This is a genomic window from Neobacillus drentensis (genome assembly GCF_036965245.1).
Classification (GTDB): domain Bacteria; phylum Bacillota; class Bacilli; order Bacillales; family Cytobacillaceae; genus Neobacillus; species Neobacillus drentensis_G.
Genome location: NZ_JBALPG010000030.1, coordinates 1 through 49,151, shown reverse-complemented (window position 1 = coordinate 49,151; position 49,151 = coordinate 1). Strand labels below are relative to the sequence as shown.

The 49,151-nt window shown below is 39.5% G+C and carries 50 protein-coding genes and 2 riboswitches; of the genes, 8 read left to right on the top strand and 42 right to left on the bottom strand.

The features are described from left to right. Positions 1 to 381: 381 nt before the first annotated feature. From clpP to V7150_RS08465, 9 genes are all read right to left on the bottom strand, one after another. Positions 382 to 963 (bottom strand): ATP-dependent Clp endopeptidase proteolytic subunit ClpP, encoded by a 582-nt coding sequence (gene clpP, locus V7150_RS08505; protein ID WP_335516218.1) that lies wholly within the window; start codon positions 961 to 963, stop codon positions 382 to 384. A gap of 27 nt (positions 964 to 990) precedes the next feature. Next, complete coding sequence (locus V7150_RS08500; RefSeq protein ID WP_335516215.1) at positions 991 to 1,683, bottom strand: sigma factor-like helix-turn-helix DNA-binding protein; 693 nt, start codon at positions 1,681 to 1,683, stop codon at positions 991 to 993. Positions 1,684 to 1,791: 108 nt separating this feature from the next. Next, the gene (locus tag V7150_RS08495; protein ID WP_335516212.1) at positions 1,792 to 1,932 is read right to left on the bottom strand and encodes a YrzI family small protein; all 141 of its coding nucleotides are present in this window, start codon (positions 1,930 to 1,932) and stop codon (positions 1,792 to 1,794) included. A gap of 187 nt (positions 1,933 to 2,119) precedes the next feature. After that, positions 2,120 to 2,731, bottom strand: coding sequence for a TetR/AcrR family transcriptional regulator (locus V7150_RS08490; protein ID WP_335516209.1), 612 nt, complete (start codon positions 2,729 to 2,731; stop codon positions 2,120 to 2,122). Between the two features lie 176 nt (positions 2,732 to 2,907). Next, positions 2,908 to 3,642, bottom strand: coding sequence for a response regulator (locus V7150_RS08485; RefSeq protein ID WP_335516206.1), 735 nt, complete (start codon positions 3,640 to 3,642; stop codon positions 2,908 to 2,910). Further along, positions 3,599 to 5,230 carry a sensor histidine kinase gene (locus V7150_RS08480; RefSeq protein WP_335516203.1) on the bottom strand — a complete coding sequence of 544 codons (1,632 nt, stop codon included), beginning with the start codon at positions 5,228 to 5,230 and terminating at the stop codon, positions 3,599 to 3,601. Before V7150_RS08480 ends, V7150_RS08485 begins: the two co-directional genes overlap by 44 nt. A 73-nt stretch (positions 5,231 to 5,303) precedes the next feature. Then, positions 5,304 to 6,830 carry a tripartite tricarboxylate transporter permease gene (locus V7150_RS08475; RefSeq protein WP_335516200.1) on the bottom strand — a complete coding sequence of 509 codons (1,527 nt, stop codon included), beginning with the start codon at positions 6,828 to 6,830 and terminating at the stop codon, positions 5,304 to 5,306. Between the two features lie 29 nt (positions 6,831 to 6,859). Further along, positions 6,860 to 7,312, bottom strand: a complete 453-nt coding sequence (locus V7150_RS08470; RefSeq protein WP_335516198.1) for a tripartite tricarboxylate transporter TctB family protein — start codon at positions 7,310 to 7,312, stop codon at positions 6,860 to 6,862. Between the two features lie 60 nt (positions 7,313 to 7,372). Next, on the bottom strand, positions 7,373 to 8,401 hold the full coding sequence (locus V7150_RS08465; protein WP_335516195.1) for a Bug family tripartite tricarboxylate transporter substrate binding protein: 1,029 nt from the start codon (positions 8,399 to 8,401) through the stop codon (positions 7,373 to 7,375). Between the two features lie 256 nt (positions 8,402 to 8,657). Here V7150_RS08465 and V7150_RS08460 point away from each other — a divergent pair, with 256 nt between their 5' ends. Together V7150_RS08460 and V7150_RS08455 are read left to right on the top strand one after the other, a co-directional pair. Then, complete coding sequence (locus V7150_RS08460) at positions 8,658 to 8,924, top strand: hypothetical protein (protein ID WP_335516191.1); 267 nt, start codon at positions 8,658 to 8,660, stop codon at positions 8,922 to 8,924. Between the two features lie 109 nt (positions 8,925 to 9,033). Further along, on the top strand, positions 9,034 to 9,228 hold the full coding sequence (locus tag V7150_RS08455; protein ID WP_335516189.1) for a hypothetical protein: 195 nt from the start codon (positions 9,034 to 9,036) through the stop codon (positions 9,226 to 9,228). A 116-nt stretch (positions 9,229 to 9,344) separates the two neighbouring features. On the opposite strand, the gene V7150_RS08450 is transcribed toward V7150_RS08455, so the two are convergent. The 3 genes from V7150_RS08450 to V7150_RS08440 form a co-directional block, all read right to left on the bottom strand. Beyond that, entirely contained in the window at positions 9,345 to 10,715 is a 1,371-nt protein-coding gene (locus tag V7150_RS08450; RefSeq protein WP_335516187.1) for an MATE family efflux transporter, read from the bottom strand. Positions 10,716 to 10,880: 165 nt separating this feature from the next. Continuing rightward, positions 10,881 to 11,702, bottom strand: coding sequence for a hypothetical protein (locus V7150_RS08445; protein ID WP_335516184.1), 822 nt, complete (start codon positions 11,700 to 11,702; stop codon positions 10,881 to 10,883). 290 nt (positions 11,703 to 11,992) lie between these two features. After that, positions 11,993 to 12,193 (bottom strand): cold-shock protein, encoded by a 201-nt coding sequence (locus tag V7150_RS08440; RefSeq protein ID WP_024027764.1) that lies wholly within the window; start codon positions 12,191 to 12,193, stop codon positions 11,993 to 11,995. A 319-nt stretch (positions 12,194 to 12,512) separates the two neighbouring features. Between V7150_RS08440 and V7150_RS08435 the strand changes: the two genes are divergently transcribed. Together V7150_RS08435 and V7150_RS08430 are read left to right on the top strand one after the other, a co-directional pair. After that, positions 12,513 to 13,751: an MFS transporter gene (locus tag V7150_RS08435; protein WP_335516175.1), complete on the top strand. Its 1,239-nt coding sequence runs from the start codon at positions 12,513 to 12,515 to the stop codon at positions 13,749 to 13,751. Between the two features lie 204 nt (positions 13,752 to 13,955). Beyond that, the gene (locus V7150_RS08430; protein ID WP_335516172.1) at positions 13,956 to 14,705 is read left to right on the top strand and encodes a protein-glutamine gamma-glutamyltransferase; all 750 of its coding nucleotides are present in this window, start codon (positions 13,956 to 13,958) and stop codon (positions 14,703 to 14,705) included. Between the two features lie 87 nt (positions 14,706 to 14,792). Here the strand turns inward: V7150_RS08430 and V7150_RS08425 are convergent, their stop codons facing one another. The 21 genes from V7150_RS08425 to V7150_RS08325 form a co-directional block, all read right to left on the bottom strand. After that, complete coding sequence (locus V7150_RS08425) at positions 14,793 to 15,788, bottom strand: ABC transporter substrate-binding protein (protein ID WP_335516169.1); 996 nt, start codon at positions 15,786 to 15,788, stop codon at positions 14,793 to 14,795. Between the two features lie 17 nt (positions 15,789 to 15,805). Continuing rightward, on the bottom strand, positions 15,806 to 16,576 hold the full coding sequence (locus tag V7150_RS08420) for an ABC transporter permease (protein ID WP_335516166.1): 771 nt from the start codon (positions 16,574 to 16,576) through the stop codon (positions 15,806 to 15,808). Next, positions 16,566 to 17,300 (bottom strand): ABC transporter ATP-binding protein, encoded by a 735-nt coding sequence (locus V7150_RS08415; RefSeq protein WP_335516163.1) that lies wholly within the window; start codon positions 17,298 to 17,300, stop codon positions 16,566 to 16,568. The genes V7150_RS08420 and V7150_RS08415 overlap by 11 nt, the downstream gene beginning before the upstream one ends. 7 nt (positions 17,301 to 17,307) lie before the next feature. Further along, positions 17,308 to 17,979, bottom strand: coding sequence for a thiaminase II (gene tenA, locus V7150_RS08410; protein WP_335516159.1), 672 nt, complete (start codon positions 17,977 to 17,979; stop codon positions 17,308 to 17,310). A 209-nt stretch (positions 17,980 to 18,188) separates the two neighbouring features. After that, a riboswitch (TPP riboswitch) is annotated at positions 18,189 to 18,293 on the bottom strand. A gap of 3 nt (positions 18,294 to 18,296) precedes the next feature. Continuing rightward, positions 18,297 to 18,803 (bottom strand): energy coupling factor transporter S component ThiW, encoded by a 507-nt coding sequence (gene thiW / locus V7150_RS08405; RefSeq protein ID WP_335516156.1) that lies wholly within the window; start codon positions 18,801 to 18,803, stop codon positions 18,297 to 18,299. Further along, a complete protein-coding gene (thiE, locus tag V7150_RS08400; protein ID WP_335516153.1) occupies positions 18,787 to 19,452 on the bottom strand; it encodes a thiamine phosphate synthase in 666 nt (221 codons plus the stop codon). The genes thiW and thiE overlap by 17 nt, the downstream gene beginning before the upstream one ends. Then, the gene (thiD, locus tag V7150_RS08395) at positions 19,449 to 20,264 is read right to left on the bottom strand and encodes a bifunctional hydroxymethylpyrimidine kinase/phosphomethylpyrimidine kinase (protein WP_335516151.1); all 816 of its coding nucleotides are present in this window, start codon (positions 20,262 to 20,264) and stop codon (positions 19,449 to 19,451) included. The genes thiE and thiD overlap by 4 nt, the downstream gene beginning before the upstream one ends. A 1-nt stretch (position 20,265) precedes the next feature. Beyond that, positions 20,266 to 21,084 (bottom strand): hydroxyethylthiazole kinase, encoded by an 819-nt coding sequence (gene thiM / locus V7150_RS08390; protein WP_335516148.1) that lies wholly within the window; start codon positions 21,082 to 21,084, stop codon positions 20,266 to 20,268. 82 nt (positions 21,085 to 21,166) lie between these two features. Further along, positions 21,167 to 21,276: riboswitch (TPP riboswitch) on the bottom strand. 99 nt (positions 21,277 to 21,375) lie between these two features. After that, a complete protein-coding gene (locus V7150_RS08385) occupies positions 21,376 to 22,227 on the bottom strand; it encodes a YwqG family protein (RefSeq protein ID WP_335516144.1) in 852 nt (283 codons plus the stop codon). Between the two features lie 69 nt (positions 22,228 to 22,296). Next, complete coding sequence (locus V7150_RS08380) at positions 22,297 to 23,271, bottom strand: M20/M25/M40 family metallo-hydrolase (protein WP_335516142.1); 975 nt, start codon at positions 23,269 to 23,271, stop codon at positions 22,297 to 22,299. Positions 23,272 to 23,573: 302 nt separating this feature from the next. After that, entirely contained in the window at positions 23,574 to 23,699 is a 126-nt protein-coding gene (locus V7150_RS08375; protein ID WP_335516139.1) for a hypothetical protein, read from the bottom strand. Between the two features lie 151 nt (positions 23,700 to 23,850). Continuing rightward, complete coding sequence (locus V7150_RS08370; protein ID WP_335516137.1) at positions 23,851 to 24,096, bottom strand: glutaredoxin family protein; 246 nt, start codon at positions 24,094 to 24,096, stop codon at positions 23,851 to 23,853. 315 nt (positions 24,097 to 24,411) lie between these two features. Continuing rightward, the gene (gene galU / locus V7150_RS08365; protein ID WP_335516135.1) at positions 24,412 to 25,296 is read right to left on the bottom strand and encodes a UTP--glucose-1-phosphate uridylyltransferase GalU; all 885 of its coding nucleotides are present in this window, start codon (positions 25,294 to 25,296) and stop codon (positions 24,412 to 24,414) included. 172 nt (positions 25,297 to 25,468) lie between these two features. Then, a complete protein-coding gene (locus V7150_RS08360) occupies positions 25,469 to 26,242 on the bottom strand; it encodes a HipA family kinase (protein WP_335516133.1) in 774 nt (257 codons plus the stop codon). Continuing rightward, positions 26,239 to 27,357, bottom strand: coding sequence for a glycosyltransferase family 4 protein (locus tag V7150_RS08355; protein WP_335516131.1), 1,119 nt, complete (start codon positions 27,355 to 27,357; stop codon positions 26,239 to 26,241). The genes V7150_RS08360 and V7150_RS08355 overlap by 4 nt, the downstream gene beginning before the upstream one ends. 144 nt (positions 27,358 to 27,501) lie before the next feature. Then, positions 27,502 to 28,509, bottom strand: coding sequence for a hypothetical protein (locus tag V7150_RS08350; protein ID WP_335516127.1), 1,008 nt, complete (start codon positions 28,507 to 28,509; stop codon positions 27,502 to 27,504). 412 nt (positions 28,510 to 28,921) lie between these two features. Beyond that, complete coding sequence (locus V7150_RS08345) at positions 28,922 to 29,917, bottom strand: agmatinase family protein (RefSeq protein WP_335516123.1); 996 nt, start codon at positions 29,915 to 29,917, stop codon at positions 28,922 to 28,924. Then, positions 29,895 to 31,196, bottom strand: a complete 1,302-nt coding sequence (hutI, locus tag V7150_RS08340; protein ID WP_335516120.1) for an imidazolonepropionase — start codon at positions 31,194 to 31,196, stop codon at positions 29,895 to 29,897. Before hutI ends, V7150_RS08345 begins: the two co-directional genes overlap by 23 nt. Before the next feature lie 12 nt (positions 31,197 to 31,208). Then, the gene (gene hutU / locus V7150_RS08335; protein WP_335516117.1) at positions 31,209 to 32,882 is read right to left on the bottom strand and encodes a urocanate hydratase; all 1,674 of its coding nucleotides are present in this window, start codon (positions 32,880 to 32,882) and stop codon (positions 31,209 to 31,211) included. 212 nt (positions 32,883 to 33,094) lie between these two features. Next, positions 33,095 to 34,579 (bottom strand): helix-turn-helix domain-containing protein, encoded by a 1,485-nt coding sequence (locus tag V7150_RS08330; RefSeq protein WP_335516114.1) that lies wholly within the window; start codon positions 34,577 to 34,579, stop codon positions 33,095 to 33,097. 267 nt (positions 34,580 to 34,846) lie between these two features. Further along, entirely contained in the window at positions 34,847 to 35,242 is a 396-nt protein-coding gene (locus V7150_RS08325; RefSeq protein ID WP_335516112.1) for a hypothetical protein, read from the bottom strand. Positions 35,243 to 35,450: 208 nt separating this feature from the next. Here V7150_RS08325 and V7150_RS08320 point away from each other — a divergent pair, with 208 nt between their 5' ends. Then, on the top strand, positions 35,451 to 36,788 hold the full coding sequence (locus V7150_RS08320) for an APC family permease (RefSeq protein WP_335516109.1): 1,338 nt from the start codon (positions 35,451 to 35,453) through the stop codon (positions 36,786 to 36,788). Positions 36,789 to 36,940: 152 nt separating this feature from the next. On the opposite strand, the gene V7150_RS08315 is transcribed toward V7150_RS08320, so the two are convergent. Further along, on the bottom strand, positions 36,941 to 37,522 hold the full coding sequence (locus V7150_RS08315; RefSeq protein ID WP_335516107.1) for a TerD family protein: 582 nt from the start codon (positions 37,520 to 37,522) through the stop codon (positions 36,941 to 36,943). A gap of 351 nt (positions 37,523 to 37,873) precedes the next feature. Between V7150_RS08315 and V7150_RS08310 the strand changes: the two genes are divergently transcribed. Continuing rightward, positions 37,874 to 38,248, top strand: coding sequence for a nucleotide excision repair endonuclease (locus V7150_RS08310; RefSeq protein WP_335516103.1), 375 nt, complete (start codon positions 37,874 to 37,876; stop codon positions 38,246 to 38,248). 55 nt (positions 38,249 to 38,303) lie between these two features. Here V7150_RS08310 and V7150_RS08305 read toward each other — a convergent pair whose 3' ends face one another. From V7150_RS08305 to V7150_RS08295, 3 genes are all read right to left on the bottom strand, one after another. Continuing rightward, positions 38,304 to 39,332, bottom strand: a complete 1,029-nt coding sequence (locus V7150_RS08305; protein ID WP_335516101.1) for an ATP-grasp domain-containing protein — start codon at positions 39,330 to 39,332, stop codon at positions 38,304 to 38,306. A 218-nt stretch (positions 39,333 to 39,550) separates the two neighbouring features. After that, positions 39,551 to 40,045 (bottom strand): flavodoxin domain-containing protein, encoded by a 495-nt coding sequence (locus V7150_RS08300; protein WP_335516098.1) that lies wholly within the window; start codon positions 40,043 to 40,045, stop codon positions 39,551 to 39,553. A gap of 330 nt (positions 40,046 to 40,375) precedes the next feature. Beyond that, positions 40,376 to 41,293: an alpha/beta hydrolase gene (locus V7150_RS08295; protein WP_335516096.1), complete on the bottom strand. Its 918-nt coding sequence runs from the start codon at positions 41,291 to 41,293 to the stop codon at positions 40,376 to 40,378. 186 nt (positions 41,294 to 41,479) lie between these two features. Between V7150_RS08295 and V7150_RS08290 the strand changes: the two genes are divergently transcribed. Both V7150_RS08290 and V7150_RS08285 read left to right on the top strand, forming a co-directional pair. Further along, entirely contained in the window at positions 41,480 to 42,790 is a 1,311-nt protein-coding gene (locus tag V7150_RS08290) for an alkaline phosphatase family protein (protein ID WP_335516221.1), read from the top strand. Between the two features lie 22 nt (positions 42,791 to 42,812). Then, positions 42,813 to 44,087 carry an MFS transporter gene (locus V7150_RS08285; RefSeq protein ID WP_335516094.1) on the top strand — a complete coding sequence of 425 codons (1,275 nt, stop codon included), beginning with the start codon at positions 42,813 to 42,815 and terminating at the stop codon, positions 44,085 to 44,087. A gap of 39 nt (positions 44,088 to 44,126) precedes the next feature. Here the strand turns inward: V7150_RS08285 and copZ are convergent, their stop codons facing one another. The 5 genes from copZ to V7150_RS08260 form a co-directional block, all read right to left on the bottom strand. Beyond that, positions 44,127 to 44,333, bottom strand: a complete 207-nt coding sequence (gene copZ / locus V7150_RS08280; protein ID WP_335516091.1) for a copper chaperone CopZ — start codon at positions 44,331 to 44,333, stop codon at positions 44,127 to 44,129. A 14-nt stretch (positions 44,334 to 44,347) separates the two neighbouring features. Further along, positions 44,348 to 44,695, bottom strand: coding sequence for a metal-sensitive transcriptional regulator (locus tag V7150_RS08275; protein WP_335516088.1), 348 nt, complete (start codon positions 44,693 to 44,695; stop codon positions 44,348 to 44,350). A 71-nt stretch (positions 44,696 to 44,766) separates the two neighbouring features. Then, positions 44,767 to 45,591 carry a hypothetical protein gene (locus tag V7150_RS08270; RefSeq protein ID WP_335516085.1) on the bottom strand — a complete coding sequence of 275 codons (825 nt, stop codon included), beginning with the start codon at positions 45,589 to 45,591 and terminating at the stop codon, positions 44,767 to 44,769. 210 nt (positions 45,592 to 45,801) lie between these two features. Beyond that, a complete protein-coding gene (locus V7150_RS08265; protein ID WP_335516082.1) occupies positions 45,802 to 48,222 on the bottom strand; it encodes a heavy metal translocating P-type ATPase in 2,421 nt (806 codons plus the stop codon). A gap of 343 nt (positions 48,223 to 48,565) precedes the next feature. Further along, the coding region (locus V7150_RS08260) for a GTP pyrophosphokinase (RefSeq protein WP_335516077.1) at positions 48,566 to 49,151 on the bottom strand (586 nt) is incomplete at its 5' end.

The window sequence follows — 49,151 nt, the reverse complement described above, 5'->3', positions numbered from 1 at the left end:
TCATTCGGACAAGGCAAGGCAAAAAAAGCTTGATCCTGTCTGAATACAGGTCTCATTCGGACAAGGCAAGGCAAAAAAAGCATAATCCTGTCTGAATCCAGGTCCCATTCGTACAAGGCAAGGCAAATAAAGCATAATCCTGTCTGAATCCAGGTCCCATTCGGACGTAGCATTACAAAAAGTGGTAAAAATCCACTTTTATAACAAAGAGAAAATCGAACAGAGATTGTGATCCTTTATAAAAAAAATCCCTCTTATTGTCATAACTCCCTTTCATTTACCGTGAGGAAATTCTATTTTCGTTAAATACAAAAAAAAAGCAATGCGATTTAAGTTGACTCGCATTGCTTTCTTTGGCAATTTTACATTAGCGTTTTAGATTCATTTTGGATAAAGAATCTCATCGATGATCCCGTACTCTTTCGCTTCCGCAGCGCTCATGAAGTAATCCCGATCCGTATCTTTTGCAACCTTATCAACAGGCTGACCGGATCGCTCGGAAATGATTTGATTTATATGTTCTTTAAGCTTTAAGATTCTGCGGGCGGAAATTTCGATTTCTGTTGCCTGCCCTCTCGCGCCACCCAATGGCTGATGAATCATAATTTCGCTATTTGGCAGGGCGTAGCGTTTTCCCTTTGTCCCCGCCAACAGTAACATCGCCCCGAATGAGGCAGCCATCCCGGTGCAAATCGTTCGAATATCCGGCTTAATGTATTGCATTGTATCGAAAATGGCAAATCCTGCTGAGGTTGATCCACCTGGGCTATTAATATAGAGAGAAATTTCTTTATCAGGAGCGTCTGCGGCTAAAAATAATAATTGGGCTACCACACTATTGGCGGTATGGTCATTTATTTCTTCCCCGATGATAATAATTCTGTCCTTTAGCAGGCGTGAATAAATATCGTAGGAACGTTCACCACGGTTAGATTGTTCAATTACATATGGAATGGTACTCATCTAAATCCTCCTTGAAGCATTTTTTGGCTATGCCGCCATACAGAGAGTGCTTGAAGGAGAAAAGGTTTTAATTGGTTGCAATTTCGAGTTTATCTTTGGCACTTCGTTCATGCTTGTTATGGTAGGAATGAATTCAATCAGGTCGGTTGGGTCTTGATTTTTCAAGGCATCATAAAAAATGTCCGACAGCTGTTCCCTTTCTTCTACATCCCAAAAGGACTCGGCTGAAAAGGATTGATCCTCTTTTTCAAGACGCTTTTTCACCCGATGAAGACTAGCTTTCACAGCCATTTCAGTGGTGTTTAACAAATCCGCTATTTCCTTTAACTGATATTGAAACGCCTCTTTTAGCATAAAGATAACGGCTTGCTTTGGGGTAAATTGCTTCAGCAATAGGTCAACTGCATGTGTCATGTCATCAAGTTGATTTGTTAATTCATGAATCGGATGGTCAAAATCAGCTTCCATCGTCTCATTTTTTCTTTTTCGCAGCTGATCCACCCAATGATGATAGGCGATTTTATTTAACAAAGCAGAACTCATTTGCTGCTGGTGATATTTTAATGCCTTCAGATAAGTCTCCTGTGCGATATCGTCTCCATCCCAAGAGTTTTGCGCTAGAAAACGGCAATATCGCTGTAGTTTTGGATAATATTCAATCCACAACCGATCATCCTGCTGTGAACTTTCTCCGCTATAATGGCTAAGTTTTCGTGACATCACTTTCACTCCTTTGGCACTCTCTACCCTAATAACGTTTCAACAGTAATGAAAAGATACGGGGTCATTATCTTTTTTTTAAATATTATATGCTGGTTGAAAAATTTATCACATGAAACGATGAATTGATATTTGCTTTTCTTTATTTTGGTCATAAAGCTTATTAACCATATCTTCCTTTATGGCTTCTTCAAGACTAATCTTCCGTTTTTTGATTGAGATTGTAAAGAATAAAATATTGATGGTCATATCCTTCCCTCCTTTTTTAAAAGGCAACCAATTAAAACGACTAGTCGGTTTATTTTATTATATTTTCTAGCCCTAAAAATTGTCAATAATAAAAGGTTGCTTTTCCATTTTTAGGAAAGTTAAACCAATTCTTAGTAAAAGCGAAATCAAAAAAGGCAGGTCTGTTTTTACCTGCCTTCTTACCCATCTACACTTTCACTTTTTCCAAAAATAGCTGCTTCATCTCACTTAAGACTTCTTTATAGGGATAATCGTTATAAATTGTTTGAAAGAAAACTCCATCAATCATCGACCAAAAAAGGTTTGCCATCATCTCTGGATTAAGATCATGCTTGAACTCCCCTGATTCCTGCCCTTCTTTTATGATTCCTGTAAATAGTTGGATAAAGAAATGATTTCTCCTTGCTGATAATCTCTCCATTAATTCCTTATTTCTGGCTGCATACAGTTTAAATTCATTGTGCACGATTGTTTTGCCCTGCCAATCTGTGCTCGACACGTCCAATGATAAATACACATTAAACAAATAATTCATTTTTTCAATTGCACTTTTGTATGCTGACAGGTCTTTCGTTAATATTTCATATGTTTCCTGTGTATCGTTGATCATTAATTCTAAATATATTTCATCTTTACTTTTAAAATAATTATAAATTGCCCCTTTGCTAATCCCTGAAAGCTCAACAATGTCATCAATGGTCGCGGCTTGAAATCCTTTCTTGGCGAAACATGCAAGTGCACTTGAAAGGATCTCCTTCTTTTTCTTTTCTTTATATGATTCTGAAACGATTGGCGGCATTTTTTACCTCCATTTATATGTATAGTAATTTGGTTAATAGTCTTAGTATAATTAAAACATATATCAATCTTCTACACCAAAGCAAAAATGGTAAGGATAAAGGTTTTTGTTTGATCTCAGTTTACATAATAATATTATATTCTCCTAATTATAGTTAGGGTAATGCAATGCTTCTGCTATCGTGTTAAACCATGTCCTAGTTTTGAGGTATTAACCATGTAAACCCGTTCAGGGCGTCCTACTGTTCCATATGCCAGGTCGGCTTCTATTTTTTCTTCGGAGACGAGATGTTCTAAATAGCGTCTTGCGGTTGTTCGGCTGACACCGATTTCTTTGGCGATAAGTTCTGCTGTTTGCCCGCTTTCACCTTTTCCTAAAACCTCCAGGACCTTTTCAAGTGTACGCGGATCGATTCCTTTAGGTAGGTAAATCTTGTCGTTTCCGGCTCCATCAATCTCTTTACGCAGCAGCTTGTCCACTTGCTGCTGGTCAATAAGCTGATGTTCTTCACCTAATTGCACAAGCTTTGTATGGTATTCCAAATACCTGAGTAGCGATTGTTTGAAGCGTTCAAAAACCACAGGTTTAATAATATAATCAAATACACCTATCTTAATAGCTTCCTGAACCTTATGAATTTCTTTTGTCGCCGTAATCATGATTACATCCATTTGTTTCATCTGCTGTTTTGTTTCTTTCAATAAATCCAGTCCATCCATATCCGGAAAATAAACATCCAATAAGAGCAAATCCGGCTGCAATATCTCAATTAAAGTCTTTGCTTCTACATAACTGGCTGCAATTCCAACGGTTTGAAAGCCTTCAATCTGCTCAATAAACCTCTTCTGTATTTCCGCAATCCTTAAGTCATCCTCCACAATTAACACTTCGATCTCTCGGTTCACGTTCATTCATAACCCCCCTTTCTTTTGGTATTGCCACGGTAAAAATTGTGCCTTCCCCAACGTTTGATGAAAATGTGATTGAGCCGCAAAAGTCATCAATTGCTTTTTTAACAAGACTTAAACCTATTCCTGCATTACTACTTTTACTTTTAGTTGTAAAGCCCTCTTTAAAAATCTGATCGTTCGTACTAACTGCAATTCCATTTCCATTATCCTCTACCTCAATAATCAGTTCTTTACCAAGGTCGGTAAGAAACAGGACAACTCTTTTTTCTTCATTATCACACTCTCTCACCGCTTCAAATCCATTATTAACAAGGTTTCCAATAATCGTTATTAACGAGTCCCTGCTTATTTCAGCAGGTAAATCTTTAAAGCTGCTTTCTCGATCTATGGAAAAATGAATTTTCAATTCACTAGCTAAACTAGCCTTTCCTAAGATAAATGCAGCAATAATCGGGTCTGGTACTTCCTTCATTAAAAATTGAACCAACCCTTGGGCAACATCTACTTCCTTTGAGATAAAATCAATCGCTTCTTTATAGGAACCGAGTTGTATTAAACCTAGAAGGGTATATAGCCGATTGGAATATTCGTGGGTTTGGGCACGCAGGCCCTCCGCATAAGTTTTAATATGGGATAATTCCTTTAGCAGTTTGGCAAGCTCAGACTTATTCCGAAAACTCGCTACAGCTCCTATCACTTCCTCCTTATCATTAAAAATTGGAATACGATTAGCTAAATAAACTTCCCCTGAGATCAAAATTTCCTGATCATATTCGGCCTGTCCTGTTCGAACCACCTCGAGAAGATGAGTATTTTCTATCATTTCTTCAATTCTTTTTCCGCGAAGCAAGGTATTTAACGGTACCTTTAAAATGGTATGTGCTGTTTCATTCACAACCGTTATCCGCCCGTCTGTATCTATCGCGATGATCCCTTCATGAATAGACTCAAGAATCGCATGTTTCTCCTGGTACATCCAAGCAATTTCTTTCGGTTCAAGACCGAAAATCGCCCTTTTGATATTTAACGAGATTAATAGTGCGGCGAGCAACCCTCCGATTAAAATAATGAATGTAGCTACAAGAATCTTTTTCTGTATTTTGGAAACTTCTTTTTCTATATCAGTTTGGAGGTATCCGACAGAAACGACACCTATTACCTTTTCACCGCTGAAAACCGGTGCTTTTCCCCTTAGGGAAGGCCCTAGTGTTCCTGTGGACTCCGAGATTACAGATTTCCCTTTAAAGACATGGCCATTATCTCCCCCAACCATTTTCTGCCCTAGGCGCTTGGGATTCGGGTGCGAGTATCGGATTTCATTTCGGTTTCCAATGACGATAAATTCTGCATCGACCTCCCTGCGAATTTTTTCCGCAATGGGCTGGATAATAGAGGCGGGATTTTCTGTTTTAAAAGCAGATTGAATCTCCGGCATATTGGAGATAGATTGGGCAACAGACAACGCTTTCAAACCTATTTCATGTTTTAAGTTGGTTTCCATGATATTTTTAAAGGTAAATTCAATAATGGTTCCGAGCACAATGATGAGTATGGAGATTCCAAGCATTAATTTCGTATGTAAACGCATGTAAACACCTCTATCTTTATCATAATAAAAAAAACTCCTATTAAAAAGGAGTTTTTTCATAATCTTCTGAATCCTATCCCTCTACATTAATGATGACTTCTTTCCCTCTTCTTTTCATCATGAATGGTACAACCAGCCAAAGGACCGTGATAAGGAGAAAGACTAAAGAAATTGGACGTGTGAAAAACACACTGTAATCTCCATTCGATATGGTCAATGCCCTTCTTAGGTTGTTCTCAATCATTGGCCCAAGAACAAGTCCAAGAACGATCGGGGCAATTGGATAATCATGTTTATTAAAGAAGTAGCCTAGGACACCGCATACCAATAAAAGCAAGAGATCATTCGTTGATACCTGTACTGCATAGACACCAAAGATGGAGATGGCGATGATCATAGGGATCAAATATTTCTTTGGCGTTTGTATTATTTTTGCAAATACTTTTACAAGCGGCAGATTCAAGATTAATAGCATAATGTTCCCGATAAACATACTAGCAATCAGACCCCAAGCAACCTGCGGATGGTCTTCAAATAATAACGGACCCGGCTGCACATTATACATCATCAGGGCTCCCATTAGGATCGCTGTGGTACCTGAACCAGGTATACCCAATGTTAATAATGGTATCATAGCACCACCAGACGCCGCATTATTAGCTGATTCGGGTGCCGCTACTCCCGCAATTGCACCTGTTCCAAATTTCGCAGGGTTTTTGGAAACCTTTTTTTCAAGAATATAAGAAAAAAAGGATGCAAGCGTCGCGCCCGCCCCCGGTAAGATCCCGACAAAGAAACCTAAGATGGAACCACGGGCAATCGGTCCTGCGGATTCTTTAAATTCTTCCTTAGAGGGAAGCAAATTATTTATTCTCGCTATTTCAACCCCTTCCTCTTCTTTTTCTAAAATGGTCTTGAACACCTCTCCAAGCGCAAACAGCCCAACGGCGATCGTTAAAAACTCAATCCCTTGGAAAAGCCATGGGACATCGAAGGTAAATCGAGCAATACCCGAGACACTGTCGATGCCAATGGTTCCAAGTAATAGCCCGCAAACCGTCATTATTAACGCCTTTGTAACGGACTTTCCCGCTAATCCGCTGACAGCTCCAAGCCCCAAAAGCATTAAGGAAAAATATTCTGCCGGGCCAAATTTAAGGGCTACATTTGATAATGGCTTCGCTAAGGCAATTAGGGCAATAAGTGTCACAATCCCAGCTACAAATGAGCCGATTGCAGCAATCGATAGAGCGCTTCCGGCCCTCCCTTTCTTTGCCATCTGGTAGCCGTCCAATGTTGTGACCACAGAGGAGGATTCCCCCGGTGTATTTAATAGTATCGAAGTGGTAGATCCTCCATACATCGCTCCATAATAAACCCCAGCAAGAAGAATAATCGCGCTAGTTGCGGCTTGTTCCGGCGGAAGCCCGCCAGTAATTGAGGCCGTTACAGGAATAAGCAAGGCCACACCACTCATTGGACCAATCCCCGGCAAAACGCCGACTGCAGTCCCTATTAACACTCCAACAAAAGCAAAAATGAGATTATACCAAATAAGTGCCGTTCCAAATCCGTGAAATAAATATTCAAGTGTACTCATGTAAATTTCCTCCTTCCTTCAGTTAGTGGTTAAAACCAGATTGGCCAACCTGGAAGCGTACCTTTTAACAGCTCTACGAATATAAAATATACGATTCCTGAAAAAGCCGCCGAGATAATCAAAGATGAAATCCACTTTGAACGTTCCATTGTTTGAAAGCAAACAAATAAAAATAAAAAGGTTGTAATCACATACCCTACCGATTCTAACGTTAAAATATAAACTAATGTGGCGGCTAGGATGATTAGGAAGGGTTTGTACTGCATTGGTTCTTTCTTCCCCTGCTCACCACCGCTAATGAACGTTTCATAAAACAAACGGATACTTAATAGAACTAGTAAAATTCCAAGAATGAATGGAAAGATATCGGGTCCGACAACACTTCCATATGATGAACTGGCTAAATGCTTGCTCCCAATAATAAACAGCACTCCTACCGCTAAAAAAGCTATTGATGCTATTCGATCGAATTTAATATCCATTTATATTTCCACTCCTTAAAAAAATAGGGAAAGGAGAAAGTAAACTCCTTCCCACACCTATTACTTTTGCATGCCCAATGCAGATAATAATTGCTGGACTTGTTGATCTTGTTCACCTAAAAACTTTTTGAAATCGCCACTGTTTTTATACTCCAATTCCCATCCTTGAGTCTCTACTTCCTTCTTCCACTCTGGGGATTTCACAAGCTTATCGATAGTTTTTTCCCAATAGGATTTTGCCTCATTAGACATTTTTTCAGGGCCAAAAACTCCGCGCCAAATGGTGAATTGGGCATCGACGCCTTGTTCTTTGGCAGTTGGAACATCATTAAAATCACCTGCTAAACGTTCATTTGACGTCACTGCCAACACGCGAACCTTACCTGCCTTTAAAAACTCTTTTACACTGGAGGCATCGGTACCAATGACATCTGCATTGCCGCCAAGCAGTGCTGTGATGGCTTCCCCGCCGCCATCATAGGAAACATATTTTATTTTTGTTGGATCCACTCCATATTTATAAGCCGGAAGAATCGAAATTAAGTGGTCCATTGACCCCGGTGCAGATCCGCCTGCAAATGTAAGTTTGCTAGGATCTTTCTTCACTTCTGCCAGTACCGATTTAAGGTCTTTATATTTCGAATCTGCTTTAACGACAATTGCCCCAAAATCCTTTGTTAACTGAGCGAGTGGTGTCGTATTTTTATAACCATATGGACTATTTCCTTCTTTTTTCAGGTTGTTAATAATAATCGGCGGTGAATTAACAAAAAGCATATCGTTATTTTCTGCCTGCTGGGTGGCGTATTCTGCCATAAACACTGCACCGCCCCCGCCAGGCTTATTCTCAACAGTCAATGGCTGTTTCACCAGCTTTGTCTCCCCAAGTACTTTTATGAATGACCGTGCTGTGAGATCCCAACCGCCCCCTGCACCTGATGGAGCGACTACTGTAATCGCTTTTTTAGGATAGCCTGTACTTTCTTCCTTTTTACCAGAGCCTCCTGTCTCTTTACTGCTGCACGCACCCAAGCTTAAAGCCAATGCACCTGCACATATAAGAGCTGAAATTCTTTTGATCGAAAACATTTTATTTCCCCCTTGTAAACGTTTTCTTAATTTTACAAAAATTTTTCGCATTTCATAGATTATACATTTAAACAGCATTAAAAACTTATTAACCATTTTGTTCATATTGTTCACGGGAGCACATAGAGCATGGCGAAAGACACTTTTTCGCCACAAATATCAAAGCGCTTGGTTTCCTTTCAACGCTGAAAAGTACTTTTAAAAATAGTAGAGTTTTTTTCGCATGAAGATATTTGGAGAATTTTGATGAAAAATAATGATGGACTATTTTTATAAGCCTGATATAATCTCATATAGAATACAAATTATTTTAAAGGTGGAAAATATGGGAAACACTTGTAGATATGTTGTCAACGCACTTGGAAAAGGTGGGGAAACATATTATACGTATTGTAAAGACAAACATGAACTACAGAAATGGATTCATAACAATCGTGAAAAATTAATAATGGACGAACTAATTATCACGGATAAAAACCAAAGTCTTTTTTCTAAATGGTTTGGTCAAAAAAAATTATTCTAACAACGAGACGCTATTCTTTAAGGGATGGCGTCATTATTTTAGTATTTTAGTAGAATTGTTTGGATTTTTTGCGGGAGGTCATGAATAATTTTTCTATAGAGGTGAACTTATGGCAAAAGAAGCGGTTCAAGAATTGGGGTTTAATTCTACTTCAAACGACAGTAAAAATGATGTCAGAGTAAACAATCATTTCAGTTTGACCATTAATTTCGGGGATTCATTGAGTTTATTAGCTTTGCTTGCAGGTATATACATAATTAGAAGGATCACCAAAAATCATAAAAATAAAGCAAAAAAAATGTAATGGCAGTAAGGCACCATTACATTTTTTTTATTTAGTCCTCTAATTCTCTTAATTATATCCGTAATTCAATTTACACTACTCAAAAGTTAGTAATGGTGCCTGACACCATTACTAACTTACACAACCTCTTTAACTTGTATATTGATGAATTTCCGTTTTTGGATGTAGATGAGTCTGATAGATAGGGCTATTCCTGCTGCTAGTAATCCGATTGTTAATCCAATCCAGTAGCCTCTTGCTGCCAAGCTAGTAAAATTGGCCAGCAGATAGCCTACTGGTAAACAGATTAGCCAATATGCGATCAGAGTCATGATAAATGCAAGATTGACGTCCTTATACCCTCTTAATGCCGCCTGCGCAGTTGCCTGGATGGCATCCGATATTTGAAAAAACAACGCAAAAATTAAGAAGTTTGCTGTTAAGTTGATGACGGCTGTTTCATTTGAATATAAACCAGCAACCTGGTAGCGGAATGCGACGACTAACATACCAGTACCGGTGGCTATCAAGATGGCGAGCAACACGCCTAACCAGCTATACTGTTTCGCGTCTTTATATCGTTTTGCACCTACTTCATAACCAACCAGAACGGTTAACGCTGTAGAAATACTAATCGGAATCATGTATAAAAATGAAACGATATTTAACGCCGATTGATATGCGGCGATCGTGGTGACATTAAACTTACTCAACAGGATCGTAACAACGGCAAACATACTTGTCTCGAAGAAAGTGGAAAGCCCCATTGGTATGCCGATTTTTAAAATTTCTTTACACTTATCCCAGGAAAATTCCCTCAATTGAGCAAACACTGGATAAGAAGAAAATGGATCCTGTGTTTTTACGATAAACAACGTCATCCCCATGATCACCCAGTACGTAATGGAAGTGGCATATCCTGCTCCGGCACCGCCAAGCTCTGGGAAACCAAACTTGCCAAAGATGAACGCATAGTTCAAAAAGAAATTGATTGGTAATGACATGAGCATAATAACCATAACCACACGTGTTTTTCCTAATGCATAAATAAAAGATCTTAACACGTTAAAAATGAATAATGGTAAAAGTCCATAACTAAGACCCGCTAAATAATCAAATGCCGTTTCCTGAACACTAGAAGGCAGCTTCATTTTATCTAAGATCGGATCTAAAAAGAATAATCCAAGAATGATGACAATGAATGCGATCATAACGGAGAGGTAGATTCCATGCCTCACAACAGAAGAAACCTCGTTGCTCTTCTTTTCCCCGAACCGTTGGGCAGCAATCGGCGAGACTGCAAGTAGAATACCACTAATTCCGTTAAAAATCGGACTCCAAATCGATGAGCCGATCGCTACACCCGCTAAATCGGAGGAATTATATTTACCTGACATGATCGTATTGAAAAATACCATCGAAAACATGCCAAGTTGAGTGATTAAAATCGGGATTAACAAGACAAATATTTGCTTTGTTTTTTCCTTGACTGTAAATGTTTGATTCATAATTCTTTTCTCCTTGAGAAATAAGTCCGAGATTTCATTATACGCGATTTTCGCATAATATACCTCAATTAAATTTGAAGCTTCTTGTGTGTAGGCTTTTCGTAACAATCAAACCCGGTTGGAGATTTATATCCCATAAAAATAAATAGGACCTCCGAGGAAGTCCTATTTTTTTACGATTTTGGACGGGTTATTAATCTTATATAACACTGCTGTATCTACCATGAATTCTTCAGGTGCGTCCTTTCCCTTACCCATTTTTTTGGCAGCAACCTTACCGTCAAATTCAAGCAAATCCCCTGCGGCCAATTCGAATTTTTTCAGAGTTTTACTGTGGCTGCACCAGGCCAACCCAAGGTCTAGAGGATTATCCTGGACAATTTGAACATTCTCTAAGACAACCACCTCATCGTTTTCTTCGTTAAAAGGATTGTATACAAGCGCGAACTGTTTAACTTTCGCTGTAAAATGAACTTTTTCCACAGGAAGCTCGAGCTTTGGTGCCTTCTCTTTCTTTGGCTTCGCTTCCTTAGCAGGTTTAGCCGCCTTTTCCTTTTTTGGAGATTCTTTTGGAGCGACCTGTACAGATTCAGGTGGCACGATTTTCTTTTCTGATGCTTGCACTATGCCAGACGTACTCTCTTTATCCTCAAGCGCCAACAGGCTTTCTTTTCCAAAGCTCGACTGCTGCATTTCTTTTAAATAGGCTGGGTGAATGCAGCTCAGATTGCCGTCTTGGAATTCAATCACAAGGGTATTATATTCTACTCCCCCGCCGTACACCTCATAACCTTTGATGGTCACAAGACGATGATTAATTCGATCCTTATACCAAAATTCCCGTTTCGCTTCTTTAGCGGACGATAGTCCCCACTCCTTAAGCTTTTCTTTATAATGGTCGTCATCACGAAAGACTTCGAAGTCCCCTTTTGGCGGAATATACTGGGTCAAATCAGTTTTATCTAAATGAGGCCTTGGGATCACCATTCCGACACTTCCTTCCTCTATGTATGTTTATTTGATTATATCATCTCATGCAAAGAATGATAATTTTTATCAAAGCAATCCTATCTAATAACAGTAGTTAGCTCCGACGGATTGATTTTTATCCATGAAAAACGAATCCTGCAATTGCGTTAGTAATTCATGGTTCAAACTCATTGGTTGAACTTTTTTATTGGATGGGACGGAGCGTTGTAAAACGAATCAGTTAAGCAGATTTTTGAGCATAAAAAAAAGACTCTCCGAGAGAGTCTTTTTTATTTATGTGGTTAAAATTATGCTTTACGAACGTTAGAAGCTTGTGGTCCACGTTGACCTTGTTCTACGTCAAAAGTAACTGCTTGGCCTTCGTCTAAAGATTTGAAGCCTTCGCCTTGGATTGCTGAGAAGTGTACGAATACGTCATCTCCAGCTTCGCGTTCGATGAATCCAAAACCTTTTTCTGCATTAAACCATTTTACTTTACCTTGTTCCATGTGTGTTTCCTCCTGCTGTGTGCTCTGCACACAATGTGTTACTATCCTTGCTCAAATCTTCAAGACAGAAAGCAGTTTCACTTTAACGTTCTTGCCGACTCACAAAAATAATTCCTCTTAACTATAACAGAAATAATTAGATAAAGCAAACCAATATATTGTACGGTCGATTCTAATATAAATAGCATAGGGAATTTGAAATTAGATTGTTTAGTTTTTCGAAGATTCTGAAGTTCTTAAATAGAAAAAATTATCCTGTAGATTCATGGTTTTTGGTTGTATAATAACTAGAGAATTTATTAAGAAATGGTGAAGACACATGCGCACATATAATGAAAAAGTCAGTATCTATCATGGAATGGTGTCTACCATTGCTATGAATCTTGCAAGTAACTTTTTCCCGATTTTCGCGATATCCATCCTTGGTGCAACCAATTATCAAGTGGGGTTGATCAGTTCCCTTCCGCCATTGGTTGCCCTGGTTATGACGATTCCAGCTGCGATCCTGTTAAATCGGCTCGAGCGGCAAAAGAAAACTGTCGCAATGTCGGTTTTTTGGGCTAGAATCATGTTTTTGCTTTTAGCAGGCGTGGTTTTTATTCATTTTTCTTATCAGGCATGGGCTTTTTTAATTATTGTCGCTTTAATGAATGTTCCTGGAACGATTTCCAACATTGGCTGGCAGACATTGATTAGCGGGATGATTCGGGAGGAGCGTAGAGGGGCTTTTTTCAGTGACCGAAATCGACTATTAACGATTGTTGGAATGGTTACGACTTTAATTATCGGGATCGTCATGAAAAAACAGACTGAAAATGCAGCTGCATATCAGTTATTATTTGTCATTGCATTTATTTTTGGCGTATTAGAAGTATTTTTTTTAATGAAGCATAAAGAAAAAGCTGCACCAAAGACGAGCAAAGAACAAAAAAATTCGTCGATGGATTGGACCATTTTTAAGGATAAGGGATACAAATGGTTTCTCATTTCCGCTCTTTGCTTTAACTTCTCATGGCAAATGGCATGGGGACTATTCAATATATATCATGTGAAATATGCTCATGCTACGATTTTGTGGATTAGTATTTTTTCAGTTGCCAATCAATTGGTGCAAATATTCTCGTTCCCTTTATGGAGAAAATGGGCGGAGCAAAAATCAAACACGTTGATGCTCGTTTGGGTAGCAGCAGGAATGGCAACAGCTCCGTTTTTAACAGTGTTGTCTACTAATCTAGTTTATATAACTTTTGTGCAAATGACATCGGGCTTTTTTGTTTCCGGCACCACGCTTCTATTGTTCAACCTATTGTTAGAGAAATCTCCAAAAGAAAAAAGAACCTATTGCATTACAACGTATAATGTTCTTTTATCCTTTGTCGCTTTTGTCGCACCGCAAATTGGAATATGGCTCTTGGAAGTAACCGGCATCCAAAAATCCATGGGAATAATCTCTATACTGAGGCTCATAAGCGCCCTCGTCTTCTTGCTTATGTATGTTAAATTTATGAAAAACAATAAATCACCCAAGTTTTATTCAAGAAAAAAAGCGTCCTATTAGTGGTGTCATGCACCATTCGTGGACACTGTCCGTGTGGAGTGGACAGTGTCCACTTATTTATTTGCGGTGCAATGAAAGTAAAGTCTTTTTCTTGTGTTAATAGTTTTTTGAAGCATCTGAAAATCTCTAGAAATGATAATTATTATTTATAAAGTTTCATATTTTTATAAAAGGAGTTGATATCATCGAAACCAGGAGGCTGGTATGATAAAAATAAATCATCAGGTTGTGGAACCGGAGGAACTCAATAAAGGCATGTCCAATAACGAAGAGAAAACGATTGTCAAACAAATGGCTGCAAATCATGCAACTTATGAATACCAAACTATAGCGCAATTAAAATTTGAGCTTTTTTTTCGAAGAAACATAATGAGGGCGGCACGAGAACTAAACAAAAGTGGCGCAAAGTTTACAACGTTTCGCTACGCCTTTCCCAATATAAAATATTGGGATCGATTAGCAAATGGCGGTTTCCTCTTAAAGCCTGATATTCGTCCTTCGGTTGCCATACTAGACATCATTAAAAATGGAAAGTTATACGCATTTGATTGCTCTACCGCCATCGCAATCGTTCTATATATTGCTACTCTTTATTCGATTGGAAGCGAGAGGTTTGATATCCTTTTTGGGCGGCTTTACTTAATGGATTGGCAATTTGATGAGGATTTGCCGATTAATCAAAAATATGGGGACGATTATTTACCAGGAGATGTCTTGCATTTCAACAATCCCGATTTTGACCCAAAAGAATCGCATTGGCGTGCCGAAAATGTCATTTATTTTGGCGACGACAAATACTATGGCCATGGGGTAGACATCCAAAGCGCCAGCAAAATTATTAACTTCCTAAATAAAAAAAGAATGCCGAATGCCAAACAATCAGCCTACCTCATGCGGATGATAACCAGACCACACTATCAAACAATCTACTTAAATATTGCATTAAACCAATAATTCTCCTTATTGGTGTCAGGCCCATCCGTGAACAATGTCCACGGATGGTGCCTGACACCTTTTTTCACCTATTCACCATACAAATAGCTAAAAATTAATAAATGCGTCCTTAGCGTTTACTTCTTGATTTATCATTTTGGTTGTTTTCAACCATTGCGCGGCCTTTTCCCAAGTTTCTGGGTCTTGGTAGCCGAATGGTTTTTCTTTTGCGTCCATCAGCGGGAGCAGGATTTCCAAGCTTTTTGTTTCAATATCCTCTTCCAGTGGTGAGGTTTTGTCTTCATGTTTCATTAATATAGACAATCCTTCCTCTGGATGATCTGCTACGAATTTTTGCCCCTTTGTAATCGCTGCGATAAACTTTTTATACACATCATTCTTTTCTTTTAATCCTTTTTCACTTGCAACTAACACTAACTCATAATAATCGGGAACGCCATAATCCGCAGGATTTAACGTCCGTATTGGATGCCCTTCTTTTTCTAGCAATAATTTTTCGTGGTTAATATATCCGCCAATCAGTGCATCGATTTTTTTGGTTGCCATTGCAGGAATCAAGTCCCAGCCGACATCGACCATTTTTACTTTCTTCTCATCCCCGCCGTCTGCTTTCACCATCGTTTGGATAATCGCTTCATCTAATGGAATCGTTGGATAACCAATCGATTTTCCGGCTAAATCCTTTGGTGATTGAATCGGACTATCAGCAGCAACCATTAATTGATTCAGTGGATGGCGTACGAGCGCAGCAATCGATTGAACTGGAATATTTTCACCTCTTGCCACAAGCACTTCCGGCTGATAGCTGATGGCCATGTCGATTTTATCAGCCGCAACAAGCCTTAGAGGATCATTTGTATCTGCAGGCATTTGAATATCAACATCCAGCCCCTGTTCTTTAAAATAGCCTTTTTCTTCAGCGGCAAAAAGAAATGAGTGCACTGCATTTGGATACCAGTCCAGCATTAAGCTCACTTTCTGCAGCTTTCCGTTACTTCCGGAAGCTTTATCGGCTGTCTCTTTCCCGCAAGCACTTAACAAGATTAACATTAGACTGAACAAAATTAATAAACTTTTTTTCATTGGATTTTTCAACCTTTCTAGTTGCGATTTATATTTTTCAATAATTGTTTTTCAATTAAACTAATCAATAAAAACAGGACAATTCCCATGAATGAAAGCAGAAAGATTGCAGCAAACACAGCGTCCGCTTGTAAGTTCCCTGACATCCGTCTGCTGAAGTAGCCTAATCCAACACTAGCACCGAGCCATTCTCCAATGGTTGCTCCAACAACACAATAAACCACAGACATTTTCAACCCAGACAGGATCGACGGCAGGGCCATCGGCAGCTGAATTTTATTAAAAATAGTCCAGCGATTTGCTCCCATTGTCAGCAGTAATTCTCTGTATTCCTTTCCTCCAGCCTTCAGCCCATCATATGTACTTACGACGATTGGAAAAATCGCAATTAAAATCGTTACCGCAATTTTGCTCCAAATCGAATAGCCGAACCACATGATAAAGATGGGCGAAATCGCGATCATCGGAATTGTTTGTGAAATAACCAGAAACGGATACAATACTTTTTCTAATGCACGGGAAAAGTGCATCCCGATACCTATTAGCAGTCCGCCTGCAAGCGATATCCCAAAACCAATCAAGACCTCTTGAAGGGTTGCAGGCAAATGGTTTTCCAACAAGAGCTGCCGGTTTTCTATAAGTGACGCCACGATTTCCGAAGGTGACGGCAATATGAAGGCAGGAATTAACCCTTTCTTAACAACCCACTCCCAGCCGCTTACGATCAGGATAGTAGCAAGCAGGAATAGGCCATAATCCCCTTGCCATTTTTTCCATTTAATTTTCATTTTGAATCAGCCGCTCCAATTCTCTTCTCATCGTGACAAACTCTGATTGATAGATTATTTCTGGATTTCTTGGTCGTGGAAGGCTGACATGAATTTCTTTTAATGACTCCCGACCAAGCAAATAAATTCGGTCACTAAGCAATATCGCTTCCTCCAAATCATGGGTGATGAACAGTACCGTTTTTTGCAGTTCCCCCCACAACCCTAGCAGCCAGCTGTGCATGTTGCGTTTCGTAAGTGAATCAAGTGCCCCGAACGGTTCATCTAACAATAATAATTTTTTCCCCGTCATGATCGTTCTCAAAAAAGCAACCCGCTGCCGCATTCCTCCGGAGAGTTCATCCGGATAGGCTTTTTCCACATCTGCTAATCCAAATCGGGTTAACCACTCGCGAATTTCAGGAATTTTCTTCTGACTATTTTCCTTCATGATCTCTAGCGGCAGCGCTACATTGTCTAATACCGTTCTCCATGGTAAAAGCAAATTCTGTTGCGGCATATATCCTACTCTGCCTAGCCTATTTCCAACGTTTTCGCCATTAATCTTGATTTCTCCCTTATCAGGCTCAAGTAGTCCAGTAATTAATTTAAAAAGGGTACTTTTTCCAGAACCACTCGCGCCAATAACAGAAACAAATTCTCCCTCGTTCACATTCATTGAGATTTTTTGAAAAATCGGCCTTTTTTCTTCAAAAGCGTATGTAAGGTTTTCGATTGATAACATTTTTGTGCTAGACAGGCCAATCTCCTCCTTCATAAACCATATCCCAGAACATGTACTCAAAGCGGGACGTCGTCAGGAAATGATCTTCTAAAATAGCTAACTCTCTTTCCGACTTGCCTTCTGCTAATTGATCTAACAACTCAATCAGCCAAAGTGCCAACGACCCAAATTCGTTTGAAGAATACATTTTAATCCAATCGCCATATAGTGGATGTTCGCTAGCTGTTGGATATTTATCTGCTAGCGCTTTGCTAATTTCCCAATAACTCCACATACAAGGTAATAATGCCGAGATTAATTCCTCCAGCGTTCCATTTTGAGCGACATTCAGCATATATCGGGTATAGGCCAAATTAATAGGAGACTGTTTTGTTTCTTCAAGCTGTTGTTGGGTAATACTGAATCTAGCAGCATACCCACGATGCAGTTCCATTTCTCCATTTAATGTTTCATACATGAGTCTAGCGAATACGGACATCGTGTCGAGGTCTCTTGCTTTAACTGTCCCCAATGCAAAAAGCTTGGAATAGTCAATTAAAAATACATAATCCTGTTTCATGTACCGGATAAATGACTCCACTGGAAGGTCCCCCTTGCCTAATCCGACAACAAATGGGTGCTGATGAGTTTTCTCCCATATTTCTCCTACTTTTTCATGAAGCCGTTGCGAAAATTTCATTTTTAATCCCTCATTTCGTAAATTTTGTGGCTTGGTGTTGCTTTTCAACCGCTCCCTATCTCTCCGATAAGGATTTATCAGCGGAAAATGGACATTTATTAGCGATTCCAACCAATATATCAGCGAATTCCAACCATTTATCATCGAATCAATATCCCCAGACCAAAATGAAATGAAAAAACCGCTTACCTGGGAATGGAATAAGCGGGTTAAAGCACTTACCACTTCCCTCCGCTGGTATGATCCAGTTCAGGTTCAAAGGGTTCGGATTCCGTTATCCATCTCAAGTCTAATAACTTCCCCTAGTGAATAGTTATTTAGTTTTTTAAAGTGTGACCGGCCATTACCAAGACTTTTTTTCTTAAGAAGACAGTTAATATCACAAACGCCAACAGCGCTCCAGCAAACGAGCTAAAGATAAATAAAGGAATAAACCCAAAAACGGTTGCTTCTTTCCCAAGTAGTAAAGTCGCAATTGGATAACATAGAATCGCACCAAATATTCCTGTTCCAATAACTTCCCCGATAAAGGCCAGATAGATTTTTCTAGTTTTTAAAAATAATAAAGACGAGAGCAACGCACCGACCATACTTCCGGGAAAAGCAAAAATGGAACCCGTTCCCATTAGGTTTCTTAACAGCGAGACACAAAATGCCTGGGCGACAGCGTAATATGGCCCTAAAAGCGCAGCTGACAAAACATTTAAAAAATGCTGTATTGGAAAGACCTTTGTAAATCCAATTGGGATTGATACTAGGTTACTGGTAATTGTGCCTATCGCAATCATCATTGCTGTCAGTGTCAGTTTATACGTTTTGTTCATTACCTTTTTTCTCCTCAACGTTTTCTCTCAATGCTCTTGCTGCCTCCATTGGTGACTCTGAAAGGCTAATAGCCGTGATCACCGAAACACCATCTGCCCCTGCTTCAATTACGGAAACGGCGTTTTCACTTGTAATTCCGCCGATTCCTACAATCGGTATTGTGAAACCATTTTTACGTAATGCTTCAATTAGGCTGGTTCCTCTTGACGGCTTCGCGTCCTCTTTTGTCTTCGTAGGATAAACTGGGCCAATCCCAAAATAATCGGCTCCATCGCGGATCGCTTTCATGGCCTCTTCTGTGGTATGGACAGATACACCGAGAATCATGTCGCCAATTCTTTCCCTGACTGTTTTTACCGGTTCATCCCCTTGCCCGATATGAACACCGTCTGCCTTAATTTCAAGTGCCAGTTCAATATCGTCATTAACGATAAAAGGAATTTGGTTCGCTTTACAGATTGTTTGGAGTTCTTTTGCAAGAGTATATTTCTCAGGTCCAGTTAATGCCCCGCAGCCCTTTTCACGGAATTGAAAAAGTGTGATTCCACCGGCAATTGCCTCTGTTAATACTTCTTGCGGCTCCTTAATGCAGTTCGGACTGCCCATGATGAAATAAACACTTAATAACTCGCGCAAGTCTCTCTTCACTTTGCCAACTCCTCTATATATTTTCTTTTTCGATATGCCCAGTGGTTTGTAGGACCATGCCCGTTACCAATTTCGATTTGATCTTCAATTGCTGCTTGAATGAAATCCTTAGCAGATAAAACAGCATCGAATATGGAAGCGCCTTTAGCCAATTCAGCTGTTATGACAGCAGAGAAAGTACACCCTGTTCCATGTGTGTTCTTTGTTAGGATTCGCTTATTCGTAAAAGTGTGGAATCCGCTTCCATCAAATAATAAATCAGTAGATTCAAGTTCATTTTCATCATGACCTCCTTTAATCACGACATTTCTAACTCCTAGGTCGCACAGTCTTAATGCCGCTTCTCTTTTATCCTCGATTGTTCGGATTTTCATTCCTGTTAGAACTTCTGCTTCCGGTATATTTGGGGTAATAACTTCGGCGAGCGGCAATAAATACTTTTTCATAACGAAAATGGCTTCCTGCTTCAGCAAGGAGGCACCGCCTTTTGCAATCATCACAGGGTCGACAACGACGTTTTTCCATTGATATTTTTTGATATTTTCAGAAACTGTCTCGATGATTTCTGCACTAAAAAGCATTCCTGTTTTTAATGCATCAGTTCCGATATCTTCCCCGATCGCCTGAATCTGCTTGGCAACGGCCTCTGCTGACATAGGATAAACAGCGTGGACTCCTACTGTATTTTGCGCCGTAACAGCGGTCAAAGCCGACATGCCGAAAACCTCTAATTCCTGAAACGTCTTCAAATCAGCTTGAATCCCTGCACCGCCGCCCGAATCAGAACCTGCAATCGTTAATGCTTTCTTCATATTACATTCCTCCACTTATTTTTTTAAATGAAGCATATAAATTCAAATCTTCACTTGAAACCAATGATAATTGATTTAATAATTCGATTTGGAAGCTGCCCGGTCCTAATTCAGCTGTTTTATTTGCTGCCTTTTCCGCTGCAACGCCATAGTAGGTTAAGGCAGCCACCGTAGCTTGAATCAGATTCTTTTCAACTCCTGCAAATGCTCCAATCACAGAGGTTAGCAAGCAACCTGTACCTGTTACTTTTGTCAATATGGAATGTCCGTTGGCAACTGAATAGGTGTTTTTACCATCAGACACTATATCCTCTTTTCCGGTAATGACGACAATACAATTTAATTTATCGGCAGCTGTTATGGCGAGGTCTGTTACGTTCCCTTTTGCATTCCCTCCATCAACACCCTTTATTTCCCAATTATTACCAATGACATTGGCAATTTCGGCGGCATTCCCTCTTATCACCGAGACTTTGACTTGGTTCATTAGTTTTTGTGCCGTTTCCGTTCGATACGGAGTAGCACCTGCACCTACGGGATCAAATATGACCGGAACATCGTTCTCATTAGCTGATTTTCCAGCCAGGAGCATTGCCTCCACAGTCACGGTGGTTAACGTGCCTATATTCAAAACTAGTGAACTCGCAATCTTCGCCATATCCGCTGCTTCTTCTTTTGCATTCGCCATTACCGGTGAAGCCCCTAGTGCAAGGAGTCCATTTGCCGTGAAATTGGTTACAACTGTATTCGTAATATTATGTACAAGCGGGTTTACCTTCCTTACTTTTTCAAACGTTTCACACAAGTTATTTTTCTCCAAACCATATTCCCCATTTCTTTTTAAAAATAAAAAAACCAGATCCGCGTAAAAGGACCTGGTTAGTTAGAAAGCAAAAAATAAACATTTCACTCGACTACTTTCCTACGCTGGTATTACCCAGATCAGGTCCAAAGGGTTAAAAACATTACCGTTTTCTCTCAGCCTGAATACAGGGCACCCCTAGTAGATACTTTGCATATTAAATTAAGTTCATATTAACGCTTATTAATATTGAAGTAAAGAAAATTGTAATAGTTAAATTTTTTTACCTCCATTAATCCAGAAAAATTATTAATAGCATTGAAGAATAAATTCAACCTTATCAAACTGGTTAGCTTGCAAATCGTTCTTATTGATACAGAAATATAGCATTCCCGCGTCTCCCCACATAACGTCTAGATCATCATCACTGTCCATTTGAAATAGTAAAACCAGTTCGTTACTCTTTGCCGAAATTTCTAGTTCATTTTTTTGCCAGCCATCTGGACCATATTTGTCCTCATTTCCGTAATAGATAATTTCCTCGAAAACATCATTTTGAATATTAAACGGCTCTCCTAGCATGTAATGGGCTGGAAATGCATTTTCATGCTCATCATATGGCTGCATAACCTGACTTCTGAAATCCCAGTAATTGTCGGTTTCTTCTTCATCCAAATCTAGCCATTTCGGTTCCTCGGGTAATGTATAATGTTGAAAAAACTCCACTTTAAAGGACTGTAAAGGGAAATACTCGTCTGTTATTTCAGGATAGTTAGTCCGTTTTAGTTCGGAATTTTCTCCATCAAAGTATAAAATCTTATAACAGCCGTTGTCTTCTTTATCAAAGCCCCATGACTGCTCAATGATATCGTAGAAGAAATATAGAACACCTTTTTCAGGTAAAATTTTATCGACATCAAATGACTTTGCTTCATCTAGATTTATTTGTGCCAGGAACGTGAGAAAACCATTATGATATTGTGGATACTCAAGATGTGGTGGTAAATCGGGTCTCCCGCCTAGCTTTGAAGCACCAATTGGGATGTTATCCTCCGATTCCTCTATCCTTCTGATTCCAATAGCAGGCTTTATTGCCTGTAAAATTTCCTGTTTCTTATTAAACAACTCAAATTCGTTTAACAATAAATCTAGATTTTCCATAGCGTATCTCCTTATTTTCATAGGCGATTTAAATTAGCAAGAACAGATTTTGTCCATGGTTATCGACGATTATTTTACTTTCTTAATATCATACAATAATTGAGTTAAAGTTTCTGTGAAGTGAGCTAAATGCGTTTCGACTCGTCCTGGAAATTCCTTTTCGAGGAATGCTAAATTATCATTTTTCGTATGCCAAATAGCACCGTGTTTAACTGTTTGTGTATAGCCATCTAAATCACCAATCTCCCAGTTTGTTGCTTCAAAGTAAGCAATAGGAATTCCAGCCTTTTTGAACGGGGCATGGTCGCTCCAATCACCTGTTGTCCCTTTAGGATAATCCGGATTGATTCCAGGATTTGTTTCTAACGGGATGTTATTCTTATTGGCAATCTCTATGGCAAGATCACGAATCCAGCCATCTTCTCCCTGACCGCCGTAAACATAGATATTATCCCCCGCCAACAAGCTGTCGAGATTGATCATGGCGATTGTTCTATCTTTTTCTTCTTGCGACATTTGGGAAACATAATAGTTTGAACCTCTTAATCCTTGCTCCTCAGCACCAAAGAAAACAAACTTAATATCATAATGAAGGTTTCTCTTTTGAATTGCCTTCGCCGTTTCTAGGATGACACCGATACTTGAGGCATTGTCGTCTGCCCCTTTCCCCACACTGACAGAATCATAATGTGCCCCAATAATGATTTGTGGATCGGATTTATATTTATTGGAGTGACTGTATTTCGTGCCAATGATATTTGCCGAATTAATAGTAATTTTATTACGAGTATAGGAAAATTTTTGTTTAGTAGGTTGATATCCTAGTTTTTCTAGCTCATTAAAAATATAATCTCCAGCTTTTTCTTCGTTTACACTACCGGCAACCCTCGAACCGATTTTCTCAGATAAGAATTCTGTGTGCTTGTATGCTTCTGTTCCTACGACCGATTTTTGTGCATGAACATTAACAGGCGAAAGTGAAAAGATCCCTGAAATCAAGATGGCAACAACGATTACAATATTGCGGATTGTTTTTGCTTGCATGATTTGGCCTCCTCAGCAATTGTAAATTTGAATCATTATCGTTCTATTGACTGAGATGTGACTGTTATACCTGATTATGTTAATGAGCTCATTTTCCCTAAAATGTGTTATTGATTTTTCTTCGGAACAGGTTTACCAGCGATTATAAACCGTACCGTAAAATCCAAAAAGTCTCTTATTTCGGTAAGAAGGAAATAGTAAATAAACCCGTTTAAGTAAGATCTTCCAAGCATAAGAAACCGCTTACACATCATTTACAACCAAATAATAATCCTATTCATTTATTCGATAATGCGTGCCCATTAAATCCACTGTGCGGTATTCGAGCAGAAGTCTGGTCCGATAGCTCTTGTCGTTAAGCTGCCGCTTGTCATTTTGAATCCTTCACGCTCCCTCCATTCTCTATTGGATTTCCATGCACATCCCAAATTTTTCACACCGAACGATAACTACACCAATCAATTCGCTATTAAACATCTAATAACCTTTCTTTTTTTGAAAAAAAAGAGCGTAAAATCGATTTCATTTTACACTCTGTTAATACGTTATTTACTATATTTATTAAACTTGTCTTGGACTCTAATCCCTACTTTTCACAAATTCTATGAGCTCCTTAAGCTCATTTGTAAATCCCTTTACTGCTCGCTGACCAACTACTGTAACCGGAACTCCCAGAAAACCGTATTTTTCCACTTCTCTTTGATTGGCAGCGCTAGTTGACACATCCCTAACCTCAAAAGGAATCCCTTCCATTGTGAGAACCTGTTTGACCATAGTGCATTCAATACAATCGTTTGTGGTATAGACGATGACTTGTTTATTCATATAGTTACCCCCTATGTAAATAATTCAATAAATGTATTAAATATGTACTTGCTAATTCATCCTTTGGAATATTTAATCAACCCAACAAGGTATGCATTCTTCCGACAAATAAACTCGAGAAATGTCTGATTATGCGCTTTCCCAAGGAATAATTTACTAGACTACTAATAAAACTAATTACCCATAAACATCATAACAGAAAATCAATCAATAACTACAAATCCAAACTATACAAAATACCCTCTTTGGACTAATGTAAATGGTGAAAACAGGCAATTTGTCCATCCTAGACGGACAAATTGCCAAAATGTCTTTTTATGGTGCCTGACACCTTTTTACTATTTTTCCCAAGTAATCAAGGATTTCTTCTCGGGTGTCGGTTCGATTTAGGGCGAGGTCGATGGTTGCTTTGACGTAGCCGATTTTGTCGCCGATATCGTAACGGGTTCCTTCGAAGTTGTAGCTTAGGACGGCCTGCTGTTTATTTAGTTCGTTAATAGCATCGGTTAGTTGTAGTTCGTTGCCTTGTCCAATTGGAAGCCTCTCTAATATTGTAAAAATCTCTGGCTTTAATATATAACGGCCCATGACGGCTAATGTTGAGGGGGCCTCATCTATCTTTGGCTTTTCTACTAATGTATCGATCGAATATATGGCCTGCTCTATGATCGCACTTTTTGGCTTTATGATTCCATATTTCTTCACTTCAAGCTTTGAAACGTTCTGAATGGCAACAACAGAACTATTATAGTATTCATAGACATTCATAAGCTGTTTTAAACATGGAACCTCTGATATCACAATATCATCGCCTAACATCACTGCAAATGGTTCATCACCAACAATATTTTTAGCACAAAGAATAGCATCACCAAGTCCATTCGGTTCTTTTTGGCGGACATAATAAATCTTTACTAAACTTGATATTTGTTGTATCTCCTCTAAATCTTCTAGTTTATTTTTTTTAAACAGTGTATCTTCGAGCTCGTAAGATTTATCGAAGTGATCCTCTATTGACCTTTTTCCCCTGCCGATTATTATGATTATTTCTTCAATCCCCGACGCTACTGCCTCTTCTACAATATATTGAATCGTCGGTTTATCAACAATAGGAAACATTTCCTTTGGCACCGCTTTCGTTGCAGGTAAAAAACGAGTACCAAGGCCTGCAGCTGGAATAATGGCTTTTCGGATTTTCATAAACTCCCTCCCTCCTAAAAGTTTTCTTACATACATATATGTTTAAGGACACCCTCCTGTCACGTTAGGAACCTATTTATTTCTAATCCATTATGAAAATAGTACTTTCAACTAAACAGAACCCTTTTCACAATCTAAATATAAAAACCCTGTACTCTATTATGAAAGGTAATCATTGCTCGCTGGAATGTAGTGGCAGATATACCTTTTTTATAAATTTATGCATCAGCTCTGGCAGAATTTTTTTGCGTCTTTTTATCAAGGTACTGACGATCGCCTTTTTTTCCTCCTTCGAAACCATCCATTCTTCAGGGATGATCGAAACTATTTCCTCCATTAAGTGAATAGGCATTGTTTGAATTATTTCAAGGTGCTCAGTAAAACTTTCTTCATTTTCAATAAATTGCGCCATTAATTCATGTGTGGCACTTTTCAATACTTCCACTGGCAAGTTTTCTAAATCAGCATGAAGCCAGTTGTATGTTCCGAAAATCTCTGCTTGATCAATCATCCACAATTGGTAGTTTCCACTCTCTGCTTCATTTAGGAGGATGTTTTTGCGTGTCCGATCACTATTACACAACCAGTAATCCAGTAAAATGATCCCGGCCAAAGATTGATGATTACTAATATTAGGTACATGTGAAACTTGATGTCCATTAAGGCAATTGGGTACATACTTCGAGGCGAATTGGAACTGGGTTTGGTGCACATCAACAAGTTCAGGTACTTCTAATGTAAATTCTTGTGGAATTTCCACTAACCGAGCGTATGGAACAGGCAGTCCAAGGTATCTTGCCAAGCAATAACCTACCCATTCATTAGGCAAGGTTTTTTCAAAACCAGGTTGGAAAAATTTAACTACATATTCCCTTCCATCATTAAAAGTAATTAAATGGGCATTAGATTTCCCTTCCAATTTCTTTTGATAGGCAACAGGTTTCATAATTTAGCATCCACCTCGCCATCTGCCCCTTTATTCATTTGGCAGATTTTTTTTAACAGATGAATATAATCACCAGACACGGCTTGAATAGAGAATTTTTGTTGGACCATATCTATTGCAGCTTGCGACATTTGTTGGTGATTCACAGGATCATCCAGGATGCCGTAGAGCTGCTTTACTGCTTCTTCGACATTTAGTCCACGAAAAAGGAGACCTGTCTTATCTGCTGCTACCAATTCAGTGACTGGCATCATATTAGATGCAACAACTGGAACACCGCATATCATCGACTCAATAAACGTATTGCCAAACGATTCGCATTTGGTTGTGGCGAGGGTACAGCCGCCTGATAGGCGAATTTTTGCATAAACATGAGGCATTTGTTGGTATGGGATGACTGGAAACCATTTGATTATTTCAGTAAGCTCTTCCTCTTGCCAGGTGACATTGAATTCTTCACGCTGCACACTTTGCGCTCCGCCAATGATCCAAATTTCAATATCGTCCCGTTCACTTTTAATCTTTTTGGCTACTTCAAGCAACATGGGCCAGTTCTTTCGTTTGTCTAATCTGCCAATCCAGCCGATTATCTTTTTATCTTTGGGCAGTGTGGGTACACTGTTAAAGTCAATTTCCTCTATGGATAACGCACGGAAAAAAGATGTGTCAACGCCGTTGTAAACTACATTGATTGGGATATCATCAGTCAGAATAGAAACTAATCGTTTTTGATAATGTGAAGGAACAATGATTAATTCTGGCTGAATACCTTTAAATGTTTTTAAGTGGGGCATGAGTTTCATAAGTTCTGGTGTTCGGGCTTCCACAATGACAGGTCCTTTATATTTAGCTTTTCGGATCCATTTATAGGCTGCACCGGTATCAACAACAATGATGGCGTCATAGGCGTTGTTTTTGATAATTTTTATAATCTCACTTTCATCCTTCGTTAAATAAACGGGAGCAACATCCTGCATAATATGGAGCCCGCCGTGGTCTGTCGTATATAAAAATTCAGTATCAATTCCATGCTGTTTAAAATAAATCGAGCGGTTTCTCCATCCTGCATTTACCCCGCCAACGGTGAGGAGCCGCCAGATTACTAATACTTTCATTCAGCTTAAACTCCTTATTGTTATTTAGGGCGACCTCCATATTTAAAATAATTTAATAGCAGCGAGCATTTTTTGTGACAGCTTGCTATTTAGAGTTAGCGATGCCGGGGCTTCCTTTTTTTATAACCGTTTCAACGATCCCGGTCATCGATATTTTTCTCCTACAAATCGCTTCCTATAGTCGTGATTATCATAATCACTGTGGCTTTTACTGCTATCTCGGCTTTCCCCAACGAAACGTTTTTCGTCCTTGCGCTTTCGATCCTTTTCTCGTTTTCGATCTTTGTCTCGCTTTCGATCCCCAGTACGGTATTGCCCCCGCTCGCGATAATCCCAATATCTATCTATTTTTGCCATCACAGTATCCGGATTCTTGCCCCGAGCAAGCATTGTCTTGATCCATTCTTCTTTGAATACTTTGTGGACCAAGCCATGCAGCTGTGCAACATATTTTTCCTCATTCTTTGTAGTTAACAACTGATTGCTTAAATTTTTCATTTTTTCTTTATCTGGTTTTTGTGGCAATAAAACTTGATAGATTTGATGAGAAATCTCTTCCATGCGGATATAGTGCAGCCATTCCTCATATAATTTAGGTGCCATTTCTTGCACATGTGATAAAAAAATGGCCTTATTTTCTTCCCCTAAAGAAGTCAATAATTTCCGAGGATACGGATAGACGCGGTCACGCCAAACAGTCCTTGCTACGTCAATTACCTTCAAATTACCATCCGGCTGTAGGTAAATTTGCCTTTTATGATGGTCAATCCGCTCATAGCCAATCTTTTTAAACGTTATTAACATTTCAATTAGTTTGGCAGAAAGTGCTTCAGTAAGTGGATGCGATTGTAAATATTCGCGGATGTCCACCCCTTTGACAATATCCATCGCAATATAGCGTGCCCCTCTTGCATGTATTTTTGGAAAAAGATCTGTTTTTTGTCCAAGGGTTAGAGCATAGTGTTCTCGTGCACAATCATCTACGTTACCGAATACTTTCACACAAATATCATCAGAAACTTGAAATACCGCACCTTGGCGCCCTTTCCCTAACATAACTAATGGGGATTTGTTTTCTACTTCCACATCAGAATTTACAACGTTTTTAACTTTAATACCTTTTACCCATTTTTTTAATTCTTTAGTATCCACATTTTCCCTCCTTGCACTGAATAAAAATGATAGCAGTTGATTAGCTGGTTATAATCTCCATTAAATCCTTTATTTCCCGCCTGAGTTTTCAGCTTATCAAACAAATATTTCTTTAAAACAGAAAAAACTGCTGAACTTCATTGAATAATATAGTTAATTCATTGAAGGGGGGGAATGGTAGGGCAAGAGTCTAAAAATCCAAAAAAAATGGACAAAAGCCTTAGGTGTATCATTGTTTTTTTAAGAAATAGGCACAAAAAAGAAATGGCCAGCGATAAAAGGGATCGTTGGCCATTCCTTTTTTAGAAAACCTATTTAAGAACTTATCCTCGTTGAATACCATCCATAACTGGAAATTTGTGCACTGGAGGCGGACAAATACCCTTAAATGTATTTTTGTGGTGCCTGACACCTATCTCATTATTACCCCTGTGAGAAAGGTTAAAAAGACGTGGGTGCCAAGTTTTACTGTTGGTTGGGCGTTGGTGTCTTTTAGTGGGTCGAGGCAGACGATGTCCATTGCTTTGACTTTTGGATGCTTGGCAGCTGCTAGTACCCCTTCCAGCAGTTCTGTTGTTGTCATTCCCCCCGGCGTTGATGCCGGTACCCCTGGAGCATAGGCAATATCCAGTACATCCATATCAACGGTTAAATAAATCGTGTCCACCTTTGCGGACAGCTCTTCTAAACAGTGGCGGACCGTTTCTTCAATGCCCTTTTTCCTTGCATTCCGAAGTGTAATATAGTTAACGCCCTTTTCATCAGCGTATCTCTTTAAATCCTTCGTATTAAAAAAACTATGCAGACCGATGTTGTACATATCTGACCCCTTAACAACTCCGCTTTCAATCAGGTTTCGCATCGGTGTCCCGTTTGATGGACCATTATCCGTCAGATCCCGTAAATCAAAATGGGTATCAAATTGAAGAATCCCAATTTTCTCGGCAGGTCGTGCCTGGCGCAGCCCTTTCACCATCATCGCGGTAATCGAATGGTCCCCGCCAATTGCACACACCTTTGACGTTCTGAAATGGTCGTGGATAGCTGCAGATGCTTGAATAATATTATCATGACAACGGCGGATATCGGTAACGTGCATCGGAACGTCCCCAGCATCGATTGCTGTCATTTCCGATAAATCGATATCTTCATCCAAATTATAGGTTGTGAATCCCTTCCAAGCGCGACGGAAGGCATCCGGAAATTCAGAGGCACCCGACGCACTGATCGATGAACGGGAAAGCGGGACGCCGACAACTACAAAATCGGCGTCCTTGCTTTTTTCAGGATCAGAATCATAGGTAAGAGGCTGAATCCATTCATGAACCTTCGCAACATCTGCATCATGATCGGGTCTAACCCATGTAAAACTTGGCGGATTCAATTTAGGATAGAGAAAGCTCTTCAACTATATGCCCTCCTCTTACAACCACCTGACCATTTTTTACCACTGTATCTGTATGATTCACTCCATAAGAATATTGAAGCTTCATATAATTCTCGACGTTAAAAATCGTCACGTCGCCTTTTTTCCCAACTTCTAAACTGCCAAGCTCATGCCCGCGATTAATCGCATGGGCTGCATTAATCGTTGTTGCTATGATGACCTCTGCAGGTGTCATCCCCATTTTTAAACATCCTAGATTCATAATAAACGGCAAGGAAACAGTCGGTGACGAACCAGGATTACAATCAGTCGATAACGCAACCGGCACTCCCAGGTCAATCATTTTTCGGCCATTCGCGGATTCCGCCATTAAAAAGTAAGCTGTCCCTGGAAGTAACACTCCTACCACGCCTTTTTCCGCCATTGCCTTCATCCCTTTTTCCGATGCCTTAAGTAAATGATCCGCCGAAATTGCCCCAACTTCGGCTGCAAGCTCTGCTCCCTCATATGGTTCAATTTCATCCGCGTGAATCTTTGGAATTAATCCGTGCCGCTTTCCAGCTTCAAGAATGATCCTAGATTGCTCTGGTGTAAAAACGCCATGCTCACAGAAAACATCGTTAAAATCCGCCAGTCCAAGCTCCGCCACCTTTGGAATCATTTCTTCCACAAGCAGGCGCACAAACTCATCGGGATTTTCCTTGTATTCCTTTGGTACTGCATGGGCACCCATAAAGGTAGGTACGACATCAATAACATGATTTTCATTCAACAGTTTCGCTACTTCCAGCTGCTTAAGCTCTGTTTCCCATTCCATGCCGTAGCCGCTCTTGGCTTCAACCGTCGTTACACCGTGGCGCAAGAATTGATTTAACCGTTCATAGCTTTGTTGAAAAAGTTCCTCATGTGTGGCTGGCTGTGTCGCCCTTGTTGTTGCATGAATTCCGCCGCCTGAATTCATGATTTCCATGTAGGTTGCACCCTGCAGACGCATATTAAATTCATTTTCTCTGCTGCCGGCAAATACCAAGTGTGTATGCGGGTCAACGAGACCTGGAGTGACGAGCTTGCCGCTTGCATCCACCACTTCTGCTTCGCCAATACGGTCGGCAAATTTTTCACAAAGCTCTTCGTCCCTACCGACTGCTTGAATCACTCCGTCCTCGATCCAAACACTGCCATTTTCAATTATACCAAGCTCAGACATCGCGTCTTTTACTCGGGGAGCTTTTGAACTCCCCTGTAAAGTAACGAGCTGAGAAGCATTTCTGATAAAAATTGCTTTACTCAATTCGAACATCCTCTCAGTCTATTAGTCTTGCTGAAGCATTGGCATTTTAATGCCTTTTGCTTTTGCTGTTTTAATTGCAAGCTCATAACCGGCATCCGCATGACGGACAACACCCATTCCAGGGTCTGTGGTTAAGACACGCTGAAGTCGAACTTCTGCATCCTTCGTACCATCGGCAACAATTACCATCCCTGAATGCTGAGAATATCCCATACCAACGCCGCCGCCATGGTGTAACGATACCCAGCTTGCACCGCCGACAGCATTAATCATCGCATTCAAAATCGGCCAGTCAGATACAGCATCACTGCCATCCTTCATTGCTTCTGTTTCACGGTTAGGCGACGCTACAGAGCCTGCATCCAAATGGTCCCGACCAATTACAATTGGTGCTGAAACCTCACCTGAAGCAACCATGTCGTTAATCACTTTGCCAAAGCGGGCACGGTCACCGTATCCAAGCCAGCAAATACGAGCTGGAAGCCCTTGGAAGCTGATTTTTTCTTGCGCCATTCTTACCCATTTGCATAGGTGCTCATCATCTTTAAACTCACGTAGAAGTGCTTCATCAATTTTACGAATATCTTCGGGATCACCGGAAAGTGCTGCCCAGCGGAACGGACCTTTTCCCTCACAGAATAGCGGGCGAATATAAGCCGGTACAAACCCCGGGAAATCAAAGGCATTTTCCACCCCTTCATCTTTTGCTACTTGCCGGATGTTATTTCCGTAATCGAAAGTAACCGCACCTTTTTCTTGTATTGTCAGCATAGCCTTTACATGGATTGCCATGCTTTGCTTAGAAAGTTCCACATACTTGGCTGGATCTGCTTTCCGTAATGCAGCTGCTTCTTCTAAGGTAAAACTAACAGGCACATAGCCGTTTAATGGATCGTGTGCAGAGGTTTGATCTGTTAACACATCTGGGTTGAAGCCTTTTTCAATCATTAGCGGTAAAATTTCGGCTGCATTTCCTAATAAACCAATCGATAATGCCTTACCCTCGACTTTCGCTTCATGCGCCATTTTCAATGCCTCATCAAGGTCATTTGTCTTTACATCAAGGTAAGCAGTTTCAATGCGGCGGTCGATTCTTGTCTCATCTACATCAATCGCTAAACAAACACCATCGTTCATTGTTACCGCTAGTGGCTGCGCACCACCCATGCCGCCAAGTCCTGCAGTAAGTGTAATTGTGTGTTTTAATGTTCCGCCATATGCTTGACGAGCTAATTCAGCAAACGTTTCATAGGTTCCTTGAACAATTCCTTGGCTGCCAATATAAATCCAGCTTCCTGCCGTCATTTGTCCATACATCATTAAGCCTTTTTGATCAAGCTCATGGAAATGTTCCCAATTCGCCCAAGCAGGCACAAGGTTGGAGTTTGCAAGTAATACACGTGGGGCATCCTTGTGGGATTTCCAAACGGCTACCGGTTTACCAGATTGAATTAACAATGTTTCATCATTCTCTAATTCAAGCAGTGTTTTCACAATTGCATCATAGGACTCCCAGTTACGGGCAGCCTTCCCAATGCCGCCATAAACAACTAAATCCTCTGGTCTTTCAGCAACCTCTTGATCAAGATTGTTCATCAACATGCGTAGTGCAGCCTCTTGAATCCAGCCCTTTGCATGTAAGTCTGTTCCTTTATAGTTCTTAATTACTCGCTTTTTTTCTGTATTCGTTTCCATTCATTTCACTCCCTATTTATCATTCTACTTACATTATAAAAAGATAATTTTCTGAAAAATAGAGATGAAAAATTAGAAAAAAGATGATATCAATGGATTAATCTACATTTTTTTTAGGAATATCACCAAATTAATGATAATATTTTTATAAAAGTATAATTTTTATAGAAAAAAAGAACAGTCAGACTGAACTGTTCTTTTTTCACTTATATCTAATCCGATTTTTGCATTCTGAAATCTCTTGGCGTCACACCGATTATTTCCTTAAACATTCTGCTAAAATAATTGGCATTCTGATAGCCCGCCAGTATCGAAATCTCTTTAATCGGCTTTCTTGTTTCAATTAATAATCGCTTTGCTTCTTTCATTCGTATGCTTGCCAACATCTCTGTAAAACTGGAGCCTGTTTTCGTGATCAGAAGATGACTGAAATAGGACGGATTCCGGTCTACATTTTGTGCAACGTCTTCCAATCGAAGACTGCTATTAGAAAAATTCGCCCTCATATAAGAAATTCCTAGTTCAATTGGATCTTGTTTCAAGTTTTGCATGCTAGTTTCGGCACCAATAAATATTTTTTGACTAAATAAAATGAGGTTTTGAACTGTCCGATAGAGAACTGTATCATATAGTATTGAATTGAAAATATATCGGTAATCTTGTTCAAGACTTGGATTATCGTTTAGATTGTAGGTCTTCATAAATCTTCTTATTTGCGCCAAAATGCTCGTTAACCTTATTCTTACTAGACCGGGATCCGGATAGGGATCATGTAATTGAAGAAATTCATCATAAAGCCACGTTTTTATTTTTTCCAAATCAAGATTTGTCAGCATGTCGACCCATTCTCTTTGTTCCGGAGGTGTTAAAAAAGGATCGATATGCCCCCAATCTGGTGAAAACTCTAACTCCACTACTTGTCGATAACCTTTATAGTAGGTAAACTCCAGCATTTTCTTGGTTTGCAGGTATTTTTGGTTAAGGGTCATAGCCGAGGAGGTTCCTTTATGTACAACGATCGCCAGTGGATCAGAATATTCTTCTTCCCACTTTCTCATCGCTTTTTGGCATTGTTCTGTTATATTGTGGCAATTATCCTTAAAAAGAAGCACCACCATATCACTAAGTGCGAAAACGCCGCGGTTGTCTATAAATGGATATTCCATGATATAGGAATATAAAGTAGGCACCATATCGACACTCTCTGTCTGAAAGGCCGCTATTTTTACATTTTCAGATGTTGTTTCCTGGGAGAGGAATAATCCTTCATAGGAAATGTCTTTGTGAGAATGAGGATGGTGAATGCTATTTGTATAAAAATTAGAGTTCAGTCTGCGTGATGCCTTTTGAAAGGCTGATTTCACCTTTGTCGTCGAAAAAGGTTTTATCATTAAATCCATTGCCTGCATATCGATAGCCAGTCGTGCTTTTTCAAAGGTTGCTTCTGCACTGGTTAAGAGTAAGATAGGATCATAGATTTGCATCAGTTCACGGAAGGCGGACCATACCTCCTTGCTGATCATATCTAACTCCAAAAGCACGATATCAGGGATTTCTTTTTCAAACAAAACTATAAATTCCTGATAGTTTGATGCTATTATAATGTCCGACACGGGAATAGAAGAAGTTTTTAATAACCATTTTAACCCCTCCCGCTCATTCAAATCCCGATCGGCTATCAACCACTTACCCTCCATAAAGCAGTCACCCCTTCTCCACAATTATACATAAAAACCGGCAGCAGCACGATACGAATGATTTCCAGGTCTTATGTAAATTAAAGTGTATGGTAGGCAGGAAATTGAAGATCAAATTTGCGCATTACACGCGTAAGGTCTCAATGAATTTTTATTTTGGAATACAGCCAATGTCAATACGACGAAGGTTGACTAAAAACCGGTTTAAATAAAAAAGGACAAATCCCCCGCTCGTACCTGGGATTTGTCCTTTTTCCTAAATTGATATCAGGACTTAAATTGTGGTCTGGAGAACATGATCCCTAAGCCTAAACCAAAGATTATGGCAAGAAGATGCGTGCCATCTGTTGATAGCGAAAGAAAATTGAGAGTCATGCTATAGCTTTCATTTGCTAAGCTCAATAGAACTTGCTCAAAAACCGGTTTGTAAAGAAGAAAATAAGGAATCAGAACCAATGGAACCGCAAGCCAGTTTCGCCCGATAAAATATTTGGTTAACAGAAAATAAATGACGGCAAATAAAATAGCGAATCCGTTAACAAACGAATTGATATACTGGAGTGCTCGACCCGGCTGATCTAAAAAAGCTAAAACACTTAAGTATATTATCCAAAAAAGTGCCATTATAATAGCAAAAACCTGCGTTTTCACAAAAAACTTCATAAACTAATCACCTTCTATTTCAAAAAAAATCATACCGTTACCATACCAGTATTTCAACCTATATTCAATTAGTACACTCACCGTCATGATAAAAACTTGGGTTTTTTCTAAATAATAATTTATATATTCCAAAAAAATAAAATGGATTATTTCCATGTTATAATTCGTGTAAATCTTAGTAATACATTTGTATTGTGGAGGCGGACACATGGGGAATGAGGCACATTTAAAGAAAAATATTGGCTTTGCCGTAGCGACTTCTTTGGTAGTTGGAACCGTAATCGGATCTGGAATCTTCATGAAGCCTGGGATCGTGATTGCTTCCACTGGAAATTCAACAATGGCACTTTGGGCTTGGATTATAGGCGGTATTATCACACTCGCCAGCGGTTTAACGATTGCCGAAGTTAGTGTCAAAATCCCAAGAACCGGTGGTCTATACGTTTATATTGAAGAGGTTTACGGAAAGTTTTGGGGGTTTTTATGTGGCTGGGTACAAACTCTTATCTACGGACCAGCTATTATGGGGGCACTCGGACTCTATTTCGGATCCCTCGTAGCAGGGCTATTTGGTTTTTCTCAAGAAAGTAATACTATTATTGGAATCATAACGATTATTTTTCTAGTATTTATGAATTTATTAGGAACACAGTATGGAGGTTTGATCCAAAATATCTCTACGATAGGAAAATTAATTCCCATCATTCTCATTGCCACATTTGGGATTTTTCAAGGTGAGCATCAAGTGCTAAATATGGACAGCGGTATTACCCAGTCCTTGAGCATGGGGGCAGCAATTATAGCAACCCTTTTTGCCTATGATGGCTGGATGAATGTTGGTTTTATGGCAGGAGAAATGAAAAACCCTAGTAAAACACTTCCAAGAGCCATCATCTCGGGAATTGTTATTGTCATTATTTCTTACTTAACTGTCAATATCGCGATGCTCCATGTGCTGCCAGCAAACAAAATTGTTGAATTAGGTCCTAATGCAGCTAGCACAGCGGCAACGATTCTATTTGGAAAAATGGGTGGAAACTTGCTGAGTATTGGGATTCTTGTTTCTATTTTCGGTTGTTTAAATGGAAAGGTATTGACATTCCCTAGGATTCCGTATGCAATGGCGAAAGATGGATTCTTACCCGGTGCAAAAGCCATATCTTATATCCATCCAAAAACGAAAACACCTGTAGGGGCTACACTTTCTCAACTTGTCATAGCGGTCCTGATGATGATTTTGACAAATCCCGACCGACTTTCTGATATTGCTATATTTACTGTATTTACGTTTTATGTTTTGTCCTTTATCGCCGTGTTCATACTACGAAAAAAAGGATTGCATAACAGCGAAACACTTTATAAAGTACCTTTATATCCGATTACACCAATCGTCGCTATACTTGGCGCCCTTTATATCATTGGCAGTACTCTTATCAACACTCCGTTAGACGCGGTCTTATCGATCGTAGTAACCTTGATAGGAATCCCAGTCTACCTAAAACTAAACGCAAACAAACAAAAACACCCCCAACCCAAAGCAAACTAATGTGGTGCCTTCCACCATTAATAAGTCTTGGGTATTGTAAATGGTGCCTGACACCATTTACAATGATGTCACTGTGATAAAACAAAAAAGGACAAGTTGGATTTTCAGATCCATTTTGTCCTTTTTCTTTTTACTAATTGTTTTTCTTTGGTTTAACCTACGTTTAGGCCGAAGTCTGTTGCGATGCGGGCTAGTCCGCCTTGGTAGCCGGAGCCGACGGCTGAGAATTTCCATTCACCGTTGTGTCGGTATAACTCCCCAACGATAATAGCTGTTTCAATGGAGAAGTCCTCCCCTAAATCATAGCGAATGATTTCTTGATTTGTCTCTTCGTTTACGATACGGCAGAAGGCATTCGACACTTGTCCAAAATTCTGACCGCGCGCTTCTGCATCATGAATCGTAATGACAAAAGAGATTCTCTCCACTTGAGCAGGCACGGCTGATAAATTTACTTTTATTTGCTCATCGTCACCGTCGCCTTCTCCTGTACGGTTATCACCTGTATGTACAACGGAACCATTTCCGCCTTCAAGCTGATTATAGAAAACAAAATCCCGTTCAGATGCACATTTACCATTCGCATTTAATAAAAATATACTTGCATCTAAATCGAAATCGTTTCCACCATCATAACGATTTGTATCCCAGCCAAGACCAACAATCACCTTGGATAAACCTGGATTTGTTTTCGTTAAATCTACTTTTTGACCTTTAGATAATGAAATTGTCATACTAACACCCTTTCGTATCTTATTTTTATTGTATCTTCCTATGAAAAATAGAAAGCTACTTTCATACTACACCCTTACCTATGATTTTTCACGTAAGATGATATTTTCAACCCCAAATATTCCAATACCTGCCTTAAGTGTACAGAATTAAGCCTTGTTTTTCTACTTTTAGCTATTAAAAAAAGCTTTCTTGTCTTTTAATAAAAACAACTTTATCCTTTTTTAAATCAGGGTTTGAACTGCAAAAAATGGGCAAATTAAGAAAGTTAAACCCAAAATGGCAGGTTGTGCTATAATGAACTGTCAGGCAAACTAGTTCGCCGTTTATATTAAGCAGGGAGCGATTCTTTTATGATAAAAATTGAAATACCAAATCCAGATGTCGTAATTACGAAAAAAAGACAAGTGGGAGAAAAAGTCGAAGCAGTACTAAGCAGTGCATATGGTTTTACCGATTACAATAAAATTCCCCGTGATAAAGGCGGAATCATCTTATTTTTTAACGCTAACGACGAATTACTTTTTGTCGGCAAAGCTAGAAAATTAAGACCCCGAGTGAAGCGCCATTTTGAAGATACTGTATCACCAATCAAAGCGCATCGCGATGAAGTATATAAAATTGCAGTTTTTGCAGTTGATGAGCCAATGGAGAGAGAGATCTATGAGACCTATATTATTAATACTCTTCAGGCAAAATACAATATCGATAAAGTCTTCTATAAATAATCATTTTTAAAGCAAAGAGCGGGTAACGACATGTTAAGACCTGCTCTTTGCTTTATTAGCTGATATCCCCATACTTCAAAATCATTTCTTTTTCAATATGACTTGCCCGTATTCCAAATTGCGGCTTCAACTGCCCTACTTTTTCACCTAACAAAATCTTGATTGCCAGGTATGGAAGGTTAATGCCGGAAAGACAGCTGACATGCATCCCCCCACTCATTCGTGGATTGATTTCGAGCAGCTTCGGCACACCTTTGTTATATTTTACCTGGATATTGAACACATACGGCAACTTATATTCCTGATGGAATTTGTGGGCTAGCTGGATCAGCTCAAGACTTTCAACAAGCTCCCTCACTCGTCCATCCCCTTTCATCCGGGGAATCGCTGCGTACAATTCATCTTGCGAAGAAACGCAGTCTATACTATATTCCCTGCCCTCCAAAAACTCTAACACCATTAAATCGGGAAAGGTTTCCTGCTGGCTTAGGATCTCGCAGGCATAGGAGTAAGGAATTCGATAGCCAATCCCCTGTTGGAAAAGCTGGTTAATGGACTCAATTTTGTCCTTGATCACACGAAAACCATTTGCCCCTTCACCTATGACAGGTTTAAAGCAAACTTCGTGACCTTTTTCCTTGAGCCGTACATAGGCCTGTTGAAATTCAATTATATTATTGACCACATAATAGTCAGGTATGGAAAAGGTTGCTTCACCATTTGCAAGCATTTGATAGGCGGCCGCTTTATTATCTAGCGTTTCCATTAAGACAGAATTTGGGCAAACAAGGACTTTCACACCCAATGCTTCGAAAGCAGCCAGCCGTTTCGATATAAGAACATTTTCTTTCCGAGGAATGAAAATATTTATCTTGTACCTTTGACAAAAATCAAGACAAAACTCAATATATTGATCCCCGGATATGTCAGGCTCGACAAAAGCGTAATCACAATTTTGCAAATAAAGTGCATCTTTATTTGGATGTGTTCCATAAATGACAAATTTCCGATGATCTTCATTGGCTCGAATCATATCAATATAATGCGAAACCGTCGTAAACCATCGATTAAACCAAATCTTCATTTGTATCCTCTTTCATGTTGTAGTTAAGACCTATTCCATTATGGTCTAACTGCTAGTATTTTATAATCACTGAATTTATTGTTCAATAGATGATTACATATTACTTGATTTGCCAATCTGTTAAAAAAAAACGCTTCTGCTAAAGCAGAAACGGTTATGTTGAGTGAATCACTTGCTACTCCCGCTTATTATTTCTTTTCTCTGTAAACATTTTTTATCTAAACCAGGCTCTTCAGGTTATTCAATCTTGATGTAAACTCCTTGATTGCGTTAAGATCTAATTTTGATTGGTCCTTAGTGATTCCGTCGACTTTTTTTACTACCTGTCTTTCAAAAAAGTTCATTTTAGAAACTAGAAATTCTCCGCCAAACAATCCCATGACAACAGAGTTCTTTCGCAATTCCTGTGGAAAAGCATTGTTAAATTGATCGATGGCCATTTCACCGTCTCGCATACAAACTAGAAAAAGCCCTAATTCCTTCTCCAAAAGTTCTTCATGGTGATTTTGGATAAATTTTTTAATTCTCCTTTGAATCTGTCCAGCGTGAATCGAACCTCCGATGATGACAGTATCAAAATCCTTAACGTCAAAAATAGTTTTCTCCCTTTTTAAATCTACCGATAAAACTTCCCCTACGAGGTTCTCGCTTAATAATCCAACCACTTTTTCTGTAGTCCCATGGGATGAGCAATAAACAATTAAACTTTTCATGTTCTATTCCCCTTCCTTCCTATAATAAAGAAAACTCGCCGATTGGCGTGCCCCTGAGGGCGAAGACAAAGGCGCAGTTGCCCTTATGCCTGATAGAAAAGCTATACTATCCTACCGGCCCAAAAAACCAGCAGTAAATACATATGTAAAGGCCGGGATTCAACTATACTCAACTCTATTATAAATCCATTTCTACCTTCAAGGTTATACCAATATTGGCAATATTATTACAACCGTACGTGGTGCCTAACTGCACGTGGTGCCTGACACCATTTACACCATCCACGACGTATTAATGGTGTCAGGCACCAAATTGCAATGTGCCATTTTTCAATTGAAGATTTTCTTTACAAATTGGCCGATCTCGTTGATTGCCTTTCTTGCTTCGGGTAATGCATCACCACTTATTTGCCATACATGCCACATTCCGTTCCAAACCTTAATCGTGACAGCGACACCTGCATTCCTTGCATGGTCAGCTAGTATCTCTGCATCACTTTGCAAAATTTCATGATTCCCTGCCTGGATAAACAAAGGCGGCAACCCTGTAAGGTCTGCGAAGATAGGGGATATAAGCGGGTGGTCGAGGGGTTCATGACCTGCATATATCCTTGCTGCTTCTCTAACTGCTTTCCTATGTAAATAGGGATCAACCCCGTTATTTTTCCTATAACTTTCCCCGCTGCTTGTTAAATCCACCCATGGCGAAAGACAAACAATTCCAGCCGGTAAGGGCTCGTTCTGATCTCTTAACACCAATGCAGTCGCTAGAGATAACCCGCCGCCTGCAGAATCACCTGCAAAAATAATGTTTGAGGGAGCGTAACCCTGACGCAATAGCCAGCGATAAACATTGACAGCGTCTTCAATTGCAGCAGGAAATGGATGCTCCGGGGCAAGGCGATACTCCGGAAATAGCACCTTTACCCCTGATGCTTTGCCAATTCTCGCTGCCAGCGGTCGATGGGTATTGGCTGAACATAGTGCATAACCCCCGCCGTGTAAATAAAGAATCACCTTATCTTCCAATGTGCTGCCGCTGCCTGGAGAAATCCACTCCGCGTACAATCCTTCAATTTCAAGCGGCATTACCTTACAGTTTTTTGGAAGCTTTTCCAGTTTCCTCGCAGCTGCATCTAGCATCTGCCGCTTTTCTTCTATTCCTTTTTCCCTTAACCCCTTTTTCACTGTTCTTTTTACCGATACCTTAATTGCTTTTTCAAAAAAATAACTTCGAAAACTTGGCACGATTCCTAACCCCCTTTTACCAAATAATTGTTAATTTCATTATACTAAAAAAACCTTAGACGCAAATCCAGATTTCGGCATTTTCAGTCAATGTTCCAATAATTTTGTAAATATTCTGTAATGATTCTTCCATTTCTTGTTTCATATAGTACAATTATCTTAACTAGCACATTTTACCCGGAGGATATCATGAATCGACTTACAGACCATTTAATTCTTATTTCCTTTGATTGTCTTTCTGCTTTAGACTTTCCGATTATAAAAGACTTGCCCCACTTTCAGACCATATTGAAAAACGGTACGTATGTGGAAAATGTTGAAACGATCTATCCATCAGTAACCTATCCTTGCCATGCGACCATCGTCACTGGAAATTATCCGAACCGGCATGGGGTGGTCAATAATACCCTCCTACAGCCAGGGATGGTTTCCCCTGATTGGAATTGGTACCGCGATTGTATCCAAGGAACTACATTGTATGATGAGGCAAAGAAGGCAAATTTGACCACCGCTGCCCTATTATGGCCTGTTACCGGCAAAGCAAAGATCGACTACAATATGCCGGAAATTTTCGCTAATCGCCGGTGGCAAAATCAAATTCTTGTTTCGCTAATGAGCGGCACCCCCCGCTTTCAATGGGATCTCCATAACCGTTATGGGCATATCCGTAAAGGTTTATGCCAGCCAGAATTAGATGACTTCGTCTTAGAGTCAACTGTCGATACGATTAAAACAAAAAAGCCTAATTTATTAATGGTACACTTTACAGATTTAGATACACAGCGTCATTATCATGGGTTTTCTTCTAATGAAGCTATGGCGGCAATTCAGCGTCATAACCAGCGTCTCGGAAGAATTCTAGAAGCTTTAAAGGAAAGCGACATCTATGAAAACTCCACAGTGGTGGCATTAGGCGACCATAGTGCACTAGATGAAAATAAAGCGGTAAATCCTAATGTTCTTTTCTATAAAAAAAATCTAATCACAGCAAACACAAAAGGGAAGATAATTAATTGGAAGGCCTATTGTAAAAGTTGTGATGGCTCTGCATATATTTACATTAAAGACAAACATGATGCAGTCATTTTTCAAGAGGTTAAAGGTATATTAGATTCATTGCTTGATGATCCTGACTCAGGGATTGAGCAAGTGCTTACAGGTGAACAAGCAGCAGAAAAAGGGGCAGATGGTACATGCGCCTTTATGATTGAAGCGAGTCCCGGGTATTATTTTTTAGAAGACTTTGAGGGTGAGTATATTAAACCAATCACCCGAGAGGATACTACCGCAGATAAAAAGTTTACATTAGCCTGTCATGGCTATTCACCTGAAAAAGAACAATATGGAACCATTTTTATGGCGGCCGGAAAAGGAATTAAGCATATCACCCTGCCTTCTATCCGTCTCATAGATGAAGGCCCAACATTCGCTAGGCTTCTAGGTGTTAACTTAGGAAGTACAGATGGAAGGGTTGTTAAAGAAATGTTGACTTTATAAACCTTATGAAGGGGGAACATGAATGAGTCGGATGTCAAAACAAGAAAAGAGCTGGGTGCTTTATGATTGGGCAAACTCTGCCTATTCCATCCTAATCACCACAGCCGTATTTCCGCTCTATTTTAAGGCGGCTGCAAATGAGGCGGGACTTGCCGCTTCTACTTCCACAGCTTACTGGGGCTATGCTAATTCGTTTGCAACACTGCTAATTTCGCTTTGTGCACCTATTTTGGGGAGCATCGCAGATTTTAAAGGCTTCAAAAAACGATTTTTCACCTTTTTCTTTGCGCTTGGAATTATATTTACCTTATTACTCTCCGTGGTGCCAAGTAATCAATGGCTCATTCTATTAATCTGTTATATGGTTACCGTCATCGGTTTTGGTGGAACGAACATTTTCTACGACGCTTTCCTTGTCGATGTGACGACGGAAGAGCGGATGAATCAGATTTCATCAAAGGGGTTTGCTATGGGCTACATCGGAAGTACGATTCCGTTCATTATTGGTATTGCCCTAATTATTTTATCGCAGCAAAGCATACTTCCTATATCCGTTACCATCGCGAGTCAAGCCGCATTCGCAATTACTGCCTTATGGTGGGGATTGTTTACGATTCCGATGCTAAAAAATGTCAACCAGGTTTATTATAAAGAACGTGTTCCAAACCCTTTTTCAAATGGTTTTAAACAGCTTTTTGAAACAATTAAGAAAATTAAGCTTTACCGCCCTTTATTTCTATTTTTATTAGCTTATTTCTTTTACATTGATGGAGTTAACACAATCATTACAATGTCAACGGCATACGGATCCGATTTAGGAATCTCATCTACAAACCTCTTAATTATTTTATTTGCTACACAAGTAGTGGCTGCGCCATTTGCGATTTTATATGGAAAGCTTGCCGATAAATTTAGAGGTAAAACAATGCTGCTGGTAGGAATTTTTGTTTATATCGTCATTTGTACGTATGCGTATTTTTTAAAAACTACTTTAGATTTCTGGATTCTTGCTATGCTTGTTGCATCCTCCCAAGGTGGGATCCAGGCATTAAGCCGTTCCTATTTTGCTAAACTAGTTCCAAAAGATAGTGCAAATGAGTTCTTTGGATTCTACAGTATCTTTTATAAATTTGCTGCCATCTTAGGGCCGTTTTTAGTCGGCTTAACCGCCCAGTTAACCGGCAACACCAATAGCGGCGTATTCAGCCTTATTGTTTTGTTCATTATCGGCGGCTCAATTCTCCTCCGTGTACCGGAAGCAAGTAATATTTCAAAAACAAATTCTTTAACACAATAAACAAAAAGAGAGCTTACCAGCAGGTGAGCTCTCTCATTTTTATTTTACATCATATCCTTGGTCATCAATCGTTTCTTTAATTGTGCTAAGGGAAACATCATTTGCATCAAATTCGACATCCACTTGGCCTTTATCAAGCATTACAGAAACCTTTTTAACACCTTGAAGCTTTCCAACGCTGCCTTCAACCGCTTTAACACAATGACCGCAAGACATTCCACTAACATTTAAAGTAACATGTTCCATTTTTCATTCCTCCATTATTTTTTCATTAATTTTTGGATGGTGACAAGAACCTCATCCAAGACCTCAAAATCGCCTTCTTGGATTCTCTCGACCACGCAGCTTTTCATATGGCCTTCTAGTAAAATTTTAGCAACGCTATTTAATGCCGATTGGGTGGCGGAAATTTGATTTATGACATCATCACAGTACGTATCTTTTTCAATTAACCCTTTAATGCCGCGTATTTGTCCTTCTATCCGGTTAAGTCTTGTTACCAGATTATTTTTCACTTTATCCGAATGGTGACTCTTTCGCTGGCTCCCCACATGTGTACAGCAGGAATCTTCAATTATTTCTTCCTCATTCCTGTGGTCCAAAGACATTCAACCTCCTTTTTTTGCCCCTATTATATCATACCCCCGTATCGTAATACGATGGACATATTTCAACATCTTTATTTCACTTCAATAACATAAGAAAATACTCTTACTTTTCCATTCTGTTTAAATTCAGCCCAAATTTTATATTTTCCTGCTTGATCAAACTTTGTTTCAAAAATAGGTTCCTCTTCATTGAGGGGGTGAACGTGAAGGTATTGATCAGCATCTTCATTTAAAATAACCACATGACCGGCAGCCCCCAAATATGGCTCGAGCGTTGTTTTATCCAATTTAAAGTTGAGTGTAATCGGTTTTCCAGCTTCAAATGAACTGACATCCATTTCCACCGTTTTTCCATCAACCGTTTTAACGAAGGTTTCATCCGCTTTAAGATCAGCATGACTATGGGATTCCTGCTGCCCTCCAACATCGAAGGCAAGTGGCGTGACCTCATAGTTTAGTTTCAAAGGTTTAATATCGATAAAAGCCTTATAGGCCCCATCCTTTAATTCATGAGAAATTTCAAACTTGCCTGCTCCCACTCTTACAGGATGTAGATGATAATATTGATCTAGATGTTCATCTACCACGATTAGATGAAGTAGTTTCTCATGGTTTACCTCAAGCTCATCAACTGGTTTGCCGTTAGGATCGTTGAGATTGATTGTGATTTTTCCATCATTATAAACGAAATCAGCCTTTACATCTCCAGATTTTTTATCACCTCCTTCGTGTCCATGACCATTACTCGTTTCATCATGACCTGAAACTTTTTCCGTGGTCTCATGACTGGTTGCTTCACCATGCTTCACTGTTTTATTGAAAAAACTATCATAGGCTGCGTAACTGCCAATCACAATAAGTAAATACACAACAGCGGCTATCGCCCACTTTTTCATTAACATCGCTCCTTTTTGAAAATTGATTACTGTCTATCTCCAGCACCTTGCGTCAAATTTACTTTGCGATCCCCCTATGATAAGTCAACATCAGATCGCAATTAATCTCAGTGTTGTCAGCTTCAGAGCCTGGGACTTCCACTATTCTGTTTTCCTTTATCTCAGTCGAAACGCTAAAGTCCATACGCGCTAACTAAGTAATTCCCTTTACTAGTTCAATTTAACTCGTTGCAGTCTAAGTGCATTCAATACAACTGAAACAGAACTAAATGCCATCGCAGCACCGGCAAGCCATGGTGCGAGTAAACCAAGAGCAGCCACTGGGATACCGAGTGTGTTATAGCCAAACGCCCAGAATAAATTTTGTTTGATATTGCGAATCGTCTTCTTACTTATGACGATCGCATCTGCAATACTTGTTAAGTCGCCCCTCATTAACGTAATGTCGGCTGCTTCCATTGCAACATCCGTTCCAGTACCAATTGCCATACCAATATCAGCAATCGCAAGGGCCGGAGCGTCATTAATCCCATCACCAACCATGGCAACCCTCTTCCCTTGGAGCTGTAATTTTTTCACCTCGTCGGCTTTCCCTTCTGGTAATACCTCAGCGATCACGGCGTCAACACCAACCTCGTTTGCAATTGCATTTGCAGTCCGGACGTTATCACCCGTCATCATAATCACTTCAAGCCCCATATCCTTTAATTTTTTTATTGCTGCTTTTGACGTTTCTTTTACTGTATCAGCTACAGCAACGATGCCAGCAATAGTACCATCAACCGCAACAAGCATTGCTGTTTTTCCATTTTCCTCGAGTGCTTCCATCTTCATACCGGCTGCTTCAAAGGCAATGTCGTATTTATTAAGCAATTTACGGGTTCCGATTAATAAGACCCTGTCATTGACTTCCGCTTTAATTCCATATCCAGGGATGGCCTCAAACTCCTTCACTTCCAAGAAATCAATCCCTTTTTCCTTAATGCCACTTACTATTGCCTCAGCCAATGGATGCTCAGATTGTTTTTCGGCAGATCCAACTAATTGTAAGAATAATTGTTCGGAAAAATCCCCATCAACAATTACATCGGTTAACACAGGCTTTCCATTTGTCACTGTACCAGTTTTATCTAAAACAATCGTCGTGATCCGGTGTGTCATCTCCAAGTGCTCCCCGCCTTTAAATAAAACACCCGCTTCTGCTGCACGGCCAGAGCCTGCCATGATAGATGTCGGAGTAGCCAAACCTAATGCACAAGGACAAGCGATAACCAAAACTGCAATCATTTTTTCCAGTGCATCGGCGAAGTTGCTTGGGCTTACCCAAATAAACCAAACTAAAAACGTTACGACAGCAATCCCAATGACAATCGGTACGAAAATTCCAGAGATTTGATCAGCTAACCGTTGTATCGGTGCTTTCGAGCCTTGAGCTTCTTCTACTACTTTAATAATTTGAGCTAATGCAGTATCTTTACCGACTTTAGTGGCTTTTATTTTTAAAAATCCATTTTTGTTGATCGTTGCGCCAATGACTGCATCACCGACGGATTTATCAACTGGAATACTTTCACCTGTCAGCATCGATTCATCAAGAGCCGAGCGTCCCTCGATAATTTCACCATCAACAGGTACCTTTTCACCAGGTTTTACAAAAATAATATCGCCAACCAGAACTTCCTCTAAAGATACCTCGAGTTCTTTTCCATCTCTAAAAACCGTTGCCGTTTTTGCTTGAAGACCCATCAATTTCTTAATCGCTTCTGAAGAACGCCCTTTTGCACGAGCTTCAAACAATTTCCCTAAAATAATCAGCGTGATTAACACCGCACTCGTTTCAAAATAAAGTTCAACCATGTGCTGCCCTGAACCAATTGAAACGATAGACAAGTATAGGCTGTAGAAATAAGCAGCGGATGTTCCCAGTGCCACTAACACATCCATGTTGGCACTGCCATTTCTAAGTGCCTTATATGCACCTACATAAAACTGCTTTCCAACAATGAACTGAACGGGGGTGGCAAGTGCTAATTGAACCCACGGGTTCATCAACATGTCAGGAAGGTAAATAAACGATGTAATCTTAAAGTGACTGACCATAGCCCATAATAGTGGAAATGCTAAAATCAATGAGAAGATAAACTTTCCTTTCTGCTTTTCGATTTCCCTTTCGCGATGATCCGTACTGTCTCCTGCTTTGTCCTGCTTTACTTTTGCCTCATAACCAATTTGCTTAACTTTTTTTACGATTTCTTGGATGGTTATTTGTGATGGATTAAATTCCACCCCTGCTGTTTCAAGCGCTAAATTTACAGCAGCTTTATTTACACCATCAAGTTTATTCAATCCTTTTTCAATTCGCACCGCACATGCCGCGCACGTCATGCCAATGATGTCAAATTCCACTTTTTCAGATAAAACCCCATATCCAAGATCATCAATCTTCTTGATAAAATTATTTACATTTGTTTCTGCTGGATCATATTTGATTGTCGCCTTTTCAAGTGCCAAATTCACTGACGCTTCTTGAACCCCTTCTTGCTTTTTTAATCCTTTTTCAATTCGGATCGCGCAGGCAGCACACGTCATTCCTGTAATCGGTAATTGCACCTCTTTTATGTGAGAACTCATTTTTCCTTCCTCCATTCTATTCGCCCTTATATGTGATTCCTTGATTTGGTATTTATCTTATATTTCTATACTATACCCCCCTATCCTATATTGTCAACAAAAAATATAAAAATATTAGCCCATTTTTTAAACTTACCGATTAGCGAGCTCATAAAAGTGAAAATTGAGGCGTAGTTTTACTCATGCCTGATTGGGTAGCTTTTCTATCCTATTAGCAAAAAACCCATCACGTTCCAAAAACGTGATGGGCCTGTTGTTTATTCCATATTCATGATAATCGTTTGATGGATATTTCGAATGACATCACCAAGACTGATGGCACCAACCACATGATTTCGATTTTCTATTTTTTTAGGATAGCGTCCAAAAATCCAAGGTTTAAATTATATTTATTAAATATAATCTCTTCCTTTTCATCATCAGCTTGTTTAATCTCAGATATTTCTTTGTTAAGACGTTCCATTTTCCGATCCAACTGTGCTGCAATGGTCGCTGCATCTTTTAATTCCTCAATCATATGGCTTGGAACTTCTTTGTTGTATTTGTAATAAATCTTGTGTTCTAAGCTTGCCCAAAAATCCATAGCAATCGTCCGAATTTGAACTTCGACATTCGTTAATTCCTCACGATCGGACATGAAGATCGGAATTTCTAATATTAAATGGAGACTTTGATAACCATTCGGCTTTGGATTTTTTATATAATCCTTATAATCGACAACCCGAACGTCTTTTTGATTGCTAATCATCTTAGCCAACTCGTAAATATCTGAAATAAATGAACATGTAATTCGAATCCCTGCGATGTCCCTAATATTTTCTTTGATTGAAGGTATTGAAACTTCATATCCTTTCCGATACACTTTCTTAAAAATACTTTCCGGTGATTTTAATCGTGATTTTACATGCTCTATTGGATTATAGTCATGC

Coding starts and splice junctions, on each gene's coding strand:
- V7150_RS08465 (WP_335516195.1), bottom strand. CDS start 8,401: ATGTTTTCGATCAAAAGAATTTCAGCTCTTATATGTGCAGGTGCATTG.
- V7150_RS08435 (WP_335516175.1), top strand. CDS start 12,513: ATGCGCACATATAATGAAAAAGTCAGTATCTATCATGGAATGGTGTCT.
- V7150_RS08415 (WP_335516163.1), bottom strand. CDS start 17,300: ATGTTATCAATCGAAAACCTTACATACGCTTTTGAAGAAAAAAGGCCG.
- V7150_RS08445 (WP_335516184.1), bottom strand. CDS start 11,702: ATGGTGATCCCAAGGCCTCATTTAGATAAAACTGATTTGACCCAGTAT.
- V7150_RS08455 (WP_335516189.1), top strand. CDS start 9,034: ATGGCAAAAGAAGCGGTTCAAGAATTGGGGTTTAATTCTACTTCAAAC.
- V7150_RS08360 (WP_335516133.1), bottom strand. CDS start 26,242: ATGAAACCTGTTGCCTATCAAAAGAAATTGGAAGGGAAATCTAATGCC.
- V7150_RS08470 (WP_335516198.1), bottom strand. CDS start 7,312: ATGGATATTAAATTCGATCGAATAGCATCAATAGCTTTTTTAGCGGTA.
- V7150_RS08450 (WP_335516187.1), bottom strand. CDS start 10,715: ATGAATCAAACATTTACAGTCAAGGAAAAAACAAAGCAAATATTTGTC.
- V7150_RS08440 (WP_024027764.1), bottom strand. CDS start 12,193: ATGGAACAAGGTAAAGTAAAATGGTTTAATGCAGAAAAAGGTTTTGGA.
- copZ (WP_335516091.1), bottom strand. CDS start 44,333: ATGGAACATGTTACTTTAAATGTTAGTGGAATGTCTTGCGGTCATTGT.
- V7150_RS08370 (WP_335516137.1), bottom strand. CDS start 24,096: ATGAATAAACAAGTCATCGTCTATACCACAAACGATTGTATTGAATGC.
- clpP (WP_335516218.1), bottom strand. CDS start 963: ATGAGTACCATTCCATATGTAATTGAACAATCTAACCGTGGTGAACGT.
- V7150_RS08475 (WP_335516200.1), bottom strand. CDS start 6,830: ATGAGTACACTTGAATATTTATTTCACGGATTTGGAACGGCACTTATT.
- galU (WP_335516135.1), bottom strand. CDS start 25,296: ATGAAAATCCGAAAAGCCATTATTCCAGCTGCAGGCCTTGGTACTCGT.
- hutI (WP_335516120.1), bottom strand. CDS start 31,196: ATGTTCGAATTGAGTAAAGCAATTTTTATCAGAAATGCTTCTCAGCTC.
- V7150_RS08330 (WP_335516114.1), bottom strand. CDS start 34,579: ATGGAGGGTAAGTGGTTGATAGCCGATCGGGATTTGAATGAGCGGGAG.
- V7150_RS08480 (WP_335516203.1), bottom strand. CDS start 5,230: ATGCGTTTACATACGAAATTAATGCTTGGAATCTCCATACTCATCATT.
- V7150_RS08355 (WP_335516131.1), bottom strand. CDS start 27,357: ATGAAAGTATTAGTAATCTGGCGGCTCCTCACCGTTGGCGGGGTAAAT.
- V7150_RS08425 (WP_335516169.1), bottom strand. CDS start 15,788: ATGAAAAAAAGTTTATTAATTTTGTTCAGTCTAATGTTAATCTTGTTA.
- V7150_RS08265 (WP_335516082.1), bottom strand. CDS start 48,222: ATGAGTTCTCACATAAAAGAGGTGCAATTACCGATTACAGGAATGACG.
- V7150_RS08270 (WP_335516085.1), bottom strand. CDS start 45,591: ATGAAAAAGTGGGCGATAGCCGCTGTTGTGTATTTACTTATTGTGATT.
- V7150_RS08420 (WP_335516166.1), bottom strand. CDS start 16,576: ATGAAAATTAAATGGAAAAAATGGCAAGGGGATTATGGCCTATTCCTG.
- V7150_RS08315 (WP_335516107.1), bottom strand. CDS start 37,522: ATGACAATTTCATTATCTAAAGGTCAAAAAGTAGATTTAACGAAAACA.
- tenA (WP_335516159.1), bottom strand. CDS start 17,979: ATGAAATTTTCGCAACGGCTTCATGAAAAAGTAGGAGAAATATGGGAG.
- V7150_RS08380 (WP_335516142.1), bottom strand. CDS start 23,271: ATGCAAGCAAAAACAATCCGCAATATTGTAATCGTTGTTGCCATCTTG.
- thiD (WP_335516151.1), bottom strand. CDS start 20,264: ATGAAGAAAGCATTAACGATTGCAGGTTCTGATTCGGGCGGCGGTGCA.
- V7150_RS08495 (WP_335516212.1), bottom strand. CDS start 1,932: ATGACCATCAATATTTTATTCTTTACAATCTCAATCAAAAAACGGAAG.
- V7150_RS08325 (WP_335516112.1), bottom strand. CDS start 35,242: ATGAAGTTTTTTGTGAAAACGCAGGTTTTTGCTATTATAATGGCACTT.
- V7150_RS08300 (WP_335516098.1), bottom strand. CDS start 40,045: ATGAAAAGTTTAATTGTTTATTGCTCATCCCATGGGACTACAGAAAAA.
- V7150_RS08310 (WP_335516103.1), top strand. CDS start 37,874: ATGATAAAAATTGAAATACCAAATCCAGATGTCGTAATTACGAAAAAA.
- V7150_RS08490 (WP_335516209.1), bottom strand. CDS start 2,731: ATGCCGCCAATCGTTTCAGAATCATATAAAGAAAAGAAAAAGAAGGAG.
- V7150_RS08460 (WP_335516191.1), top strand. CDS start 8,658: ATGATGGACTATTTTTATAAGCCTGATATAATCTCATATAGAATACAA.
- V7150_RS08275 (WP_335516088.1), bottom strand. CDS start 44,695: ATGTCTTTGGACCACAGGAATGAGGAAGAAATAATTGAAGATTCCTGC.
- V7150_RS08430 (WP_335516172.1), top strand. CDS start 13,956: ATGATAAAAATAAATCATCAGGTTGTGGAACCGGAGGAACTCAATAAA.
- V7150_RS08320 (WP_335516109.1), top strand. CDS start 35,451: ATGGGGAATGAGGCACATTTAAAGAAAAATATTGGCTTTGCCGTAGCG.
- V7150_RS08385 (WP_335516144.1), bottom strand. CDS start 22,227: ATGGAAAATCTAGATTTATTGTTAAACGAATTTGAGTTGTTTAATAAG.
- thiW (WP_335516156.1), bottom strand. CDS start 18,803: ATGAACAAAACGTATAAACTGACACTGACAGCAATGATGATTGCGATA.
- V7150_RS08500 (WP_335516215.1), bottom strand. CDS start 1,683: ATGTCACGAAAACTTAGCCATTATAGCGGAGAAAGTTCACAGCAGGAT.
- V7150_RS08485 (WP_335516206.1), bottom strand. CDS start 3,642: ATGAACGTGAACCGAGAGATCGAAGTGTTAATTGTGGAGGATGACTTA.
- V7150_RS08285 (WP_335516094.1), top strand. CDS start 42,813: ATGAGTCGGATGTCAAAACAAGAAAAGAGCTGGGTGCTTTATGATTGG.
- V7150_RS08305 (WP_335516101.1), bottom strand. CDS start 39,332: ATGAAGATTTGGTTTAATCGATGGTTTACGACGGTTTCGCATTATATT.
- hutU (WP_335516117.1), bottom strand. CDS start 32,882: ATGGAAACGAATACAGAAAAAAAGCGAGTAATTAAGAACTATAAAGGA.